The organism is Thermoactinomyces sp. CICC 10523 (assembly GCF_016055105.1).
Lineage (GTDB): Bacteria > Bacillota > Bacilli > Thermoactinomycetales > Thermoactinomycetaceae > Thermoactinomyces_A > Thermoactinomyces_A daqus.
On the sequence record NZ_JAECVX010000016.1, the window covers coordinates 1 to 55,681 of the forward strand.

Here is a 55,681-nt window from a genome sequence, read left to right on the forward strand (position 1 = left end):
AGCAATGTGTTCAGCTGACGGATACGAATCGGTCGAGGGCTTATCCTACTACTTCTCTTCCACTTGCAACCCTTATTCCAATCTTATTTTCAGGGTGTATCAAAGGATCACCTTGATGTAAAATAAAGCTTGACTATGTTGAAAGAAGATAATATAATAGTTACTGTCTTTCAATAGCTCACTTGTTATGTTCCTCAGTAGCTCAATGGTAGAGCACCCGGCTGTTAACCGGTAGGTTGCAGGTTCGAGTCCTGCCTGAGGAGCCAGAAATGCTTCCTTAGCTCAGTTGGCAGAGCGCTTCCATGGTAAGGAAGAGGTCACCAGTTCGAGCCTGGTAGGAAGCTCCATGAAACGGCCCGTTGGTGAAGCGGTTTAACACACCAGCCTTTCACGCTGGCATGCAGGGGTTCGAATCCCCTACGGGTCACCACAAAAGTGGACGCTTAGCTCAGCTGGGAGAGCATCTGCCTTACAAGCAGAGGGTCGGCGGTTCGATCCCGTCAGCGTCCACCATTTGATGCGGAGGGATACCAAAGTGGCCAACTGGGGCGGACTGTAAATCCGCTGGCATTGCCTTCGTAGGTTCGAATCCTACTCCCTCCACCATTCCTTAAGTGTTGGGGAATAGCCAAGCGGTAAGGCAACGGACTTTGACTCCGTGATGCGTAGGTTCGAATCCTACTTCCCCAGCCAATGTTTGAGCCATTAGCTCAGTTGGTAGAGCACCTGACTTTTAATCAGGGTGTCGAAGGTTCGAGTCCTTCATGGCTCACCATTATGCGGAAGTGGCTCAGGGGTAGAGCATCGCCTTGCCAAGGCGAGGGTCGCGGGTTCGAATCCCGTCTTCCGCTCCATTCCTTCTCTTAATACAAGGTGAAGGTTTTTTTCTTGCCAAATTTACGGCCCGTTGGTGAAGCGGTTTAACACACCAGCCTTTCACGCTGGCATGCAGGGGTTCGAATCCCCTACGGGTCACCAAAAGCGGACGCTTAGCTCAGCTGGGAGAGCATCTGCCTTACAAGCAGAGGGTCGGCGGTTCGATCCCGTCAGCGTCCACCAGATGGAGCTGTGGTGTAGAGGCCTAACATGCCTGCCTGTCACGCAGGAGATCGCGGGTTCGAATCCCGTCAGCTCCGCCATTATTTTGAGCCATTAGCTCAGTTGGTAGAGCACCTGACTTTTAATCAGGGTGTCGAAGGTTCGAGTCCTTCATGGCTCACCACATTATGCGGAAGTGGCTCAGGGGTAGAGCATCGCCTTGCCAAGGCGAGGGTCGCGGGTTCGAATCCCGTCTTCCGCTCCAGATGTGCGGGTGTAGTTCAATGGTAGAACATCGGCCTTCCAAGCCGAATGCGAGGGTTCGATTCCCTTCACCCGCTCCATGTTAATATTCCTCAGTAGCTCAATGGTAGAGCACCCGGCTGTTAACCGGTAGGTTGCAGGTTCGAGTCCTGCCTGAGGAGCCAGAAATGCTTCCTTAGCTCAGTTGGCAGAGCGCTTCCATGGTAAGGAAGAGGTCACCAGTTCGAGCCTGGTAGGAAGCTCCATGAAACGGCCCGTTGGTGAAGCGGTTTAACACACCAGCCTTTCACGCTGGCATGCAGGGGTTCGAATCCCCTACGGGTCACCATAAAAGCGGACGCTTAGCTCAGCTGGGAGAGCATCTGCCTTACAAGCAGAGGGTCGGCGGTTCGATCCCGTCAGCGTCCACCATTTGATGCGGAGGGATACCAAAGTGGCCAACTGGGGCGGACTGTAAATCCGCTGGCATTGCCTTCGTAGGTTCGAATCCTACTCCCTCCACCATTCCTTAAGTGTTGGGGAATAGCCAAGCGGTAAGGCAACGGACTTTGACTCCGTGATGCGTAGGTTCGAATCCTACTTCCCCAGCCAATGTTTGAGCCATTAGCTCAGTTGGTAGAGCACCTGACTTTTAATCAGGGTGTCGAAGGTTCGAGTCCTTCATGGCTCACCATATTATGCGGAAGTGGCTCAGGGGTAGAGCATCGCCTTGCCAAGGCGAGGGTCGCGGGTTCGAATCCCGTCTTCCGCTCCAACTTGAAAAAGAGGACTTCGTTGGATGAACTCAACGAAGTCCTCTTTTTTGTATGTCGTGCTGCAATCCGTTTTTTTATTTCGGGGAAGCCAGACAGGTACGAATCAATCTGCCCAAACAAAAACGATGAGAGAAATCGGGCAGGAAAGTACAGAATAAAGAAGACCGAGGGAGCATTTGCGTGACCGGAAACCCGAACCGTGTAATAAATCTCATAAGAAAAGATCAATCCCGAATATAACAGAAAGACGCCTGCATGACGGTTTTTTTTATTGTTGGAAGAAAAAGCATCGGTGAGCAGGATGGGTTACTCATTATGCAATCCCGGTCAGCGGAGATCAGGCGGATGAACATATTCTTGTTCCAAGGCAAAGATATGGGCTAATCCTACCGTGCAAGTGATTGGTCTTCACAGAAACTGACAATCTTGATCAAGAGGGAATGCGGAGAAACCAGTGAACGGATGCAGTTTCGTGAAATGCCGGGCAGCCGGTTTCGTCCGGAAAAGAGATCAATGAGAAATGCATTTGTCCTGTGCCATGGGTTGTTCCCGATCCGGCATTTTTTGGTGCGGGGCAAGATCACGGCTCATCAATTTTCTCCGATTATCCTGGATTCTATCAATCTATCTATTAAATTTTTAATAAGAATGGTGCACGATCATTAAAAATGTGCTACTTTATTCCTCTTATTTGAATAAATATACCAAAATAAGCAGATTATTTCCAAAATATTTCTGTAAGTAAATGAAATTCTGTGCTAAAATGAAAGCGCTTCGTTCATCAGATTGTTGATCATCCAATACCTTGTATTTCATACGCCTGTAGTTCGATAAAAAGGAGAATGGCTATGGAAAAGAAACCGATTACGATTATTGGCATGCCAATGGATCTCGGTCAAGGGCGCCGGGGAGTTGATATGGGTCCGAGTGCCATTCGCTATGCTTCAGCGCAAGCTTTGTTGCAAAAGCTTGGATATGAAGTGGAAGATTTGGGTGATTTGCACGTGCCCAGTCCCGAATCAAAGTCAGCGGGTGATCCAAAGTTAAAATATTTGAATGAAATCAGGGATGTCTGCGAAAAATTGGCTGAAACCGTCTCCGGGGTGATTGCGCGCGATCGTTTCCCGCTTGTGTTGGGCGGAGATCACAGTATGGCAATCGGAACAATAGCAGGTGCAGCAGCGCAGTATGAAAATATGGGGGTTATTTGGTATGATGCCCACGGGGATTTAAATACAGGGGAAACCTCTCCTTCAGGTAACATCCATGGAATGTCCCTGGCGGTCAGTCTTGGAATTGGTCATCCGGACCTGGTGAATATCGGCGGATTTGCCCCCAAGGTACGACCGGAACATACGGTGATTATCGGGGCTCGGGAGCTGGACCCGGGTGAGCGGGACTTGATCGGTCAGCTTGGGATCAAGGTGTTTACCATGCATGAAATCGATCGCCTCGGCATGGCGCGTGTGATGGAGGAAGCCATCGGGATCGTCTCCAATGGAACGGATGGCGTTCATTTAAGCCTGGATCTGGATGGGCTTGATCCGAAAGATGCTCCCGGAGTAGGAACACCGGTACCGGGCGGGGTTACTTACAGAGAGAGCCATCTGGCCATGGAGATGCTGGCAGAGGCAGGGATTGTGACATCCGCCGAATTTGTCGAAGTGAACCCGATTTTGGATCGGGAAAATCAGACAGCAAAAGTGGCAGTTGCCCTCATGGGATCTGTATTTGGACAAAAAGTGCTATAATCAGAGCCTGTCGCGTAACCTTCGATGGTTGCGCTTTTTTATGGATGCTTCGCTGTAACGGCTTAAAGAAGGAAAGGAAAAAAGTGTCGCTTTGTACTTCACCGCACATTATGGCATAATAAAAAAAGATCGAAAAATGAATGTTTATACATTAACCAAAATTTTTTTATTTAATTTATCAAATTTTATGCCTAAATTCTATTATTCAATTTTGAGCGACTCAGAGAAAGAAGGAGGGAAATGAGAAGCGATTGATTTTTAGGATGAAGCATCGTTCTTTTATCGATTGTAAAAGGGATGGTTGTGAAACTTTTAGCAAGAGCCGGGATCGTCTCCGCCTGCGTCCCGAGTGGGGATTCCCGCGACGGAAGCAAAGAGAGCTTCATGTTTTGGTGCATCCGGCCGCTTTTTTCCCAGCGGTTACCGGTTGCTGAAGTCTTGTGTAAATCTGAACATGAGCGATATGGCGGTTACCCGCAAGACCTAGCGTGCAATGAGTCAGGGGGGATCGGAGCAGTATCGACTTCTTTTGGTAAACAGAAAGGCCTTCGCTGATTGATGAACATAAAGGCTTTCTCATATGAAGGGGTGACGGAATGAATCCTTTAGCAAAACAGGCTTCAGCCAATGAGAATCCGTTAAGGCGGGATGTGCGCTTTCTCGGTCATATTCTGGGCGATGTTCTCGTGATGCAAGGAGGAAAAGAACTCCTCGACCGTGTCGAAAAAATTCGCGAACTGACCAAGCAGCTTCGCCGCTCCTATGATCCTGCCGTGCTGGACCAATGCAAATCGGAGATCCGTCAGCTATCGCCGCAGATGCGTCAGAATGTGATCCGTGCATTCGCCATCTACTTCCAGTTGGTCAATATTGCCGAGCAAAACCACAGGGTACGGCGGCATCGTTTTTATCGCCGGTCCGAGGCAGGAGTTGTTCAACCATTTTCGATTGAACATGCAGTTCAGGAGTTGAAAGAAAAAGGCATGACTGCGGAACAAGTGGAGAAAGCATTGCCGTTTCTCTCGCTTGAGCTGGTGATCACTGCCCACCCGACGGAAGCGATGAGGCGAACGACGCTCGATATCCATCACCGCATCGCCGAACTGATGATGAAACTGGATCATCCTTACACCACCGAAACAGAGCGGGAAGAGATCCGCAGAAATCTCTTGGGTGAAGTGACGGCTTTATGGCAAAGTGATGAATTGCGGAGACGGAAACCGACCGTGATGGATGAGGTTCGCAATGGGCTTTACTACATTGACGAAACGCTGTTTGAAGTTTTGCCCGTCGTTCATCAAGAGCTGACCCGCTGTTTAAACCGCATTTACCCCGAGAAGAAGTGGCAGGTTCCTTCCTTTTTGCGCTTTGGTTCCTGGATTGGCGGAGACCGTGACGGAAACCCTTCGGTTACACCGGACGTAACCTGGAATACGCTGGTGCTGCAAAGAAATTTGATCATACGAAAATACAAAGAAGCTTTGCAAAGCCTGATTAAAAAACTGAGTTATTCCACGCGGAGAGTGTCCATTTCCGATGCGCTTTGCGAGTCTCTGCTAAGGGATGAAGCAGAGGTGCAGCTGGAAGATGTCGGGCAGGGGAAATGGCGGAATGAGAACGAACCTTATCGCCGCAAGTGCACTTTTATGTTAGCCAGGTTACATCATACGCGTACCGGCAAAAAGGAGTTGGGGGCTTACCGGACAGCCGGAGAATTTATTCGCGATTTAACCTTGATTCAGGAAAGTCTGCGTTTGCATCATGCAGATGTCCTGGCCGATCATGATCTGGCCCATCTGATTCGCCAGGTGGAATTGTTCGGTTTTCATCTGCTCACCTTGGATATTCGCCAGCACAGCGCCGAACATGAAAAAGCGTTAACCGAAATATTGGGTAAATTGGGAATTGAGGAACGATATGATCGATTGCCGGAGCAGGAGAAAATCTCTTTACTGACCGAATTGTTGCAAGATCCGAGGCCTCTTACTTCCCCTTTTGCCAGCTACTCCCCGGATACGGAAAAATGTTTGGAGCTCTTTCGCATGATCGCCAGAGCAAAACAGGAATTTGGCGAAGAAGCGATCCGCAATTACTTGATCAGCATGACCCAGGGGACGAGCGACTTGCTCGAAGTGGTTTTGTTCGCGAAAGAAGTGGGACTGCACCGTTTGCACGGCGGCAAAGAATCAAGGCTCCATGCCGTTCCGCTCCTGGAAACCATTGACGACCTGCACCGGGCCGAAGAGATTATGGAAGCATATTTTCAGCATCCCGCCTTTATTCCCTTCTATCATGGAGAGCAGCCGGGGCAAGAAATTATGCTCGGGTATTCCGACAGCAACAAAGACGGGGGTGTGATTACTGCGAACTGGGAGTTGTATCAAGCCCAGCTGAGACTGAACCGCCTGGCGGAGAAGTATGGGCTGAGACTGAAATTTTTCCATGGTCGGGGAGGAGCATTGGGGCGCGGTGGCGGACCTTTGCATCGCAATATCCTGGCAAATCCCGATTCCGCTTTGCTGGGGGGCATCAAGATCACGGAACAGGGGGAAGTGCTTTCGTCCCGTTATTCGCTGAGGCCGATTGCACTCCGGAGTTTGGAACAGGCAACGGCGTCTTTGCTCCTTTCGACCACGACCGCAGTGACGAATGGACATCATGAACTTGATCCGGCATGGGAGAAGGCGATTGAGGAAGTGTCAGGATACGCATTGGAACAATATCAGCAACTCGTCTTTGGCGATGCTGACTTCCTTGGCTTCTTCAACGATGTGACCCCGCTTCCGGAGATAGGGGAACTGAAAATCGGCTCTCGTCCCGCCAGACGCAAAAACAGTCAACAATTTGAAGATCTGAGGGCGATCCCCTGGGTGTTTGCGTGGACGCAGACGCGTTACCTCTTCCCGGCCTGGTTCGCTGCCGGAACGGGACTGGGAAAATATCTCGAGCGAAACGGGGAGAAGGGATTGCGCCTTTTGCGCGAGATGTATCAAATGTGGCCGTTTTTCCATTCCCTGATCGACAATTTGCAGATGGCTCTGGCAAAAGCCGATTTGGTTATCGCCCGTGAGTACACGTCGCTGGCTAAAGATTCAGCGGCCGGAGAGCGGCTGTTTAAACTGATTGAAAAAGAATTTATGCTTACGCGCGAAAAAGTGCTCGCGATTTCGGAACAGGAGGAATTGCTGGATCGTGTGCCTGTCATTCAGGAATCGATTCGCCTGCGTAATCCTTACGTTGATCCTCTTAGCTTTATCCAGGTCTTTTTGCTTGCCAAACGGAGAAAAGAAGAAAATGATCAAACCCTGGCCGATTCCCTTTTGGAAGAAGTGCTGCTGACGATTAACGGGATCGCCGCCGGGCTCAGAAATACGGGTTAAAAAGCGCAGAATGTTTCCTGCCTGCTCATTTGGGGCAGGTTCTTTTTTGTGTGGGATTTTATTGCGGGGGCGGGTTACGGACACCTGTGCTCCTCATTTTCCGCGGCAGCCGGTTAGGGGGTTTCCCATCCGCTGCGATATAATGGAAGAATAACGGGTGATGGAATGCATCGCAGCAATGATGTAGCATAATAATGGGGAACTGAATGGATGGAGGGGACGCATGCAGTCTTTGTTGGAGATTCGCAGTTACTTGAATGATATTATTGATATATTGATCGTCAGCTATATAATCTATCATCTGTTAAAACTTTTGCGTGGTACCAGAGCCGTTCAACTTTTAAAAGGACTTACCGTTCTGATCATCATCTGGTTGATCAGCAACGTATTTCATCTTCGCACACTGGAATGGCTGATTCAAAACCTGTTTTCCGTCGGTGTCATTGCGGTGATCATCATTTTTCAGCCGGAGTTGCGCCGCGCATTGGAGCAACTGGGAAGAGGCGGTTTTTTCGGACGGAGTGTCCAGGCGGAAGATCAGATCGTCACCAGTGTGGTCAGCGATATAGCCAAAGCGGTTTCAACTCTGGCCAAGCAGCATACGGGAGCCCTGATCGTAATTGAAAGGCAGACAGGGCTGTCTGATTATATAGAATCGGGAACGTTGCTGGAAGCGAAGTTAAGCCCGGAATTGATTCGCAATATCTTCATTCCCAAAGGTCCTTTGCACGACGGGGCGGTTATCATTCGCCGGGATCAGCTGATGGCGGCGGGGTGTTATCTGCCTTTGAGCGAAAGCCCTTATATCAGCAGGGAATTGGGGACGCGCCATCGTGCCGGGATCGGCATTTCCGAAATGTCCGATGCGGTTACTGTGATCGTCTCTGAAGAAACGGGCCAGATCTCGCTGGCGGTGCATGGGCGTCTGGAGCGAAACCTGAGTGAAGAAACGCTGGTATCCCGGTTATATGAAGAATTGAAGCCGCCGGAGAAATTTGCGGTTGTATTTTGGTCGCGCAAGGAGAAAGAAGGGAAGAGGACGGATGAATAAATGGCTTCAAAATGACTGGATTTTGCGGATCATTTCGTTGGCTTTGGCCATCCTGCTATGGTCGGCTGTAACCGACACCTCCCTCTCTTCATCTTCAAGCGATACGCATATTCGGGAAGCAACGGTCCAAGTGAAGTACGATGACGAACACTACGATCTGGTCGGAAAACCCCCAAAAGTGGAATTGATCGTAGAAGGCAACCAAGCCTTCTTCGGGCATTTTTCGACGAATTATCGCCTTTATGTCGATGCACGGCGTGTTGGGGCGGGAACACATCAGTTACCGGTTCAGGTGAAAGGATTGCCGTATCCTGTCGATGCCCGGGTGGAGCCGGCGCGGATCGATGTGACCCTGGTTCCCAAGCTGCAAAAGGAGATGCATGTGGAACCGGAATTGATCGGAAGCGTCCCGGACGGCTTTAAAGCGGGGACTCCCGTGATCAATCCGGACAAAGTATTGGTAAAAGGAACGGAAGCGGAACTGAAAAAGGTAACTTCTGTCAAAGCGATTGTCAATTTGAATAATAAGAAGAAATCAGTGAATCAAGTCATTGTACTCCAAGCATACGGTGAAAACGGACCTTTATCCAACGTCGAAATTGAGCCGAAAACCGCAGTGGTGCAGGTTCCGATCAGCATTCCCGGCAAGACCGTGCCTCTTTCAATCGAACCGGGGAAAGCGCCGCCCCCCGAATACGCCGTAGCCGGGATCGATACCAATGTGGATCAGATTACCGTGTACGGACCGATGTCATATCTGAATCATTTACAATTTTATGCAGGTCCCCAGCCTGATTTATCGGACATAACGGAAGACACAACGTTGGTGATGCTGGTTCCGGTTCATAGTCCGGCCATAAAAGTGGAACCCAAAGAAATAAAAATCTATGTTAAAATGATTCCTGCTGAGACAAAAGTGATCAAGAACGTTCCATTGGAAGTAACAGGATTAAATGGAGGGGTGAATGCCCGGATCCTTTCACCGTCCGATGCGAAATTGAATATCACTCTTTCAGGAGCACCCAAACAGATCGACCAGCTTGGTGCAGCAGATGTACGGGCACTGGTGGATGTTTCAAATCTGTCCGCTGGAGTCCATGATGTGCCAATCCGGTTTGTTCTTCCTTCCTACGTGCAGGTCGTGGGTCAAGATAAGTTAAAAGCAAAGATCCAAATTTTAGGGTAACGGATTTGTTGGTTGCTTACATGAGGAGGAGAAAATGTATGGGTAAGTACTTTGGAACCGATGGAGTACGGGGAGTGGCAAATGAGACCTTAACACCGGAATTAGCCTTCCGTTTGGGGCGGTGCGGCGCTTATGTACTGACGAAAGAGAAAGAACGGCCGAAAATCGTTGTGGGTAGGGATACGCGCCTCTCCGGTGAATTGCTTGAATCCGCGCTGATCGCAGGAATCATGTCAATCGGATGCGACGTCATCCGTTTGGGGATCGTGACCACTCCGGGTGTCGCTTTCCTGACACAACACCTGGAAGCCGATGCGGGCGTGATGATTTCTGCATCTCATAACCCTTTTCCGGATAACGGCATTAAATTTTTCGGTGCGGACGGATATAAACTGTTGGATGAAACCGAAGCGGAAATCGAGGCGCTGATGGATGAAAAGGAAGATCGGCTGCCACGTCCGGTCGGAGATAAAGTCGGCCGGGTGACTGACCAGCCGGATGCGGTTTCCGCCTATCTCGATCACCTCAAAAATACGATTGATACGGATCTGTGTGGAATGCATATCGTGGTGGACGGGGCAAACGGGGCTGCATATGAACTGGCTCCGCTGTTGCTCCGGGATTTGGGTGCAGATGTAACGGCGATCAATGTCAATCCGGACGGAGTGAATATTAACGTAGAGTGCGGCTCGACTCATCCCGAGCGGCTTCAGAAAGAAGTTCTGAAAAAACAGGCCCATCTGGGATTAGCCTTTGACGGAGACGCTGACCGCCTGATCGCTGTCGATGAAAAAGGAAATCTGGTGGATGGGGATCAAATTCTGTGCATATGCGGTTCCTATTTAAAAGAAAAAGAGAAATTGAAAGAAAATACGATTGTGAGTACCGTCATGAGTAATATCGGTTTTTATAAAGCGATGGATGAGCTGGAGATCCGGACGGAAAAAACCAAAGTGGGCGACCGCTATGTGATGGAAAAAATGAGAGAGGGCGGTTATAACCTGGGCGGTGAACAATCAGGCCATATTATTTTCCTTGATTACAATACCACCGGAGATGGAATGTTGACCGCCGTTCAGCTCCTACGCGTGGTCAAGGAAAAAGGGCAAACCCTGTCCGGCCTGGCGTCGATGATGCGAAAATATCCTCAATTGCTCGTGAATGTGAAGGTAAAAGACAAGGCGGGTTGGGATCAAAACGAAGCGATTCGCCAAAAAATTGCCGAAGTGGAAAATGCGCTCGGCAGTGACGGGCGAGTTCTGGTTCGCCCGTCGGGAACTGAACCGCTCATCCGCGTGATGGCTGAAGGACCGGACGAAGAGGCGCTCCGGGAATATGTCGGCCGCATTGCGGATGAAGTGAAAAAGCAACTCGCCTGAGATGTGCCGACACCGACACATTATTTTAACATTTGCCGTATAAGAAGGGGGATGTAGGGTTTCGCCTTTCCCCCTGGCCCTTTTTTGATCGGACTGCTTTACATTTTTGTTATTTTTGAATAATATAATCCCATAGGCGAAGTAAAAACATCGCCTTCTTCATTTTTTGGGAGGTGAAGAAGCGAAAAGGGAGAAGCAGAGGTTTGGAAAAGTTGTCGAAAAGCGCCAGGACTGCGGTGTGAACGGAGACTCCGCAGTTGACGAGGTGGAGGAGTATCGAAAAGATCGGCGGATACCTCCCGGCTTTGCGCCAGAGCCGAGGAATCGCTGTTCAAACCGGTGAGGCGACTCATCGAACAAAAACAGCGATATGGCGTGAATGAGCAGACAGAAAAAATAATAAAAAGAAACGAATCAGATCAACCTTTTTGTTGAGCGGATGTTTTTGCTGAAGAAAAGGGAGGGCATGAGAAGAAAGATCCGGTTTAAACAAAATTGTTGTTTTGTCAAACACTACCTGGCTTACACATTCTCACTCAAAAAACTGAATAGGGAAGCTGAGTGTTTTACGGCACTTTGCGTTTGGCAAACAGACAATAATCAACCTGTCTCCTGAATCTTCGATCCGTGCTCAGCAAAAAGGGATAAATTTAGGGGGTTTTCATAACTATGTGCGGAATCGTAGGTTACATCGGAGCCAAACAGGCGCAAAATATTCTGCTGGAAGGGCTCAGCAAGCTGGAATACCGTGGGTATGACTCGGCCGGACTGGCTGTTTACAACGGAGAAACGATCAGCGTTAACAAAGCGCAAGGGCGCTTGTCCAACCTCGAGGAGAAACTGGCCGTCCGCTCCTTGCCGGGAGTGCTCGGAATTGGTCATACCCGCTGGGCGACACACGGGAAACCATCTGATGAAAATGCCCATCCCCATGTGGACAGCACGGGACGGTTTGCAGTTGTTCACAACGGGATTATTGAGAACTACATCCAGCTGAAGGAAGAGTTGATGGCCAAAGGCCATACTTTCCAATCGGAGACCGATACCGAAGTCGTGGCCAAACTGATCGGAGACCTGTGGAACGGAGATTTGGTTTCGACGGTACAGGCAACGGTATCCCGACTGGAAGGCGCGTTTGCGCTCGGTGTAATCAGTGAGAACGAACCGGATAAGCTGGTTGCGGTTCGTTATGCCAGCCCGCTGGTCGTCGGAATCGGCCAGGGAGAGAATTTCATCGCTTCGGATATTCCGGCCATTCTCAAGCATACCCGCGAAGTCTACATCCTCGAAGACGGGGAAATGGCCGTTTTGACCAAAGACCAAGTGAAGCTGATGAAAGTTGACGGAACCCCGGTTGAACGTGAGCCGATGCATGTTTCCTGGGATATTGAAACGGCGGAAAAAGGCGGCTATGACCATTTCATGCTGAAAGAGATCCATGAACAACCAAAAGCGATCCGCGATACACTGGCAAGCCGGATCAAAGATGGTTTGGTCGATCTTTCAAACGAAGTGGCTCTCAGCCCGGAAGCGATCCGTAACATCGAAAAGATCCACTTTGTGGCCTGCGGAACAGCTTATCACGCCGGACTGGTCGGCAAATACGTGCTCGAGGATTTGGCCCGCATTCCGGTTGAGTGCGATGTGGCTTCGGAGTATCGTTACCGTGATCCGATCATTACGGATAAAACATTGGTTGTGGTCATCAGCCAATCGGGTGAAACAGCGGATACGCTTGCTGCCCTCCGCGAAGCAAAGAAACAAGGGGCCCGCGTGCTGGCGATTACCAACGTGGTCGGATCGAGCGTGGCGCGTGAAGCCGATGATGTAATCATCACCTGGGCAGGACCGGAGATCGCTGTTGCCTCGACCAAAGCCTATACGTCGCAGCTGATCGCCATCTACCTGTTGGGCCTCTACTTTGCACAGGTGCGCGGTCATAAAAGCGAAGCGGAATTGAAAGAGATCATCAGCCATTTGGGACAACTTGCCGGGCTGGCGGAACAAGTTTTGGAGTATGAAGGGAAGATTGCCGAATTTGCCCGTTCCATCGCTGACAACGAGCATCTCTTCTTCCTGGGCCGCGGTTTGGATTATGCTGTCGCGCTCGAGGGTTCGCTCAAGCTGAAAGAGATTTCCTATATCCACTCCGAGGCTTATGCCGCCGGGGAGTTGAAGCACGGAACCTTGGCTTTGATTGAAGAGAATATTCCGGTCGTCGCCCTTGCCACCCAATCGTCTGTTTTTGATAAAATGGTGAGCAACATTCAGGAAGTAAAAGCGCGGGGCGCCAAAGTACTCGGTTTTGCCGTTGAAGGGGACAGTGAGTTGCAAAAATCGGTGGATGAAGTAATCACCATTCCAAAAACCATCGACTTGCTCGCTCCGGTTCTCACCGTGATCCCGCTCCAGCTCTTCGCTTATTATGCCTGCATCCAACGCGGGTATGACGTGGATAAACCGCGCAATCTGGCGAAAAGCGTAACCGTGGAATAAAATGTTTGACCATAAACTCCATTGACTGGCTGACATTTTGTTTGGCCGGCCGGTGGAGTTTTTTCTTTATTAACACGAAGAATGCCGTTTACAAACCCTTAAGGAGTCCCGCCGCAACAAGCGAATGGTTGCGACAGGATTTTTCTGTTTACGGATGTGCGGACAAGTTTCGGATTATCCCGGCCAGCGAGACGATGGCTTCATGCAACTGATCGGGAGAGGCGTAGGCATAGGAAAGCCGGATATTCCGGGTTGCGCCTGGATCGTACATATTGCCGGGATTGAGCAGAATGTCCTTTTTCAGTGCCTTTTCAAAAACCTCGCGCATGGGAAGCGGGGAAAGGAGATGCAGCCAAATATAAAAACCGCCTTTGGGAACGGTCCAGGCGGCCAGATCGGAAAAAGAAGCATGCAAGGCTTCGACTGCCGCGGCTCTCCGCTTTCTCAGTTCTGCCCGAACCCGCTTCAGATGCTGTTCATGGAGCCCGCTGGACAGCCATCTGGCCACCACCCACTGCGACAGGGAACTGGAGCCGTAATCCGTCTGCATTTTGATATCGGCCAATCGTTCGATAACCGGTTCCGGGCCGACCACCCAACCGATTCTCAAGCCCGGACTCAAGGTTTTGGACATGCTGCCGAGATAGAGGACGAGCCCGTTTTTGTCGATTGCTTTCAGGGGAGGAGGGGGCGGTTCGTCCAGCCACAGATCGCGGTATACATCATCCTCAATAAGCGGTAAACGCTCCTGTTCACAGATGCGCAGCAGGTCTCTGCGCCTTTGTTCCGACATCAGGATGCCCGTCGGATTGTGAAAGGACGGGATCGTGTAAAGCAATGAAGCATTTTGCCGCTTTTTCAGCACGGGAATGTATTTGATCTGCACCCCCTCCTGATCCAACGGGAGGCCGGATAACCGCATCCCGGCTGACTGGAAGACATGAAGCGAATAGAGATATGAAGGTTTTTCCAGCAGAATCGCAGAGCCCCGCTTCAACAGGCCGAGCGCGATCAGTTGCAAGGCCTGCAAGGCACCGGACACGATCAAGATGGAGGAAGGGGAAGCATCGATTCCGATCCTTTTAAGATGCTTGCTCAGTTGCTCCCTGAGCAGGGGCAGTCCTTTCGGCTCTTCATAGCCAAGTGAATCAATTTGATCCGGCAGCCGGGACAAAACGGTTTTCAGCATGTCACGGGGAAAGAAGTCGGGAGAGAGCTCCCCTGTTCCCAGGCGGATGATGTGCGGGTGGAATTCCGCCCGGTTGATTTCCTGAATGGTCGGCAAATTGGGGGGATGGATTCCGGCATCAACGTAGGCGTTCCAATCAGGCGGACGGGTAGAGTGCATCAGGGACCATGTATTGTTAATGATCCGTGTTCCGCTTCCGCTGTTTCCTTCCAACAGCCCTTCCGCCATTAAGTCGGCTGTGGCGGCAACAATGGTGCTCCGGTTTACCTTCCAGACTTTTGCCAAATAACGTTGCGGCGGAATTTTGCTGCCAACCGGCCACTCGCCATTTTTGATCTTTTCCCTGATGTATTCCCTGATCTGGATATAGAGAGGAACAGGGGATGATTTGTCGGGTTTCCAATGGGTATCAATCATGGTTGTGATCCATCCTTTTACTTTTCTGTGTCAAATCGCGTTGGATGCCGGGCATGGCCAGAAGAGGCACCACTTCCTCACCGGTTTTGCTCTGACTTCTCCTTCAGGTTTCTGCTGACAGGGGATGGACGATTCTGTTTTTGTTAATTGTACAACTTGGTTGGGTTGGAATCCATCCAATTGGCGGGCGACAGGATGCAAAATCTTTTGTACGATGGAACCATATTTTTCCGGAGGGATTTTGATGATTTCTGCATTTTTACATGGATTGATTCTTGCCTTTGGACTGATATTGCCGCTCGGTGCGCAAAACGTTTTTGTTTTTAACCAAGGGGCCTTTCATCGGCGTTTTCGTCAGGCCTTGCCGACCGTCCTGACCGCCGCGTTGTGCGATACCCTGTTGATTACATTGGCGGTGCTCGGGATTTCTCTGGTGATTTTGGGATCATCATGGATCAAAACGGTTCTCCTTGGCATGGGGGTTTTGTTTTTGCTGTACATGGGATGGAATACCTGGAAGGTGACGCCCGGAGCTGACGGCGGCCTTGACCATCCGCGGGAGACCTTCCCCGCCCGGAAGCAAATTGCGTTTGCAGCGTCTGCTTCCCTGCTTAATCCCCATGCGATCATGGATACGACGATGGTGCTCGGGACAAGCTCTTTGCAGTACGCCGGGATGGAAAAAGCGGCTTTTGCCGTTGCCACGGTACTTGTTTCATGGTTCTGGTTTTTCGGATTGGCCCTGGCGGGGCGCTTTCTGGGGGAACTGGACAGCTCAGGGCGGATCATGATGATTTTGCAGAAGATTTCAGCTTTGGTGATGTGGGGGGCAGCGGTTTATCTTGGATTCTCTTTATGGTGAAAAGAAAAAACCGGTTTCCAGCCAGATGTTTAGCCGGTTACCGGTTTAGGGAATAATTATTTTAATTCGGTTTTTAACATATTCCAGGTGGCAGGATCCTCTGCACCGATATACCATTCGGTAATGCCGCCGATGTGAGGATTGCCTTGCTTGATCGTTTCAATTTTCCGTTGCCAGCTTATCGCATCTTGGTAGTAGCCTGTGTATTTCACCCCGTTGGATGTATAGGTAAAGGTCGGCTCCCCGTTCTTGTCGCGTACGACTTTGGCATGGTTGGTTTTGATCAGATTTTGTGCCTGGCTGTAAGAGAGTGAGGAGCGTTTACCGTCAGAGGTCCACAGGTAACCGTAGGAAGGCAAACCGAAATAAATTTTTTCCGAGGGTACCTGGGTATTGGCGTATTTGACAATATCGCTGATCCAATCGAGCGGAGCACCCGGTCCCGGGCTGTTCATGCTGTAGTTATAGGTCATGATCACCAATTCATCCGCAGCTTTGCCGAGACGTTGCCAGTCTTGGGAGATTGGGCCGTCCCAGCCGCCATAGGATGTTTTGGGATAAACGGAGACCAGCACTTTTTTGTTTTTCTGGTGCATTTTCTGTGCCAATACTTCCACGAACGCCGAGAAATTGTCGCGGTCGCTTCCCCGGATCACTTCCAGGTCCAGATCAATGCCGTCATAATTGTTTTTAAGAGTGAAGGCCAGGAGTTTATCGGCTAATTGGCTCCGTTTCTCCGGTGTATTGATGAGATTATGGAGTTCATCTTCCGCTTTGTTCACATCGCTCCAACCGTCGGTATTGGCGACGGTGGCATAAATTTTTGTGCCTTTTTTGCGGGCGAGAGCCAAAGTGTTTGGATCAGGAGCTTTGGCATATTGCATATAGCCCACATCTCCGTTCGCCTGTAATTCGTACATAAACAGGTTGATGGAATCGAGCGATTGTGAAGACAAAATCTGATTTCCGGAGTTGGTGCTCCAGAACGGGAACCATGCCGTTGTCTCTATGCCATCCGTTTGCTCCGGCTTTGAAGGAGCAGGATTGGAAGGTTCAGACGGATTGGATGTGTCGCCGTCATTTGCCGGCGGGGTTTGCGTCGAACCGTTGGATGGTTGTTGGTTGTCCGTTCCGGGTTGTTGCGGTTTTTCAACCGGTTTATCTCCTGGTTGCTGTTGGTTTTGCTCTTTGCCCGGCGCCGGTGATGCCGGTTTCGTTGTGGGTGCAGATTGGTTTACATGCTGGCTGTCACCCGTTTTCGGTGTGGTTGGCGCTGTGTTGCCGGTAGCCGGACTTGTGCTGTTATCGGTATGATGGGAGGCCGCATTGCCGTTTGCCGAGCTCCCGGAATGAGAAGCACCGGAATTGTTGATCTCATTCGGATTTACCTGTGGAACGTTATGATGGGTCAAGATGTTTTCCACATACTGACTCTCTTTTTTCGGCAACGGTTTAATATCCGTCACTTCAGTTACATCTGCCACATCGTTGGATGAGGCTGAATCATCTTGGATGGTCTCATGTTGCACATGGGCTGTAGGGGCTTTCGCTTTCGGTGCAGCTGTTTCTTGGCTGCAGCCGGACGTGAGCAAAACCCCGCCGCTGACAAGCACCAAGGCTGCGGTCGCGTTGATCAGCATCGCCTTTTTTTGCCAAAAGGCTTCAAGTCGCGAAAACTTTGTTTTCTCCATAGTCTCTCCCCTCTGATGGATGACGTTAATTTCTTTGTCAAAGCTAATAAAATACGATTTTCTTCCGCAATAGGATTTTATATATTTTTGTACTAGAATTAAAGATTAACAGAAGAAGTTTCTAACTATTTTCACAAATGAAGGGGATAATTGGTTGTTTCCCTGTTTATGGGAGTTTTGTTTGAAACAACGGGGAATTGAAGCAGGCGGATGGTCGGAAACGATCTGCGGAAAGAAGAGAATCTCTTTGGGAGATTAGTAGTCTGAATGATCTGGCAACGGGGACAAGCGGCGTCGTGGAGCGATTTTCGGCGGAAGAAATCAAGGTGCATGATAAAAGAGGGAATTGTGCAAAAACCGAATTGCTGAAATGGATATGTGTGGTTGACCGGCCTGATTGGCGGGATGCCCTTTTTTGTAACCGCTTTCTGTTTGGGCAAGGGCAACTGCCGTTCTCCGTGATGTGGAGCGTGATGCGATGATCCACGGCTGAGGGCGAAATGGTGTCCAATGGTTGATGATCTCCCGGCACTGACCGCCTGGTTTTGCCGGCGTGCATCTTCCGCGATTCTGGTGCAGGGAAAAAACCGGCAGAGGAGGCGGGAGGTGTCGTCACTGATTTTTATGGCAATCCATTGCCGCCGGGGGGGTGAAGCAGTGTTATCGCCATCCATCCCGCGCTACAACGCGAACAATCCTGTTGAACCGGGTAAACCTTTTCACGCACGCAGGAACAGCCATTTGGCGGCCATGCGTCTTGCTTCGAACTCAAGTGCATGTTCCTTTTCGGAGAGAGGGAAGTTATGTTCCCTGACACAGGCTTGGCAGGCCCACATTTCCGTGCCATCGGGCTGTTCCACCACATGGATTTCCCAAGGCCAAACCTGATTTTCACATTGTTCGCAATAACTCTTTGTATGATAAATCTCTTCCAGATTCGCTTTCTTTTTCAACTGATCATGGATTTGTTTCGCTTTTTCGCGAATTCGTCGTTTGCGCTTTTCCATCGGGGTTCCCTCCTTTTGCTTCTTTTCATTATAAAGGATAAATCAAAAATGAATACAACCTGTTCTGCCGGCGGCGTCCTTTACCTTACGGTGATTTCCTTGCTAGCAAATATTTCCCTTGTTGATCTTTTGACTTTTTACTATACTAAAGGACGTATGGAACAAGTGCATAGTCACCCTCATCGATCCTACGGTGAGGTAGAGGTCGCGGCTTTTAAGAGTAATTTGTGCGAGGTTCGGAGATTGACTGATGACTGCAAATGAAAGGAAAAGCCGCCGAAATCCGGTTGCCGGCTCCGGGCGTCCGGGTTGGGGCTGTGTCCGAACAGGTGCAGCACTGTCACGTTTTCTTTCCCGGGAAACGTGGTGCGCTATCTTGCGGGGGTAGAGTGTGGGTTCACTCAAACCGTCCGTTCAATACGAGAGCATTGGGACGGTTTTTTTATTGCCCAAGCCACCTCGCGATCAAATAATGAAAGGTGTTTGATTTTATGAGTCAACAAAACCGGTCACCAGAACTTAAACGAGGGCTGAAGGCAAGACATCTGTCCATGATTGCAATTGGCGGTTCGATTGGCACGGGAGTGTTCCTGGCCAGCGGGGCTTCGATTTCGGAGGCGGGGCCGGGTGGAGCGCTTGTCGCCTATCTCGCCATTGGGATCATGGTCTATTTCCTGATGACCAGCTTGGGGGAAATGGCGACGTTTATGCCTGTTGCGGGGTCATTCAGCACCTATGCCGGAAGGTTTGTCGATCCGGCGCTGGGATTTGCCATGGGATGGAATTACTGGTATAACTGGGCGATTACCATTGCTGTTGAGCTGTCGGCGGGCTCATTGATTATGGATTATTGGTTTCCGCATTCGCCGTCCATTTTGTGGAGCGCCCTTTTCCTCCTGCTGATGTTTGGATTGAACGCATTGTCCGTAAAGGGATACGGGGAATCGGAATATTGGTTTTCTTTTATTAAAGTGGCAACGGTTATCATTTTTATCGTGATCGGTTTATTGATGATCTTCGGGATTATGGGCGGAGAAGCGATCGGCTTTAAAAACTTCACGATCAACGACGCTCCCTTCCATCATGGGTGGCTCGGGATTTTAAGCGTATTTATGATCGCCGGATTTTCCTTCCAGGGGACGGAGCTGGTCGGTGTGGCCGCCGGAGAGAGTGAAAACCCGCGGAAAAATGTTCCCAAAGCCATCCGTCAGGTCTTTTGGCGAATCTTGTTGTTTTATGCATTGGCGATTTTAGTGATGGGACTTGTTCTTCCTTATACCAATCCGAATTTGGTCGGCGGTGACGTAAACCAAATCGCCAAAAGCCCGTTTACGATCATTTTTGAAAAAGCCGGATTGGCTTTTGCCGCCTCGGTGATGAACGCGGTGATCCTGACATCCGTGCTGTCCGCAGGCAACTCGGGAATGTATGCTTCGACGCGGATGCTCTGGCAAATGGCCAAAGAAGGGAAAGCGCCGAAACTCTTTGCCAAAGTAAACCGTCGGGGTGTTCCGGTTTTCGCGTTGCTTCTGACGACAGCAGTCGGGGCTGTTGCCTTTCTGGCTTCGCTGGTCGGTCAGGGGAAAATTTACATCTGGCTGCTGAACGCTTCCGGGCTGTCCGGGTTTATCGCCTGGCTGGGAATTGCGATCAGCCACTACCGCTTTCGCCGGGCTTATGTTGCGCAGGGGCGTGATCTGAACCACTTGGTTTACCGGGCGAAATGGTTCCCGTTCGGCCCGCTCTTCGCGCTCGTTTTATGCGTGATCGTGATTGTCGGGCAAAATTACCAGGCTTTTACCGGAAATACGATTGACTGGAACGGCATTTTAGTCTCGTATATCGGCCTTCCGCTGTTTATCCTGCTGTGGCTCGGCTATAAATGGGTGAAAAAAACAAAAGTGATTCCTTTAAAAGAAGTGGATTTGGAATCGAATGGGGAGTGAAATCGGAAAACGGCAAGTCGACATCGTGCGACCTGCCGTTTTCTTTTGCATTGGGCGTTAAATTTTGGTGGTGACGAAGAAAATAAGCACAACCATGCAGAGAAGGGAGATGTTGAGTACCATGATGTAGCGTTTTAAAAGGGATTTTGCCTTCTCCGGCTCGTTTTCCGCAGCCTGAACCTGGTTCAGCGTTTTTCTTCCGTAGAAAACGATGTAAAGGATATAAACAATGACAAACAGGCTGCCGAACCGCTCTTTTACCATCAGCCACAGCGCTTCGTTATGTAAGGTCAACTGTACATACAGAAGATACATTCCGCTGATGAGCACCAACAGGGCCGTCGGGACAAACATGGTCAGGTTCCACCGCTGGGCGCGGCTGATTGCCCGGGCCATCGTTCCGCCTTCATTGGAACGGATGGCATCCCGGAGGACCATGGCCATTAAGGAAATGCCGCCGAACCAGGAGGCGATGAGCAATACATGGACAAAGAGAACCAGGGAATATGCATTCATCAATCGTCGCTCCTTTTACGTGATCGCCACATAATAGCGGGCAAGTTCAGGGCGTCCGGGGTCACCGCTGCGACCGCCATGGGCGTGTTTAAAATGATCGCTTTCAATCCAGGCCAGAAAATCTTCCTTTGAAGCAAAAACAGTTTCGGCAATGACATGAGATCCGTCCTCCGCCTCCAGCAAACGGAAGGAAACAAATCCGGGAACGCGTGTCATCGATTGCGGAGCGTTGGCAAAACGCTCTTTCAGGGTTTGCAGATGTTCCGGCGAAGTAATTTCAATCCGGTTGTTTACTTGGTACATGGAAGATCCTCCCAGCATGATCAGATGGGTAAAGCCAATTCTATTCCATACTATATCACGTTTTCTTTGAATGAAAACGTTTGTAAGGGAATCAGCAAATGAAAAGAGGATGATTCGGTTCTTTCCGAATATTTTTATTCGCTTCCTCTCACTAGCAGGTGCTCCGTTTCGTTTTTCAAAAACTGATACCAACGATGGCGAAAGCGGACTTGGACGCCGTCAGATGGCACATGGGCTTCCATTCGCAAAGCTTCCGGGATGGGACGGGGATGCTGGCCTTCCACTATTAATTGATCTTCCTTTAAAACGCGAAGGCCAAAATGAGATAAATATTTTCCGATGAAGGGAACCCGTTTGGCAAAGGTCCGCCCGATCTGGCTGAAAATCACCGTGGTTTCGTGATCCAGCGGAGTGAATGTGGCAAATGTGAACATTTTGGTTTCGTTTTTTCCCAAGTATTGAATCCATTGGTTTGGAAAACGGTAATGAAAGCGATTGGTTCCTTTTTGAAAATGGATGTCATCTTTTTCCGCTTGAAAGGAGAGATCATTGATCTCGGGAGACAGGCCTTTTCCGATGGTTTGTTTGTGAACAAAAGCGAGATGCGCCACATCCAGTACGCTTTCCACCACTCTTGTCAAATGGGCCTTCCACACCATTTGGTAAGGACTGTAGACAAACTGCGGCTCCTCTAAAATCGGAAAGAGGTGTAAATCCGGCGCTTTCGTTGAAGAATCAGGATAAATCCAAATCATGCCGGCTTTTTCTTGTACAGGGAACGACTGGATGTGCGCAAAGTCGGGAATGTCCCGTTCGGGATGGGCGGGAATCTTCCGGCATCTCCCATCTCCGCTGAATTCCCACCCGTGATACGGGCATTGCACACAGCCATTGATTACTTTTCCCGTTGACAGATCAGCGCCACGGTGGGAGCAATACGCTTGAACGGCCTGGATTTGTCCTTCCTTATTGCGAAACAGAACAAAATCGATATTTGCCACTTTTCGTTTAATCGGTTTTTCTTTGCATTCGCTTGACCAGGCAATGGCATACCACGCCTTGGGCACTACCGATGTGTCGGAAGGTAATGTGGGTTGGGTGGGTTTTGACACTTTTCATCTCTCCCTTTCTCTTGAAGTTCGACGGAATGATGGTACAGTCTGTTCAACATGTCGATCAGCATGGCTCTTTCTTCGCTGCTCAGGACGGAAAATAATTCGTCGGTGAACTCCTGGGAAATCTCCCAAGATTGCCATAAAGTTTCCCGACCGCGATCGGTAATATAAACATGGTGTGCGCGTCGATCGGAAGGATGCGGTTTTTTGGAAACCAGGCCTTTCGACTTTAAGGCATTGACCAAACTGACCATCGTCGCTTTATCGATTCCCAAGTAATCGCTTAATCTCGCCTGAACGAGCGGACCTTTTTCATTTAAGATCGCCAGCACGCTTAACTGGGTGTCATCCACCCCGAGAGGCAGCAGCTTCTGATGAAAAAGCTTTCTTCCAATTGCCGCGAAACGGCCAAAGTTAAAGCCGAGCGAATTCGTCAAGAGATCGGGCAGGGTTTCCTTTGTCAACTCATCTCACCCCTTCGGAAGTCGATGTGTCATCAAGAATATTATCATAAAAAATGTTTGTACAACAAACGTTTTTGTAAAAAACAATTTTTGCACCGAATCAGCTCTGCGGAAAAGGATAAAGCAGGGCAGTTTCCCGTGGTATACTGGTAATAATCTGAAAGCAGGATGTGAAATGAGTGATCAGAGGCATTGGAACTGATTTGGTGGAATTGGAGCGAATAGAAGAGATCGGCGTTCACCGGCTTGCCAGACGGATTCTGACTGAACGCGAACGTACGTTGAAGCCGGAACAACCGGGGCGGGAACTGGAATATATCGCCGGACGATTTGCCGCCAAAGAGGCGGTGGCCAAAGCGCTTGGCACCGGGATCGGCGGGAATTGCTCCTTTTTGGATATCGAGATTCTCAATGATCATAAGGGCAAACCCTGCGTTTTTCTTTCCGAATCTGCTTTCGCAGCCATCTTTGCCGATAAGGAGATTGCCGTACATTTGTCCATTTCGCACAGCCGGCAATATGCGATGGCGATGGCGGTGATTGAGGAAGTTGTGCTCTAGGGGTTTCCGGCAATTGAATCATAACTCTTTTTGGGTGGACATACATATATAACGCGGTTAGGAGGGACAAACGTGTATCTGGTAACCGCCAGGGAAATGCGCGAACTGGATCGCTACACCATTGAGGAGATCGGCCTGCCGGGGATCGTGTTGATGGAGAATGCCGGCAGAGCGGTCGCGGAAGAGATTTTCCTTCGCTTTCCAAAGCCGAAAACGGCCACCGTGCTTGCCGGGGCAGGAAATAACGGCGGGGACGGTTGGGTGGTGGCCCGCCATCTGCTCGATCGCGGCTGGAAGGTGCATATGTGGTTTATAGGTTCGAAAGAAAAAATGTCAGCGGATGCCGGCGTTTTTTATCAGGTTTGCTGTCGCTATGCTCCGGTGTGGCATTATTCGGACGGGCAAAAAGAGAGATTGTTCCGTCACTTGGCTGAAGCAACCGTCGTCGTCGATGCCTTGCTTGGAACAGGAACGCGCGGGGGACTCCGGCCGCCGATGGACGAGGTGGTTCGCCGGCTGAATCAAACACCGTCTCCGTTTGTGGTGTCCGTTGATCTCCCTTCCGGTGTCGATGCCGATACGGGAGCGATTGAAAATGAAGCTGTGCGGGCCGATTTGACGGTCACATTCCAGTATCCGAAATGGGGTCATTATTTACGTCCGGGAGCAAACGTGCGCGGGAAGCTGAAAGTGGCGGAGATCGGGATTTTTTCCGGTCATGAGAAAACAGAAAGGGAACCGCGGGCGCGACTGAATACTCCCTGTTTGTGGCAGGAGTATGCACAGCCGAGACAGGAATGGGCGCACAAGGGAACCTATGGGCATTTACACGTGATCGGCGGGGCCGGGGGAATGCTCGGAGCCGTGGTGATGGCGGGTGAAGCGGCCTATCGCATGGGGGCCGGTTATGTCACCTTAACAGTGCCGGAATCGGAACGGCTGGCATTGGCGGCCAAAGTGACACAGCAGCTGATCTGGAGCTGGCCGGGGCAGGAAGTTTTCGACGCAGGCAGCGCAGACGTTTGGAAGGAGAAGCGAGAGCGCTTTTCCGCAGTGGCGGTTGGTCCGGGGCTGGGCCGGTTTGCCGGTGAAGAACAATGGCTTGGCCAGCTGATGGAGGAAGTGGAGGTACCTCTCGTTTTGGATGCAGATGCCTTGAATATTCTGGCAGCGCATCCTTCCTTATTCCGGTGGAGAAAAAAGGGAGCCGTCACGATTTTGACCCCGCATCCGGGAGAAATGGCTCGCCTGATCGGTTCCTCCACAGCAGAAGTCGAAGTCCAGCGTCATCAAGTGGCCCGGCAATTGGCACTGAAAACAGATATGTTTGTCGTTTTAAAAGGGAGATATACCGTAATTGCTTTTCCGGATGGCAAGCAGGTACTGAACCCCACCGGAAGCCCTGCTCTGGCCAAAGCAGGTTCAGGCGACCTTTTGACCGGAATGATCGGTTCTCTGCTCGCCCAGCGCATTCCTGCTGAAAAAGCGGTGCCGATGGCCGTTTATTTGCATGGGAAAGCGGGGGAAATCGCCGGGCCTTCCTCTCATGGTGTAATGGTTGATGACCTGCTCCGGGCGATAGCCCGGGTGAGATCGACGACTGTCCCTTACTAGCCGACACATTTCCCGGGAAATTGACGAAAGGGCGGATTTGAATGTGTCGGAAGATCTGGATCTTTGTCCTGCTCGGGCTTTTGATCCTGCCGCTCGCCGGATGCGGGACGAAAGATGCCAAAGATGTGGTCAGCGATTTATCAAAGCGCTCCGAGGATCTCGAGTCTTATATCAGCCATGGAAAAATGGCGATTTTATCAGGGCAGGAACCACAGGAATACGATGTGGAAGTATGGTATAAAAAGCCCGGGTATTACCGTGTGGCCCTTCGGAATTTGAAGAAAAATACCGCGCAGATTTTGTTGAGAAATGATGAGGGTGTGTACGTTTTATCGCCAAGTTTGAAAAAGAGCTTCCGCTTTCAAAGCGATTGGCCGTATACGGGCGGGCAAATCTATATTTACCAAACGCTGTTGCAAAGCATTGTCGATGACCAGGGCCGCCAGTTTCAGGCCGGGAAAAATGATTACCGCTTTGAAGTTGTCGCCAAATATCCGTTTAACAAGCAGGCGGTCAAACAGAGGATCTGGTTGGACCATGATCTGAACCCCAAGAAAGTGGATGTGCTGGATCAAGAAAATGACCTGTTGATGACGGTCAGCTTTGACCGGTTTAAGCCCGATGCTCATTTTGACAAAGATGCTTTCGATACGCAGCGCAATTTACAGCCGATGCCGTCCCAGTCAAAACAGGCATTGGCAGCAGTAAAACAGGAGAAGCAGGATATATCCTCCGTGATTCCTGGTTATGTTCCTGATGGAATCCGGCTGGCGAATGAGCAGACCATTCAAACACCCAATGGTCCGGTGGCCGTTTTACGGTTTAAAGGCGAGAAATCCTTTACCCTGACGGAACGCCGTACTCAGGAGATTGCTGCCAGTCTGCCGATCATGGGGAAACCGGTCGATTTGGTGCAGACCGTAGGAGTACTTTTGGAAATGGGCGATCGGAAACGGCTCACCTGGACGTACGATGGGGTCGACTATGAGCTGCTGGGAGATCTGGCAGAATCGGAAATGATTAAAATCGCCAATTCCCTGTACGACCAGCCGGCAAAATAAAGGATCACAAGTGGACACCGTCAAAGGCTGTCCATTTTTCTGTTCAAGTTTGTTTTCCGGCAAGGTCGTGTTTCTTCTTAACCTCCCCATGTTCGCATGGCAGGTCAGGGGGGCAACTCCCCCTTGCGGGTGCTTATGCTCTCATCTTCCGTGTTGTGCTGTATTTTTCTCGGATATTTCAGCAAAGATTTGATATAATACAGGATAGTTGCCAGAGACTTAAACGCAGAAGGATGACAATGTATGGCCAAACAGCAGCTGGTCAGGGAGGAGCGCTCTTCCTACAAGGTGCTTCTCTTTCGCAAGAGCAAACGGATGCGTCTGTTTGAATCCCTGATCTTTCTGCTCGGACTCGGAGCGGTGTGGCTTTCCTGTCCGCCGCGCAGTTCCGGTTTTATCATGGGGCTGGTTGCCGATATTCTCATCACCCTGTTCCTGCCGCCGGCCATTTATCTGTTCTTATTTCGTCCGCATTATCTTCTTTTTCCGGACCGGTTGGAAATCTGTTGGGGCAAGAGAAAAAAAGTGCTGCCGCTGAGAGATTTGGAACAGGAGTTCGGCTTGCCTTATGTTTATTTATTCGGGAGCAGAAAGATAGCCATTCTGGTTAGTGATGCGTTCCTTGGTGCACTTAATGGTCAATTGGAAGTGGTCAAACGTGGATTGTTATGAAACGAAGGAAACAATGGAAACGAAGATCGGGCGCGACACGGTCGTGGTGGTGGATTTGGATGCAATCGCCCATAATGTCAGAGAATTCCGCCGCCATCTTGGCCCGGATGTCAAAATCATGGCTGTGGTAAAGGCGAATGCCTACGGACATGGTGCGGTTCAGGTCGCGAAAACCGCGCTTGAGGCGGGAGCGGAATATTTGGCGGTTGCTTTTGAAGATGAAGGCATCGAGTTGCGCCGGGCGGGCATAGAGGCACCGGTTCTGGTGTTGGGATTGACACCGGATCATGCCGTTGCCGAAGCGCTGAAGGCCGGACTTACCCTTACCGTCTACCATCACGAATCGTTGCAAACCATTGAACGGGAAGCGGCCAGGTTGGGAATCCGGGCGCGCGTCCATGTAAAATTGGATACAGGGATGGGCAGGTTGGGATTGTTCCCTGATGAAGCAGTCGCTTTTGTCAAACGGGCCTTGGAATTGAAATCGGTCGAGGTCGAAGGGATTTTTACCCATTACGCGACTTCCGATCAGGCGGATAAAGAGTATGCTCTGTACCAGGAGAGGCGGTTTGCCGAGGTTTTAAACCGCTTGGAGAAGGAAGGGATTTCGATTCCTCTTCCTCATATTGCCAATAGCGGCGGCGCGATCGACTTGTCCGATCATGCATATCGCATGGCACGCGTCGGGATCAGCCTTTACGGTTACTACCCGTCGGATCAGGTGAACCGCACTGCCGTCAATCTTCGCCCTGCTCTCACCCTGAAAACGAGGATTGCCGATTTGAAGCAGCCGCCGGCAGGAACGGGCGTCAGCTACGGCAAAACCTATATCTCGGACGGTGACGAGTGGATTGCCGCTGTTCCGGTCGGCTATGCGGATGGTGTGAACCGCCATCTGTCCAATCGCGGATTTGCCCTGGTACGGGGGCGGAGAGTTCCGATCGTGGGCCGTGTCTGCATGGACCAGTTGATGTTAAATGTGACGAATGCCATGCCGGTTGAGATCGGGGATGAGGTGGTGCTATACGGAGAGCAGTATGGTGAATGTATCACGGTGGATGAAGTTGCCAAGCTGTTGGGGACAATCAGCTATGAAGTGGTCAGTACGCTCAGCCATCGCATTCCCCGGGTTTATCGAAAAGAGGGAGAAGTAGTGGAAATCGTCAACCGCTTGCGTTTTTAGGTTGTCGATTTGCTGAAAATTAGCTGGCAGACTGGACATTCGGCAACTTTTTTAGTATTACAATTGGTTGAGAAGGAATTTTAGCCTTCCGGACGAATAAATTTAACTATGTCTGTTTTCCATCTTACTTTTATTGCTTGTAAGTAAGTATATTTTTGCAACATCTTCGGCATAATGGTAGTATTGATAGGGGAAATGTTAACGGTGATGATTGGTTGGGGGTGCTTCATTTGTCCGGTACAAAAAGAATCATGATCAGCCTGCCAACAAATTTGCTTCAAGAAGTGGATGGTATGGTTGCGCGAGATAACTCAAATCGCAGCGAGTTTATTCGCCAGGCGATGAAAATGTATCTCCAGGAGCGGAAAAAACGTCTCATCCGCGAAATGATGCAAAGAGGCTATATGGAAATGGCTCGCATCAATCTCAACATTGCTTCTGAGGCATTTGTAGCGGAGGAAGAGGCTGAAGATACTTTGGATCGATTGGTTAGCGGGGTGTAACCGATTTGATTGTTAAACGTGGCGATGTCTATTTCGCAGATCTCTCCCCTGTGGTCGGATCCGAACAAGGTGGGGTTCGGCCTGTTTTGGTAATTCAAAATGATATTGGCAATCGGTTTAGCCCCACCGTGATCGTCGCCGCGATTACAGCCCAAATCCAAAAGGCTAAGTTGCCTACACATGTGGAAATCGATGCCAAAGCTTATGGGTTTGACCGTGATTCTGTTATTTTGCTGGAGCAAATTCGTACAATTGACAAACAGCGATTGACGGATAAAATCACTCATTTGGACGACGAGATGATGAGTCGTGTAAATGAGGCCCTGATGATCAGCTTGGGCATGATCGATTTTTAGGAGAATGGATTTTTTTCCATTCTCTTTTTTGTGTTGGTGTGTTATTCATTTCTGCGGCAATCTATGATATTTTAGTTTCAAAATCAGTTCATATGAGAGAGAAAGACAAGCTGCGAAAATTTGCAAATAGATTTTCTGATTTTATCTTTTTACATGCCCGTCTGGTCTCAAAGGAAATCAACTTGGAGGTTTTTCTAATTGACGGCTGATCAAGGGGACCTTTCTATGGATATTCATTTGAAAAAATTGTATGAAAAGCTGCTCGCTTCCTATGTGAAAACGAGCAAGGAAGATCATTTGTACAGTGCGCAACAACTTTCCAAATGGTTTATGGAAAAGCGGATTCCCCCTGACGAGGTGGTAAATGCCCACGTGCGGACGATGAAATCGCTGTTCCCCGACTTGCCTGCCGAAGTGAAAGCATCTTTTGATCTGTTGCTCGAAATGATGATCGGTTATGGGATTGCTTACCGGGAACGGGAGAAATTGATGAATCGCCAGCGGGAGCTTGAAAATGAGATCGAAGTGGCTGTCGGCATGCAGCAAACGCTCCTTCCCTCCAAAACCCCTTCCCTGGAAGGAGTCGATATCGGTGTGATCAGTGTGGCCGCCAATCAGATGAGCGGGGATTATTACAACTTTGTCGATCACGGGGTGGGTTCCATTGGAATCGCCATTTCCGACATCATCGGGAAAGGAATTCCCGCTGCCCTGTGCATGTCGATGATCAAATACGCGATGGACCGGCTGGGAACCCAGCCGCTTTCGCCGGCAGAGGTATTAAAGGATCTCAATATCGTGGTGGAGCGCAATGTCGACCCCAGTATGTTTATCACCATGGTCTACGGGGTATATGATTCGAGAAATCACCAATTTCGCTATGCCACAGCCGGACACGAGCCGGGACTCTTTTACAGAGCGGCTGAACAAGATTTTCTCGACTTGAAGACGCGAGGACTTGTGCTCGGGGTGTCCAGAGATGCCGAATACCCGGAGGATACGATTTCACTCCAACCTCATGATGCAATTGTGTTGTTTTCGGATGGCGTAACGGAATGCAGAGTGAATGGTGAATTTATAGAACGGGAAACTCTTAAGCAATTGATTCAGGGATATATTCATATGCCGGCTCAGGAGGCAGTGGAAGCAATCCACCAAAAACTCTATGAAATGACGAACTACAAGATACGGGATGATCAAACGATATTGATTTTAAAACGGATTGGATAGACAGCAGCCGTCTTCGCTTTTTTGAGGAGGTTAAAAACGTATGAATCTTGTAATTCATGAAAAAATAGAAAAGGAGAACCGCATCGCGATCTCGGTGGAGGGCGAAGTGGACGTCTATACCGCCCCGCAGCTGCGTGAGAAATTGCTGCCTTTGTGTCAGGGAGGAAGCCAGATTACAGTAAACCTCTCCAAAGTGACTTACATCGACAGCACGGGATTGGGTGTGCTCATCGGTGCCTACAAAGCACAACGGGCAACATCTGGAAAACTCGTTTTAACGGGAATGAACGCCCGATTGAACCGGCTTTTCAAGATTACGAACTTAAATCAGATTATGGATATTGAAGATCAGGCAGGAGGAGGCCAACTATGAGTGAAAAACCCTTAGATTTGGTATACTTGACCATTCCCGCTAAGCCAGATTACGTTGGAATCGCCCGGTTAGCGGTCTCCGGAATTGCCAATCGCATGGGTTTCTCATACGATGACATAGAAGATTTGAAGCTGGCCGTATCGGAAGCCTGCACCAATGCGGTGGATCATGCTTATTGCGGCGGCGAAGGCGAGATAGAAGTAAGTTGCAACATCTTTTCCAACCGGCTCAAAATCGAAGTGATTGACCGGGGGACCAGTTTTGACGTGCAAGAAGTTGAGAAAAGAACCGGCCCGATCCGGATGGAGCGTTCGATGAATTCGCTGCGGGAGCGCGGTTTGGGTTTATATCTCATGAAAACGCTGATGGATGAAGTTGAAATCAAGGGAGATAATGGAGTAATCGTAACGATGACCAAGTTTATCCGAAAGGACGTGGTGGAATCTCATGTCGAGTCGTCCACATCCTTCCACCCTAACCGATGAACAGGTGCAAGCGTTAATCAAAAAATATCAACAGGATGAGGATTCGCAGGCACAAGACCAGCTGATCGACCATTTCAGGGAGCTCGTGGAAACACTGGCTTTCAAATTTGCTCATGGTTCGGAGCCCTACGAGGATCTGGTTCAGGTTGGGATGATCGGCTTAATTGCATCGCTCAAGCGTTTTGATCTCTCGCTCGGCCGCAGTTTTGAGAGTTTTGCCGTGCCGACGATCATCGGTGAGATCAAGCGCCATATTCGCGATAAAACTTGGAGTGTGCATGTGCCGCGAAGAATCAAGGAATTGGGCCCTCGCATCAAAACGGCAGTGGAAGAGCTGACGACGAAATTGCAGCGTTCACCGAAAGTGGAGGAAATTGCAGAATATCTGGGAGTTACGGAAGAGGAAGTTTTGGAAACGATGGAAATGGGACGGAGCTATCATGCTGTTTCGGTTGACAGTCCGATCGAAGCAGGCAGTGATGGCGGCCAGGTTACCCTGCTGGACCTGGTGGGAACGAATGATGCCGGCTTTGATCAGATCGACCGCAAGCTCCTCCTGGAAAAAGTGTTTTCCGTGTTAACGGAGCGGGAGCAGGAAATTTTAAAATTGACGTTTTTTGAGAACTTAAGCCAAAAGCAGGCCGGGGACAAACTGGGGATTTCGCAAATGCACGTCTCCCGCTTGCAACGCAGAGCCTTGCAAAAACTGCGGCAAGCAATTCGCATGGAACCGTCAGAAGTCATATAGGTGTAACGGAGCTGACCGATGAAAAGAAGGTGGGCTCTTTTTTTGTTTTTACCATTTCTTTAAGCGAATTGCCATCAGTTCGCCTCGCTTTTCGGCCAAAAATTTATGCATTGCCGGTGTCAGTTCGCTAAAATAGAGGTTAGCTTCAGGTATGTTGATGAACAAATGATTGATTTTGGATGGGATTTTTGAAAACGGGTTTGATCCGTACGATTCCATACGTCAACATGCTTTGGCTGGCTGTGATTTTCTTTTTGTGAAAGAAGCAGGAGGAAGAAAATGGACCAACTGAAGATGATGGAGATAATCGCCGGCGCACTCGGCATCGAAACGCGCCAAGTGAAAGCAGCCATTGAACTCATGGAAGAAGGAAATACCATTCCGTTTATCGCCCGGTATCGCAAAGAAAGAACCGGTGAACTAGATGAGGAACAATTGCGGTCGATTGAAGAGCGATACCAATATGCCACCCAGCTCAATCAGCGGAAAGAAGAAGTGATCCGTCTGATCGATGAGCAGGGCAAACTGACGGATGAACTGAGACAGAAGATCATGGAGGCCGTCAAGCTGCAAGAGGTGGAAGATCTCTATCTCCCCTACCGGCCGAAGCGGAAAACCCGGGCTTCCATCGCACGGGAAAAGGGATTGGAACCGTTGGCGCGCATCATGCTCCAAGTGGAGGACCAGGATGAGATCGAGCAAAGCGCCGATGAGTTTGTGAGTGAAGAAAATGAAGTGAACTCACGCGAAGAGGCCTTGCAAGGGGCAATGGACATTCTGGCCGAGGAGCTGTCCGAAGACGCGGAAATTCGCAAATGGGTGCGCGAATTTACCTGGAAAACCGGAATGCTTGTTTCCAAGGCAAAAGATCCGGAAGTTCGTTCCGTCTATGAAATGTATTATGAATTTAGTGAACCCGTACATAAAATGCCTTCCCACCGCATTCTCGCCGTTAATCGCGGGGAACGCGAAGAGATTCTGAAAGTGAAAATCACGGTGGATGAGGAGGAGATTCATCGCCGTCTGCTGCGCTGGTTTCCGATTCCGGCCCATGATTTTTTGCAAGCGGTGGCACAGGACAGCTACAAACGGTTGATCGCACCTTCCATCGAAAGAGAAGTTCGCGCGCAAATGACGGAGCAGGCGGAGGAACAGGCGATCCGCATCTTTTCCGAAAATTTGCGTCACCTGCTGTTGCAGCCGCCGGTAAGAGGAAAGATGGTGTTAGGAGTCGATCCTGCCTATCGAACCGGATGCAAGTGGGCCGTGGTGGCGGATACCGGAAAAATGCTGGAAGTCGGCGTGATTTATCCCACTCCGCCCCAGGAAAAAGTCGAAGAAGCCAAACGCACGGTATTGGCGCTTTTGGACAAGTATCCGATTGAGATTATCGCCATCGGAAACGGAACGGCCTCCCGGGAGACGGAAGCGTTTATCGCCAGCGTGATCAAGGAAGCAAAGCGCTCCGTCTATTACATCATTGTGAATGAAGCGGGAGCGAGTGTTTACTCTGCTTCCAAACTGGCCAAAGAAGAGTTTCCTGATCTGGACGCCGCCCGCCGCAGCGCTGTTTCCATTGCCCGGCGCTTGCAGGACCCGCTGGCGGAGCTCGTCAAAATCGATCCGAAGTCGGTGGGGGTCGGCCAGTATCAACACGATGTTTCGCAAAAGCGTTTGAGTGAAAGTTTGACGACAGTAGTGGAGTCTGCGGTGAACTATGTGGGGGTTGACGTGAATACTGCCTCTCCTGCGCTGCTTGGCTATGTTTCGGGCATCAGTGCCTCGGTCGCCAAAAACATTGTGAAGCGGCGGGACGAGGTGGGGCGTTTTCAAAGCAGGGAGGAGCTAAAGGAAGTTCCGCGCCTCGGGGCGAAGACCTATGAACAGTGCATCGGCTTTTTGCGCATTCACGACGGAGTCAATCCGCTTGATCAGACACCGATCCATCCCGAATCGTACCGGGTGGCTGACCAACTGCTGCAACGGCTTGAAATCACGAAAGAGCAAATCGGCAGTGATGAGTGCAAGGAAAAATTAAAACGGGTTGATGTGGAAAAAATCGCGGCAGAACTCGATTGCGGCATCCCGACGCTGAGAGATATCATTGAGGCTTTGCTCCGGCCCGGCCGCGATCCGCGGGATGAGCTGCCAAAACCGCTTTTGCGTTCGGACGTGTTGAAGCTGGAAGATCTGCATGAGGGAATGCATTTGCAGGGAACGGTTCGCAATGTGGTTGATTTTGGCGCCTTTGTCGACATCGGACTCAAGCATGACGGGCTTGTCCATATCTCAAAAATGAGTGAAAAATTCGTGCGCAATCCGATGGATATCGTCACGGTCGGTGATATTGTCGATGTTTGGGTGATCAATGTCGATGTGGAACGGGAGCGGGTCGGTTTGAGCATGATTCCGGTTAAACGGGAAGAGTCGTGAGATATTAGCGCAAGTGCCCGTCAGGCAGCAGAAGCCGGCACTCCCGCGTTTCGTGCGTAAGGAGGCTTTACTCGCTGCTTGAGGGCACTTCGCGTGCACAGGTAATTTGGCATACCCTTGTTTGATATTGGAACCAGCACTGATTTAACAGGCGGATCTGGCGGCGGTCTTTTTCCAGAAAAGCGCGCCGAAGTTGCCGATAGAGCCACTGGGGCATGGTTCGTCCTCCCTTTTATGGCTTTTCGGAATATTTTATGATGGAAAAGAGGATCGGTGAGCCGATTTTGAAAGGATGGGAACAGGATGGCAAAATGGACGGATCAGGAACTGCAAAAGCGGGTGGAAACCCTGTCGCTTCAGCATTTTGGCCTCCCTTTTCGCCATCTGGCCCGGTTCAATCCGCGCTTGAGAACCACCGGTGGCCGCTATTGCCTCGGCAGCCATGCGATTGAAATGAATCCCCGTTATCTGGAGGAGCACGGGGAAGAGATTTTTCAAAAGATGATTTTGCACGAATTGTGCCATTATCATCTTCATTTGCAGGGAAAAGGATACCAGCATCGCGATGCCGATTTCCGATACTGGTTGCAGCGGGTCGGGGGCTTGCGCCATGCCCCGGCGCTGCAGTCGTTACAAAGCAGGAAGCCGAAATATGTCCTGATTTGTGTTGAGTGCCGCCAGGTATATTACCGGCAGCGCAGAGTCGACCTGCGGAAATACCGGTGCGGTGTATGCCGCGGTCCGCTGAAATTGCGCCAGTCCAATTCAGATTAAAAAGGGGGAGATCCAATGCAAGACCTGCGAAAAGTCGGTTTTATCGGCCTTGGGATCATGGGGCGTTCCATGGCTTACAATCTTTACAGGGCCGGGTTTGAAGTAACGGTCTGGAATCGGACCGCCAGCAAGATGCAAGAAGCGGCAAAATGGGGAGCCAAGCTGGCCTCTTCCCCCGTAGATTTGGCCCGGACAAGCGATGCGGTCATCACCATCGTCGGGGACACGCCTGATGTAGAGGAAGTGATTGCCGGGGAAAAAGGAGTGCTGCAGGGCGCGAAACCCGGAACCATCCTGATCGATATGAGCACAATCTCACCGGATGCAACCCGGGTGCTGGCGGGAAAAGCGAAGGCAAAGGGAGTCGAAATGATCGATGCCCCCGTGAGCGGAGGGGACGTGGGTGCGCGAAACGGAACGCTCTCCATCATGGTGGGGGGTGACCCGGCCGTGGTTGAGAAGGCGATGCCTTTGTTTAAAGCGATGGGAAAATCGGTTACCCACTGTGGCCCGGTGGGAGCAGGGCAAACGGTCAAAGCGTGCAATCAGATTTTGTGCGGCTTGAATTTGCTCGGGGTCGTTGAAGCACTGGCCTTTGCCCGAAAGAGCGGCGTTGATCTGGAAAAAATGATCCAGGTGACCACACAGGGGGCAGGAGGGTCATGGGCACTGGCTAACTATGCCCCCAGGGTGATCAAAGGAGATCTGGCTCCCGGATTTTCCGTCCGCTTTCAGCAAAAGGATTTGCGCATCGTCCTGCAGGAAGCGGAACGGTTGGATCTCCCCCTGGCCGGAACAGCCCTGGTTCAACAGTTGCTCCGCTCCGTTCAGGCTTACGGGGGAGGCGAAGACGGCACTCAAAGTTTGATCAGGGTAATGGAACGGCTGGGAAACGTGTCGATTATTCCGGAAAATGACCATGATTTGCCAGCGCAACCCGGGGAGGAAAGTTAAGTACAACGGGGTTGGAGTGGCGTCTCCCGGCAGATGAGGAGCGTGGGGAAGTCCGGGATGACATTGCCGCCTGACTAGAAAAAAAGCGAATGGAGACCAATCCATTCGCTTTTTTTACAGGCCGATATATTTGGCCACCAGTGATTTGGCCAACGGAATTTCGGTCGTTCCCTGAACCAAAATTCGCCCGTCCGGAAATACGGCAAAGCGGTATTCTCCCAAATCGGCCCGCAGCATAAAGGGATTGCGGGTGACTGTTCCCGCCTGTTTCAGACGTTCCGCGATGAGATCAAGGGAAAAGGAAGAAGACGGCAGGGTGATCTGCACGGTTTCCCGGCCGCACATGGACACTTCGGTTCCCCGTTTTTCCTGCGGGTCGAGATAAGAAAAGATCTTCTTTTGGCAGGCGGGGCAGTCGGCAGCGATTTTCTCCCCAACATCCATTGCGTGATGATGGTTATGCCACAGTTCAAAGTGGCGCAGGCGGGGATCAAGCCGGTCTTTGGCGCCGACCAGCCATTTTAGCGCTTCCGCCGCCTGATAAGCGGCCACAACATGGATAATCGGGCCGATCACGCCGGCGGTGTCGCAAGTCTCGGCCGATCCCGGGGCAGGCGCATCTGGAAAAAGGCAGCGCAAGCAGGGGGTTTCTCCGGGGATGATCGTATAGGTCATGCCGCGGGAACTGACAGCCCCGCCATAAATCCACGGGATGCCATGCTTGATGCTGACATCGTTGATCAGGTACCGAACCTGAAAGTTGTCCGAGCCGTCGAGAATCAAATCGACCCCGGTAAGGAGTTGTTCCGCATTTTGCCAGTTGAGATCCGCGATGTGCGGCTCGATTTCAACCGCGCCGTTTACCGCTTTCAGCTTGCGGCTGGCTGCGATCGCCTTTGGCATGTGTTCTTTTGCATCCTGTTCATCATAAAGCATTTGCCGCTGCAAATTGCTCGCTTCCACAAAGTCGCGGTCGATCAGGCGCACGTACCCTATGCCGGAGCGGACCATATGGTTGGCCAAAGCCGTTCCCAATGCTCCCATGCCAACGATGGCCACACGGGAGCGAAGCAATTTTGCCTGTCCTTCCTCTCCGATGGGGGCAAAGAGAATTTGCCTCGAATAACGGGTTTGCCCGATGTCGGTTGTCATTGCTCTGCCTCCTCTGTCTTTTGACCCGTTGGTTCCTCCTCATTTCCGGAAGATGGTCTTCTTCATTTTCGCATTGAAAGAGGCATTGGTCAAAACGGAATGGGGGTATGTTTTTGCGAAGAATAGGAAAAAGTGAGATTGGAGGTGTCCCTGATGGATGACAAAAAAACTTACTATGTGACCGTGGAGATCGGCCAGCGCTCGGGAGAGATTCGGGATCATCTTGAAGTAAATGACGCCAATTATGATTTTGAAATCAAGGCGACGGAGGAGGAGATCGAGCGGTTGGAGCGATTGTTCCGGGAAGCGGAAGAAGAAGATTTTACGACCTTTGTCAAAGCGCATATCCCGTTTCTGGACAATGAGAGCCAAGAGAATGTCAAAGGAGATGGAACACTGCGAAAAATCTACCGCATGATTTACCAGCTCGGTACGGAAGAGACCAAACGGAGAATGGATGAGTCCGGGATGATTCATTAGAAGCAGGAAAAAAACGGGGGTTATGGAGCAGAATATGAAAGATGAATGAAAGGTGCCAGCATTGCTTGATTAAGAGGTGCAATAAGGAATATACTGTTTTTAAAAATAAATGAATATTTTTGGAGGGATTCTTTCGTGAATCAATCGCAATATCCGGGGACGAATCACACTTCGCTCGCTTACTCCGCGCAGCGCCTGATGCCCCGTGTGTTTGGATGGATGTTTGCGGGCTTGATGATGACAGCGATTATTGCCCTCGTACTTTCCGGTAATCCCAATGTTCCTTATTATTTGGCCACGCATTCAGGGGTGTTTTGGGGAATTGTCATCGCCGAGTTTATTATTGTGATGGCCCTTTCCTCTTTGTTGGGAAGAATGTCGCCGTTTGCTGCCACTTTTTCATTTTTTCTGTATGCCGCGCTCAACGGCGTGACACTTTCGCTCATTTTAGCCTATTTCAACGTCCAAACAGTCGCCGCCGCTTTCTTTATCTCCGCCGGGATGTTTGGTCTGTTTGCGGCATTCGGCTATGTGACGAAAATCGATATGACCCGGTTTGGATCAATTGCCCTGATGCTCATCCTGGGATTGGTTCTGGCTTCGGTCGTTAATATATTCTTTGTCAAGAGTTCGATGCTCGACCTGATCATCTCTTACGCCTTGGTTGTGCTCTTCTGCGGGGTCACCGCTTATGATATTCAAAAAATCAAGGCGATGAGCCAGCAGGTATATGATGAAGAGACAGGAACCAAGCTGGCGATCTTCGGAGCGTTGATGTTATATCTCGACTTTATCATTATCTTTAAAAACCTGTTGCGTATTTTCAGCAGAGACTAACGAAAATCGGGAAGCAAGTCGGTTTTGGCTTGCTTCCTTCAGGGATTTGTACGGATGAAAAATTAAATTTATTTTCCTGTGAAAAAAGGGTTGACTATTTTCCTTCGGCATGGTAATGTATTAATTGTCGCCGGAACGAAAGCGACAATGAAAAGAAAGTCATAAAAAAGACTTGCAAACAATGCGGCACTGAGTTATAATAACATTCGTCTCTTAAATTATATTCCTCAGTAGCTCAATGGTAGAGCACCCGGCTGTTAACCGGTAGGTTGCAGGTTCGAGTCCTGCCTGAGGAGCCAGACGCGGAGAGATACTCAAGAGGCCGAAGAGGACGGTTTGCTAAACCGTTAGGGGGCTATCTGGCCCCGCGAGGGTTCGAATCCCTCTCTCTCCGCCACTTTTTGTGCCTTGTGGCCCGTTGGTGAAGCGGTTTAACACACCAGCCTTTCACGCTGGCATGCAGGGGTTCGAATCCCCTACGGGTCACCATTTGCGGACGCTTAGCTCAGCTGGGAGAGCATCTGCCTTACAAGCAGAGGGTCGGCGGTTCGATCCCGTCAGCGTCCACCATAAGGAAAATTTCATATGCGGAGCTGTGGTGTAGAGGCCTAACATGCCTGCCTGTCACGCAGGAGATCGCGGGTTCGAATCCCGTCAGCTCCGCCATTTTGCGGCGGTCGTGGCGAAGTGGTTAACGCACCGGATTGTGGCTCCGGCATTCGTGGGTTCGATTCCCACCGATCGCCCCATTCGCTGGGGAATAGCCAAGCGGTAAGGCAACGGACTTTGACTCCGTGATGCGTAGGTTCGAATCCTACTTCCCCAGCCATTTTTATTTGAGCCATTAGCTCAGTTGGTAGAGCACCTGACTTTTAATCAGGGTGTCGAAGGTTCGAGTCCTTCATGGCTCACCATATGAAATCGCGTCACCTTTGCCGGGTGGCGCTTTTTTTATATCTTTGCGAGCGGGAAGACCCCGCCTGGCTTCAACTATGGGGATGAGAGCGGGCGTCAGGTGAGGGAGGAGAAGTTTTTTCTCTTTCTCTCAACCCTGACCGTCGTTTGCTCTCTTTTTTTGTACATGGAAATATTGGTTTTAAAATTGGCAATGGGTGATGAAGTTTTGAACTGTTCATAGTGATCGCAATGTCATGTCCGACTCTCCCTGTTTTATAAAGTTGGAACGTTACATTCCAAGAGCTGAATTCATCACAAGGCATTCAAATATCATCCGGGTCCACCGAAGAGCAAGCGGCTCTCATCAACAAATCCAGCAGAGTGGAATGAACGGAAAACCGACAATCAAAGCAGTGCGCAACCAAATCAAACTTCCCGAATCGGGATCGGTGAAGTTTGCGAAATCGCGTGAAATCGGGGGACGGTTCGCGACGATCCGGTGGAGCCGAAGACTTGCAAGTCCGGAACATGGCAAAATCCAACACGGATGAATCGTGGTCCCGCCCAGCTCTGATCCGGTTGCGAAACAAGAATGGATCGCCGTGTGGCCCGCCGTTTGAGCTTGGCCCGTGCCCGGGAATCCCTGTTTTTATGCATGGGAAGTGGTGGAATGTAATATGCTCTCATGCGATTGGACGGGTATGATTTTTGAAAGTTAAAACATTAAAATTGGTGGTTGACTTTCTTTTTACTGCATGATAAATTATTACTTGTCGATGCGAGATACCCTGAAACGAAAGGGAAAGACACCAACCCTTACTGATCGTAAGCGGGTGTGGCGGAATTGGCAGACGCACTAGATTTAGGTTCTAGCGCCTCTGGCGTGGGGGTTCAAGTCCCTCCACCCGCACCAGGAGCATCGTTTGAGCGGTCGTGGTGGAATTGGCAGACACGCTATCTTGAGGGGGTAGTGGCCGTATGGCCGTGCGAGTTCGAGTCTCGCCGACCGCACCATGAGACCGGGGTGTGGCTCAGCTTGGCAGAGCGCCTCGTTCGGGACGAGGAGGTCGCAGGTTCAAATCCTGTCACCCCGACCATTTTTAAAAATTAATCCCCATATTTGCGGGTGTAGTTCAGTGGTAGAACATCGGCCTTCCAAGCCGAATGCGAGGGTTCGATTCCCTTCACCCGCTCCAAATAAAACGGATGGACTGTGGCGGTAGCTGCGGTCCTTTATTTTTTTGTGCACGCATGAAATCGGTTAGCCAAAGTCAATGATGGTAGTAAGTTTGGAAGAATTCGCTTTGATTATCAAGAAAGAACGGGTGATCACATGGAGCGCTGTATCATCGTGACCCGCGGAGAGAAGGAGACAAAAGAGCTTGCGGCCAAGCTCGCTTCCTTCTTGAAGCCGGGGGATGTGTTGGCCTTGGAAGGAGACCTGGGTGCCGGCAAAACGACCTTTGCCAAAGGGCTGGCCGGAGGGCTTGGGATTCAAGAACCGGTTGACAGCCCTACCTTTACCATTATCAAGGAATATGAAGGCAAGCTTCCATTTTATCACATGGATGTATATCGAATTGAAGAGCCGGAAGAAGAATTGGGGTTGGAGGAATATTTTTATGGAGATGGAATTTGCTTAGTGGAGTGGGCTTCGCAGGTGAAGCCGCTTCTTCCCGAGGAAACGCTGTGGCTGTCGATCACGGTTCAGGCCGACGGTGATCGCCGGATTGAAATGGCCTCCGGTCATCCTCGTTGGAACTCATTATGTAAGGAGTTGTGTCAGGCATGAAACTGCTTGCGATGGATACCTCTACTCTCGTGATGGGGGTGGCCGTCTTTGATTTGGAAACGAAGCGGGTATTGGGGGAAGTTATTACCAACCTGCATAAAAACCATTCGGTGCGATTGATGCCCACCATTGAGCAGCTCTTGACTGAATTGGATCTGAGCCTTGACGATCTCCATGCGTTGGCGGTTACTTCCGGTCCCGGTTCTTATACGGGCATCCGCATCGGCGTGACAACGGCCAAAACAATGGCTTGGGCGCGCGAACTGCCTTTGTACAGCGAATCCAGCCTGACGGTTCTTGCCATGAACGGCATTCGCTTCGACGGATTGGTTGTTCCGCTGTTTGATGCCCGGCGGCGTCGCGTCTATTCCGGTGTGTTTGCCGCGAAGGACGGGGAAATGACTGAAGTGCTTCCTCAGCAAGTCGTACCGGTCGAAAGTTGGCTGGAGCAAATAAAGGCGCTGGAAAAGCCGGTTTTGTTTTTGGGTGATGATGTGGAGCGTTTTCGCCAGACGATTGAGGAATACTTGGGGGAACGGGCCAGCTTCGGGATCGGGCCGGAAAACCTCCCGCGACCAAGTCATTTGGCATGGGCGGCCTATCAGAAATGGAGCAATCATGAGCCTCCGGAACATGCCGACTTCGCTCCCAACTATTTGCAGCTGACTGAAGCCGAAGCCAACTGGCTCAAAAAGCACGGGAAGGAAGAGGGGGAGAATGGTTAAAAGCGCACCTGGTGAAGTCGGTTTTCGCCCGATGGAGTTAAGCGATCTTTCGCGTATCGAGGTTATTGAGAATCATTCCTTTTCCGCTCCCTGGCCGCGGCAGGCTTTTTACAATGAATTGGTTTTTAACCAGTTTGCCCATTACACGGTGGTTACCGTTGACGGAATTGTCGCGGGGTACTGCGGGTTTTGGCTTATTTTGGATGAAGCGCACATCACGAATATCGCCATCCATCCTGACTATCGGGGAACGGGTTTGGGGGAAGCGACGCTTTTGTATGTGATGGATCTCGCCCGGAAGTTGGGGGCCGATAAAATGACGTTGGAGGTACGCGTTTCCAACACGGTCGCACAATCGCTTTACGACAAATTGGGGTTTACCCGGGCGGGATTGAGAAAAGAATACTATACGGATAATAAAGAAGACGCCATTATTATGTGGGTGACATTAAATGAACATGCAGAGAGAAACGCTCATACTGGGAATTGAAACAAGCTGTGATGAAACCTCGGCCGCGGTCGTGCGCGGGGGGACGGAACTCCTGTCCAATGTGATTTCTTCGCAGATGGACGTGCACCGCAAATTTGGCGGCGTGGTTCCTGAAGTGGCTTCGCGGCGCCATGTGGAGCGCATTACGATTATCGTGCAAAAGGCGCTGGAAGAAGCGGGAGTGGGGAGAAATGAGCTGGATGCCGTTGCCGTCACACAAGGACCGGGTTTGGTCGGGGCCTTGCTGATCGGTGTTTCTGCCGCCAAAGCGCTCGCTTTTTCCCTCGGCAAACCGCTGGTTCCGGTGCACCATATCGCCGGGCACATTTACGCGAATCATCTGATCAAGCCCCTTTCCTTTCCGCTCGTTGCCCTTGTCGTATCCGGAGGGCATACGGAATTGATCTACATGAAAGGGCATAACCAATTTGAGCGTCTGGGGAAAACCAGGGATGATGCCGCCGGGGAAGCATTTGACAAAGTGGCGCGACTGATGAAACTCCCTTATCCCGGAGGGCCGCAGATTGACCGGCTGGCCCTGGAGGGAAAACCCAGTTATCCGCTGCCGCGCGCCTGGCTGGAATCGGATTCGCTCGATTTCAGTTTTAGCGGGTTAAAATCGGCGGTGCTGAATCTCGTCCATAATGCGAATCAGCGCAAAGAAGAGATTCATTACGCAGACCTGGCGGCCAGTTTTCAGGATGCGGTGCTGGATGTGCTGGTGGAGAAAGCGATGCTCGCCGTCAAAAAAACGGGGGTGAACCAGTTGTTGCTGGCCGGGGGTGTGTCAGCCAACAGCGGGTTGAGAGTGCGGCTTTCCAAGCGGTGCAAAGAGGAAAAGATTGATTTGCGCATTCCGCCGCTGGAGCTGTGTACCGATAACGCAGCGATGATTGCCGCCGCGGGCACGTATCAGTTTCTCGACGGCCATTATGCGGATTTGACCTTGAATGCCGATGCGAATCTTCCGCTCATCGGCTAGGCACAAATAAAGCCGATGTTCCAATTCGGGGCATCGGCTTTATTTGTGCATAAATGGCGGGCCAACCTGTGGATAAGCCGGTGTTCATTCCGCCAGCTCAAGCCATTCTTCTGTTTTTTGCGTTAACCGCTCTTCTTTTGCCGCCAGTTCTTTTTGCAGTGAAGCGCTTTTGAACGGGTCATTGAAAAGTTCGGGCTGACACAGCTGTTCGTGAATATGGGCGATTTCCGCTTCGATCTGCGCAATCTCTTCTTCCAGATCCTTCACTTTCAGTTCCCGTTTTTTGCGCTCGCGTTGTTCCTCTTTTTCCTTGCGGCGATAGGCTTCGGCCTGTTTGTGCGGGGAGGTCTCATCTTTTTTCTCTTCCTGTTCTTTTTCCAGCTTCTCCATTGCTTTTTTCTCCAGATACCATTCGTAATCGCCATGGTAATCTTTGATCCCTTCCGGGGTGATTTCCCAGATCCTCGTAGCCAGCCGCTTGATAAAATAGCGGTCGTGCGAGACGAACAACAGTGTGCCCAAATAGCCTTCAAGTGCTTGTTCCAGGCGTTCTTTGCTCACCAGATCCAGATGGTTGGTCGGCTCATCCATCAACAGGAAATTGGCTTGGTTCAGCATGCGCTTGCACAGGGAGAGCCGGGCCTTTTCTCCGCCGCTTAAATCCTGAACCTGTTTAAACACATCTTCGCCGCTGAACAAAAACTGACCGAGATAAGAGCGGATGCTCGTCTGATCCAGATGCGGATGTTCATCCCATATTTCATCGATCACTTGTTTCTGCGGATCAAGGTCTTTTTGCTCCTGATCGTAATAGTCGATCTCCACCTGAACGCCCCATTTTAGCTCGCCGGACAGGGCGGGAAGCTTGTTGGCAATCGTTTTGAGGAGAGTCGATTTTCCCACTCCGTTGGGGCCGAGCAAGGCGATGTGCTCACCGCGTTCAATGGTAAACTGTAAGCCGGTGAGAAGCGGTTCTTGGTAACCGATTGAGAGGTTTGTGGCCTTCAGTACCTCACGTCCGCTGGTGACCGCTGCTTCAAAGCGGATGGCCGCCTCCCGTTTTCCGGTATGGGGCTTGTCGATCCGTTCGATTTTTTCCAGTTGCCTGCGCCGGCTTTGCGCTCTTTTCGTCGTTGATTTACGGGCGATATTGCGCTGGATGAATTCCTCCATTCGTTTGATCTCTGCCTGCTGTTTCTCATACATTTTCAATTCTCGTGCGAGATTTTCTTCTTTTTGTTTGACATACGCGGTGTAATTGCCGGGATAGCGCGTCACCCGCGCATGATCCAGTTCATAGATGACCGTGACCAAGCGATCGAGAAAATAACGGTCGTGGGAGACGACCAAAACGGAGCCGCTGTAATTAAGGAGTGTTTGCTCCAGCCAGGCGACGGCGTTCATGTCGAGATAGTTGGTCGGTTCGTCCAGGATCAGCAGATCAGGCTCTGTCAGGAGCATTTTGGCCAAGGCCACTCGCGTTTTCTGCCCGCCGCTCAGAGAGGAGACAAGCGTATTTTTCCAGTCTAACTCTCCGAGTCCCAATCCGTGCAAAGTGCCGCGGATGCGCGCTTCAAATGCATAACCGCCGCTTTCTTCAAATTTCTCCTGCAGGGAAGCATATTTTTCAAGTATTTTTTGGTATTGCTTTTCATTTGTATAAACTTCTTCTTTGCCCATTTCCCGTTCCAGTTGGCGCAATTGGTTTTCCAGTTCGCGCAGACCGGAAAAAACAGCGAGAAGCTCTTCCCAGATGGTCAAAGAGGAATCCAACCCGCTGTCCTGAGCCAAAAAACCGATTTGCGCTTTTCTGGCAATCTGGATTTCCCCTTGGTCCGCAGGGATTTCTCCGATGATGATTTTTAGCAGCGTCGATTTGCCCGCGCCGTTGGGGCCGATTAACCCGACCCGTTCCTGATTGTTCACCTGTATATCAACACCATCCAGGATGACCGTTCCCCCATAGGTTTTATGAATATTCGTTGCTTGCAATATCATGGTTCCACCTCGTTTTTGAAGAAAAATATGTGTATCCGTGAAAATTTGATTGCATTCAGGGTCGTTTGGGGACTCTTGCACTCCGGGTGATCCAAATGGTCAGTCAGGAGGATGCCGTTCTACTCATGGTTTTGCTAAAATTTTATTACTGGTTGTGTTTGACAAGATATGAATGTTTTCTGCAAAAAACGGCAAGATCCGGGGAACCCCGGACCTGCCTCCAGGGATCCTGTACCGGCAGCCTGTTCTCTACCGTAAGTTTAAATGAGTTTTCATGCCAAGGGCAAATGTGGAGGGAGAGCAATTTCGCGTGATCTTCTACTGCACCATGTTTTTTTGGTAAAATGATAAATAATCACTCTGCTCGATCTAAAAGGATGAAACACATGCAGAATAAAGAAGAGTTGCGACGTCATTTGCTGAAGGTCCGTCAAGAGTTATCCGATGAGAGGCGGCGGAGCGGTTCGGCTTCCATCTGTCGGAAAATAGTGGAATGGGATACTTTTCTAACATCGGATACTGTTTTATTCTATATGCCGATTCGCCGGGAAGTGGATGTGCGTCCCGCCATTGAGAAGGCTTGGTCTTTCGGAAAAACGGTCGTCTTACCCCGGGCGCTTCCCGAAACGAGGGAGATGAAACTGTTCCGCGTCGACAGCTTTGAGGAATTGCAACCAGGAGCGTACGGCATTTTGGAACCGCTTGAAGATGAAGCGAAGGCGGTTGAGCCTGAACGCATCCGGTTGGCGGTGGTGCCCGGTGTCGGATTCGATCGCAGGGGTTACCGGTTGGGGTACGGCGGGGGATATTATGACCGCTTTTTTGCCCGGGCCGGCCATGCGGTTCGCCTGGGAGTTGCTTATTCGGAACAGGTGGTTGCAACCGTTTACCCGCTGCCGCACGACCAGCCTGTCCATTATTTGTTTACTCCGGGGGAAACGTTGGCTTTTTGAGAGAAAGCCGCTTCAATTGATTATCGAAAGTGTATCAAATTGTGGTATATTGATTTTGATCTTCACCTTTGCAACAGGGGATTTGATTTGGCAATCACGTTTCAGCCGACGCGAAAGCAATGGGCTTTTATACTCAAATAATTGTCGACTTGCGAGCGGGTGGCAAAGCCCGACTGAATGATAAATTTTATGTGCGCAAATTCACGAAAATGGAGGTGCAAGCGCGCAGATGCCTGAAAATAAAATACCACAAGTGACAGCCAAGCGTTTGCCCCTTTATTACCGCTACCTGGAAAAATTGCATGCCATCGGGAAGCAACGCGTTTCATCGGCAGATTTAAGCGATGCGTTGCAGATCGATCCGGCCACCATTCGCCGTGATTTTTCCTATTTGGGTGAGCTGGGAAAGAAGGGTTATGGTTACAACGTGACCTACTTGTTACAGTTCTTGCGTGATTTTTTGAAGCAAGACGAAGTGACCAACGTGGTTCTCGTCGGCGTTGGCAACCTGGGAACCGCTTTGCTCCGGTACAATTTTTATCGCAGCCACAATACAAAGATCGTGGCTGGATTTGACCAGGATTTGTCCAAAATCGGCAGCGATGTGGACGGAATTCCCGTTTATTCGATGGACCGCCTCCAAGAGGTGATCGAACTGCACCATGTGGAAGTTGCGATCTTAACCGTGCCCGTCAATGTGGCACAAGCGACAACGGACTTCCTGGTGCAGGCGGGCATTCGCGGTATCCTGAACTTTACTCCGGCCCGTCTGATCGCACCGCCCCATATTCGCATTCACAATATTGATCTGACGATTGAGTTGCAAACACTCATCTATTTTCTGAAGCATTTTCCCGGAGAGCAGACACAGAATCAGGTGGAAATGGCGAAAGTAAAACAAATCGAGCCGGGAGAATTAGGGGAGTAAGCACATGAATGAGGAACAAGTGCAGCCGTTGACGGAACATCTGGAGGAACTGAGGCGGAGAATTATCTGGATATTGCTGTTCTTCCTGGTGATGTTGGTCATCAGTTTTTATTATTCCATCGATATTTTCCGCTATATCAAGGATCACGCTTTTCATGGATATCATTTGACCGTTTTTAAACCGGCCGATCCGATTCTGATTTATATGGAGATCTCGATGATCCTGGCGTTGGTCTTCACTTCACCGGTGATCATGTACCATCTGTGGCAGTTTGTTCGCCCCGGATTGAAGAAAGAGGAGCAGCGGGCGGCGTTGCTTTACATTCCCGTTGTCGTCGGCTTGTTTGTTGCCGGCGCGTTATTCGGTTATTTTGTTGTTTTTCCAAATGTGATGGATTTTTTATTTTCCTTGAGTGAAAAAATGGGGGTTCCCATGCTGTATGGGGTGGACGATGCGTTTAACTTTTTGTTCAGCATCGTTTTGCCCTTGGCCCTCTTTTTTGAGTTGCCCGTGATTGTCCTGTTCTTGACGCGCATCCGCCTGATCACTCCGGCGTTTCTGAACAAGATGAGACGAGTGGCTTACTTTATCCTGGTCGTGTTTTCCGCGTTGATTGCTCCGCCCAATCTGGTGTCGAACATTCTCATCTTCATCCCGCTCATCCTGTTGTACGAGATCAGCGTCGGCCTGTCCGCCTGGCTGTACCGCAGGATGGAGAAGGAAGAGGAAGAAGAGGTGGAGATGGACGGAGTCTATTAACATTAAGGCAGCCATCATTCCCGGTCGATGGCTGCTGTTTTTCTACATAATTAGATCCGGATGGGGCACACTTTTCTTGACTACACCCATTTGGAGGAGATTATATGATGTGGAGGAATTCGCATTCCAATCGTTCATCGTACGGCTGGTTGCTGCTTGTCGGCTTTGCCGCCCTATTGCTGTCTCCGTCTGTCCGTTCCGCTGTTTGCAAGGTATTGGTGAATGGAGCCGTCGGTCTCTTGAAATGGACGGAAGGTGTAAGGCAAAACATGTCCACCGGCAAAGGGATATTCCATACCGGTTGGTCGATTGAACTCGGCGGGTCCGGCCCTGTTGACCGAGGACAGCACGGGGAGCAGGAATCAGTGGATCTTGGCGGGATCTCTGCTGAAAAAGTGATTCAGTTTTTGCGGAAGAAATCGGAGAACCATTCATTTTCCATGGACGGGACGAATGAAAGAGATGAGAAAAGGACAGCCCGAACCGGAAATGAAGGTGATTTTGACCGGACCAGGTGAACAGTGAGTTTGGCACTTTCCTCGATTCATCTCCTTTCTTTTTTTGATTAATTTTTTTCCGCATACTTGAAAAATGCCGGATAGATGAATATCATAATAATTGTGTTAGCACTCATCCGTCGCGAGTGCTAACAATCGACAAAATTATCCACCTCATGAAGGAGGGTTATTACCATGATCAAACCATTAGGTGACCGTGTTGTATTGGAGCCCGTTGAGAAAGAGGAAAAAACGGCCAGCGGTATCGTCCTTCCGGAAACCGCAAAAGAAAAACCGCAAGAAGGACGGATCGTGGCTGTCGGCACCGGACGTATTGACGAAAAAGGCAGCCGCATTCCTCTTGAAGTAAAAGAAGGAGATCTGGTGATCTTCTCCAAGTATGCCGGTACCGAAGTGAAGTACGGCGAAAAAGAATATCTCATCCTTCGTGAAAGCGATATCCTCGCGATCGTGGAGTAAACAATCCCATCCCGCCTGAGATGATTTCATAGAAAGGCCTTCGTTGGGCCAAGAATGCGGCGGATTGAGCAATACGCCTGCATTAAAACACGAGAGTGTAAATTATTACCCTACATAAGAAAGGGGACGGAAGAAAATGGCTAAAGATATCAAATTCAGCGAAGATGCACGCCGTGCGATGCTGCGTGGGGTTGACGCGCTTGCAAATGCTGTGAAAGTAACCCTTGGTCCGAAAGGACGCAACGTCGTTTTAGAAAGAAAGTTCGGTTCTCCGCTCATCACCAATGACGGTGTAACCATTGCAAAAGAAATTGAATTGGAAGATGCTTTTGAAAACATGGGTGCACAACTCGTAAAAGAAGTTGCCACCAAAACCAACGATGTAGCCGGGGATGGTACCACCACCGCTACGGTTCTCGCTCAAGCGATTATCCGTGAAGGTCTCAAAAACGTGGCTGCCGGCGCTAATCCCATGGTATTGCGCAAAGGGATCGAAAAAGCAGTAAATGCTGCGGTAAATGAGATCAAGGAAATTGCAAAACCGATCGAAGGCAAAGATTCGATCGCCCAAGTAGCCGCTATTTCCGCCAACGACGAAGAAACCGGCCAATTGATTGCCGAAGCAATGGAAAAAGTGGGTAAAGACGGGGTTATCACCGTTGAAGAATCCAAAGGCTTCAACACTGAACTCGAAGTGGTTGAAGGGATGCAATTCGACCGCGGTTACATCTCCCCGTACATGATTACCGATACGGACAAAATGGAAGCTGTTCTCGATGAACCGTACATCTTGATCACCGACAAAAAAATCAGCAACATCCAAGAAATCCTCCCGATCCTTGAAAAAGTGGTGCAACAAGGCAAACAGCTCTTGATCATCGCTGAAGACGTGGAAGGGGAAGCGCTTGCCACCCTGGTTGTGAACAAATTGCGCGGTACCTTCACCGCTGTTGCCGTAAAAGCTCCTGGATTCGGTGATCGCCGCAAAGCGATGCTCGATGATATCGCCATTCTTACCGGTGGTCAAAGAATCACCGAAGAATTGGGTCTCGACCTCAAAACGACCGGACTTGAACAGCTCGGCCGTGCCCGTCAAGTGCGCGTGAACAAAGAAGATACGATCATCGTCGACGGTTATGGTGACCAAAGCGAAATCAAAGCGCGCGTGGCTCAAATCCGTCAACAATTGGAAGAAACCACTTCCGAATTCGACAAAGAAAAATTGCAAGAGCGCTTGGCTAAGTTGGCTGGCGGCGTAGCTGTGATCAAAGTGGGCGCTGCTACCGAAACCGAGCTGAAAGAGAAAAAATTGCGGATCGAGGACGCACTCAACGCAACCCGTGCTGCAGTTGAAGAAGGAATTGTAGCCGGAGGCGGTACCGCGCTTGTGAACGTGATCCGCTCTGTAGCTGAACTCGAGGCTTCCTTGCCTGTGGGTGATGAAAAAACCGGCGTAAGCATTATCAAACGTGCACTTGAAGAACCGGTACGTCAAATTGCCCACAACGCAGGTCTCGAAGGTTCGATCATCGTTGAACGCTTGAAAAAAGAAGACGTAGGCATCGGATTCAACGCCCTCACTGGCGAATGGGTAAACATGATCCAAGCTGGTGTTGTGGATCCGGCAAAAGTAACCCGTTCCGCTTTGCAAAACGCTGCTTCTGTTGCCGCTATGTTCCTGACCACGGAAGCGGTTGTTGCCGACAAACCGGAAGAAAACAAAAACGCATCCGGTGCTCCGGACATGGGTATGGGCGGCATGGGCGGCATGATGTAATCGCCCGATCTGTTCAACTCCTGCGGGAATTTTCCTGCGGGAGTTTTTATTTTTACGCAGAGGTTGATTTTCGCTTTTATCTTCCGATATGGTGATGGATGGGGTTTTTGGAAATATAAAATGTAGACAAAAAGGTAATTTTTCGGGCAAAAACTGAGACAATTCTTCTATTGTTGATAAAATGATGAGGGAATAAAGAGATCAGGGTTACCGTTACATACAATGGGAAAGAGGAGAAGGCTGATGAAGAGCAAACTGGTCATGTCCGTTCTCGCTGTTTGTTTGGCGTTTGGGCTGTCTTTCGGGCCTGTGGACAAGACGATTCCGACTGCAAACGCGTCCTCCAACGCTGACGAGGGCAAACAAAAGTTGAAAGATATCAAATCAAAACAAACTGCGTCTAAAGCGGAAATTGACAAAGTCGAAAAGATGATCGAAGGCAAGAAGAAGGCCATTAATGAGATTGAGGCCAAAGCAGGCGCTTTGAACGATCAGATTGCCAAGTTGAACAAAAGCATCGAATCCAACAAGAAAGTGTTGGAGCAATCGAGGCAGGCTTTGGGAGACAAATTGAATCGGATTTATCTGCAAGGGGACAATGGATACATGGCCCAGTTGCTCGCTGCCGGTTCTTTCAGTGATTTTCTCAAACGATACGAAGTGCTGCGCCTGATCGTGGAGAGCGATTATCAGGTATTTAATGAATATCTGACCGCACAGCAAAATTTGCAAAAGCAACAGGCGGAGCTGCAAGAGAAGCAAAAGAGCCTGAATGCGGAAATGAAGAAGGCAAATGAAGCGGTTAAGCAATATGAAGCTGAACTGGATAAGCATAAAGCCGAATTGCAGCAATATGAACAGCAAGAAAATGAGGTACTGAAAAAATATGCCGGTTACTCTGATTCCGGTAACGGGGTGTTGGGCTGGCCGACTACCCGCGGTTTTGTTTATTGGAATTATATGCAGAATCGCGGAAATCACTTCCACAAGGGAGACGACTTCCCGCGTCCGGCGGGAACCCCGATTTATGCCGCCGATGATGGCGTGGTATTGCGGGTGAGCACCTCTGACCCTGAAGGTTACGGAGTGTTTATCGATATTCAACATCCAAACGGGCTGATGACCCGATACGCTCACATGTTCTTGAGCACGGTTACCGTTCATGCCGGTGAACATGTAACCCGCGGGGAACGGATTGCCGCTGTGGGCAACAACGGGGACTCTGTCGGCGCGACCGGTAACCATCTGCATTTTGAGGTTTGGAAAAACGGACATACGGTAAACCCAAAATCTTATTTGGAATGATGCTGCTGATGAATTCAGCAGCTTTTTGTTAGAAAGCAAAGGCTGCTAATGTTATGATGGGGAAAAAGATCAAATTAAAAATCTTGAACATTCTTCATTTTGCAAGGAATGGAATCAGATAGGTGGGTTAATGTTATGTGGAAAAAAGAGATTGTGGAAGAAGCGTGCAGAAGGTTTAAAGGAACGGAAAGCACCTTGAAGTATGCCGGCGGCGACGATCAAGGCATCTATGAATATGAACGGGATGGCGAGTCCTGTTTTTTGCAGCTCGTTCCAATTGCTGCCAAGGATAAAGCCCAATTGCATTCTGAACTGCAATGGATTTCTTTCTTGCGCAGGGGAGGGGTTCCCGTTCCCAAACAAATATTATCCGCTCGTGGGCAGACGGTGGAGACAATTGTACGCCTTCCCTTTCCCTGTTGCATCTATTCCTTTGAAAAACCTGCGGGCAGAAAGGTGAGTCCGGCTGATTCGGCAGAATGGAATCCGGCTTTGTTTCGGAGATGGGGAGAAACGATGGGAAAGATTCATTCTCTCTCCAGGCGTTTTTTGGAACGGTTTGAAGTTCCTTCATTTGATGATTGGAATGAAGGGGAAATTTACCATCGTGATTTTTCCTTTATCGAAGGTCGGCTGGTCGACCGCTTTATTTCCTCAATGCAAAGAATCGCTTCCTTTTCCAGAACGAATCGTTCCTATGGAATCATTCACAATGATTTTCACCATGGAAATTTTTTGATCGGTTCGGCTAAAGAGATTATTCCCGTTCATTTCCATCGGATGAAATTCCACTTTTATACATACGATATTGCCATTGCCGTATACCATGTTTTATCCGCAGTTCCGGAAAGCTGGCAGGATGAATGGAAAGCCCGGTTCCTCGGCCCGTTTATGGAAGGTTACTTTTTGGAAAACGAACTGGATGAGGGATGGGAGGAGCAAGTCGAATTTTTTGTTGGGTACAGGAGGCTGTTTTATTATTTGTATTTGATGACCACCCTGAACGGCGATCCGCTGGATGAACGGGTGAAGAAAAAATTCGCCTATCTCGAAGAACAACTTTCCAGGCAAAAGGTTCGCTTTTAAACAGACTCTCATGCGCCAATCCGTTGGCGGCAAATGGCTTGATGGATGATCGGTCGGTCAATAATGAAACGCCCCCGTGGGAATGTTGCTCCATGGGGGCGTGTTTATTATAGATTAAAAGGCTCTGCTGTATTGGTTCGGTGCGAGATCATTAATTCCGAGTTTCTGTGCGGCATGGAGAACCCAGTAAGGATCGCGCAGGAGCTCTCTGGCCAGGAAAACGAGGTCGGCCCGCTCGTTGCCGAGGATTTCTTCCGCCTGTTCCGTCGTCGTAATCAGACCAACGGCACCAGTGGCAATGCCAACCTGTTTTTTGATCGCTTCAGCAAAGGCAACCTGATAACCCGGGAAAATGCGGGAAGGCGGGTTGGGAATAAGGCCTCCGGATGAAACGTCAATCAGGTCGACTCCCCATTCCTTGAGCAAACGGGCCAAAGCGATGCTGTCCTCAATTTGCAATCCGTCGGGATGATAATCGACGGCAGAGATGCGAACGTAAAGCGGACGTTCCTGTCCCCATTCAGCCTGAACGGCTTTGATCACTTCTTTCAACAGGCGGGAGCGCCCTTCCAAATCGCCGCCGTATTCATCCGTCCGCTTGTTGCTGAGGGGAGAGAGGAATTCATGAAGCAAGTATCCGTGTGCAGCGTGGATCTCGACGACATCGAAGCCGATTTCTTTTGCCCGTCTGGCGCTGTCGGCAAAAGCCTGAATCACTTCGGAGATCTCTTTGGGTCCCATTTCCGCAGGTACGGGACCTCCTTCACTGAACGGAATGGCACTCGGAGCGATAATTCTTTCGTCCACTTCCGCTTTTCGCCCGGCGTGAGCCAATTGGATTCCTGCTTTTACTCCTTGCGAATGGGCGAAGGAAACGATCTGCTTTAACCCTGCCATTTGCTCATCATTCCACAAGCCCAGGTCTTTGGCGCTGATTCGTCCCCGGCTTTCCACTGCGGTAGCTTCCAGTATGAGCAGCCCGACTTTTCCCGCGGCTCTCGTACCGTAATGGACAATATGCCAATCAGTTACTTTGCCATCGTCATCGGCTGAATACATGCACATTGGAGAAAGAACGATCCGGTTATTCAACGTAACATTTTTTTGCGTAAACGGGTTAAAAATTAACGACATCTGTTGCTCCTCCATTTCTTTGGATTAATAAAATTAGAGTGTGCGATGAGCCTGTAAATTATTTTATAACTAATTTTAAGTAAGTGGCTAAGGATAATTATAACATAGCAGAAAAAAATGTCATCCCCGGGCGGGAAAGGTAATCAATCACGTATGAACTCGCTGCTTCGGGAGAATCGTATAGACAGAACCGTTGTCAAAGGCAAATCTCGAAAAAATGGAAATAGTTGATTGGCGCTATCCTTTGCTTGACCGCGTTTATGACGGCTTGTTATCATAAGGTTGGTTTTTTTCTGCCTGAAAACCGTATATGTTTGGGGATACGGCCTGAACGTTTCTACCCGGCTGCCGTAAATAGCCGGACTACGGGTGATAAGTCTTCGGAACTCATGCTTCTTCATCTCGTTTGCAAATGAAGAATCGTTTTTTATGGCCGGAGTCTTGTATCGCCGTTTTGCGGTATGGGACCCCGGTTTTTTAGTATTGGTGAAAAGAGGGATGGTTGATGGAAAAAACATTGGAACGCGTTGTCGTTTTGGATTTCGGCGGCCAGTATAACCAGTTGATCGCGCGCCGAATCCGTGATCTCGGCGTTTTCAGCGAACTGCTCCCCTATACGGTTTCAGCGGCAAAACTGAAAGAAATGAATCTGAAAGGGATTGTTTTTTCAGGTGGTCCCAACAGCGTATACGCTGAAAATGCGCCAAAGTGCGATCCGGAAATCTTTGAACTCGGCGTCCCGATTTTGGGGATTTGTTACGGAATGCAGATGATCGCTTACCACTTTGGAGCAAAGGTAGAGCGCGCGCACAGGCGGGAGTACGGAAAAGCGGAAATCGAAGTGGTGTCCGACAGCCCGCTTTTCAAAGGCCTTGACAAAAAGGAAACGGTTTGGATGAGCCATAGCGACGTGGTTACTGCGCCGCCGGAAGGATTCCGGGTGGATGCCAAAACCGACTCTGCCTCCGTTGCCTCAATGAGCAACCCGGAAGCAAACATCTATGCCGTGCAATTTCATCCCGAAGTGAGCCATTCTTTGCACGGATTGGACATGATTCGCCATTTTCTTTATGACGTTTGCCACTGTTCCGGTGATTGGAGCATGAAAACGTTTATTGAAGACAAAGTGCGCGAAATCCGCGAACAGGTGGGTGACCAAAAAGTATTGTGCGCTTTGAGCGGCGGTGTCGATTCTTCCGTGGTGGCCGCATTAATTCATAAGGCGATCGGGGATCAGCTCACCTGCATGTTCGTCGATCACGGCTTGCTCCGCAAAGGAGAAGCAGAAAGCGTCGTTGAGACATTCGGGAAAAATTTCAAGATGAATCTGGTGAAAGTGGATGCAAAAGACCGCTTCTTGAGCAAGCTCAAAGGCGTTACCGATCCTGAACAGAAACGGAAAATCATCGGGAATGAGTTTATCCGGGTCTTTGAGGAAGAGTCGGCCAAATTCGGAGACCACCGCTTCCTGGGGCAAGGAACATTATATACGGATATTATCGAATCGGGCACAGAGACGGCCCATACGATCAAATCGCACCATAACGTGGGCGGATTGCCGGAAGATATGAAAATGGAATTGATCGAGCCGCTCAATACGCTGTTTAAGGACGAAGTGCGCCAAGTGGGGCTTGATCTTGGCCTGCCGGAAG

The 55,681-nt window shown here is 50.1% G+C and carries 50 protein-coding genes, 34 tRNA genes and 2 riboswitches (1 of these 86 cut by a window edge); of the genes, 73 read left to right on the forward strand and 11 right to left on the reverse strand.

Going from position 1 to position 55,681, the window contains the following annotated elements; genetic code table 11:
- Positions 1–191: 191 nt before the first annotated feature.
- The 28 genes from I8U19_RS15500 to glmS all read left to right on the forward strand — a co-directional run bounded on the left by I8U19_RS15500 (position 192) and on the right by glmS (position 13,300).
- Positions 192–266 (forward strand) — tRNA-Asn (locus I8U19_RS15500).
- A 5-nt stretch (positions 267–271) separates the two neighbouring features.
- Positions 272–347: transfer RNA gene (locus tag I8U19_RS15505), tRNA-Thr, on the forward strand.
- Between the two features lie 6 nt (positions 348–353).
- A tRNA-Glu gene (locus I8U19_RS15510) sits at positions 354–430 on the forward strand.
- 7 nt (positions 431–437) lie between these two features.
- Positions 438–513 (forward strand) — tRNA-Val (locus I8U19_RS15515).
- An 8-nt stretch (positions 514–521) separates the two neighbouring features.
- A tRNA-Tyr gene (locus tag I8U19_RS15520) sits at positions 522–606 on the forward strand.
- Positions 607–618: 12 nt separating this feature from the next.
- Positions 619–693 (forward strand) — tRNA-Gln (locus tag I8U19_RS15525).
- Positions 694–699: 6 nt separating this feature from the next.
- Positions 700–775 (forward strand) — tRNA-Lys (locus I8U19_RS15530).
- A 4-nt stretch (positions 776–779) separates the two neighbouring features.
- Positions 780–854 (forward strand) — tRNA-Gly (locus I8U19_RS15535).
- Between the two features lie 47 nt (positions 855–901).
- A tRNA-Glu gene (locus tag I8U19_RS15540) sits at positions 902–978 on the forward strand.
- A 5-nt stretch (positions 979–983) separates the two neighbouring features.
- Positions 984–1,059: transfer RNA gene (locus I8U19_RS15545), tRNA-Val, on the forward strand.
- 3 nt (positions 1,060–1,062) lie between these two features.
- Positions 1,063–1,139, forward strand: a tRNA-Asp gene (locus tag I8U19_RS15550).
- A gap of 7 nt (positions 1,140–1,146) precedes the next feature.
- Positions 1,147–1,222, forward strand: a tRNA-Lys gene (locus I8U19_RS15555).
- A gap of 6 nt (positions 1,223–1,228) precedes the next feature.
- Positions 1,229–1,303: transfer RNA gene (locus tag I8U19_RS15560), tRNA-Gly, on the forward strand.
- Between the two features lie 5 nt (positions 1,304–1,308).
- A tRNA-Gly gene (locus tag I8U19_RS15565) sits at positions 1,309–1,382 on the forward strand.
- A 9-nt stretch (positions 1,383–1,391) separates the two neighbouring features.
- Positions 1,392–1,466 (forward strand) — tRNA-Asn (locus I8U19_RS15570).
- 5 nt (positions 1,467–1,471) lie between these two features.
- A tRNA-Thr gene (locus I8U19_RS15575) sits at positions 1,472–1,547 on the forward strand.
- 6 nt (positions 1,548–1,553) lie between these two features.
- Positions 1,554–1,630 (forward strand) — tRNA-Glu (locus I8U19_RS15580).
- 7 nt (positions 1,631–1,637) lie between these two features.
- A tRNA-Val gene (locus I8U19_RS15585) sits at positions 1,638–1,713 on the forward strand.
- A gap of 8 nt (positions 1,714–1,721) precedes the next feature.
- Positions 1,722–1,806 (forward strand) — tRNA-Tyr (locus I8U19_RS15590).
- Positions 1,807–1,818: 12 nt separating this feature from the next.
- A tRNA-Gln gene (locus tag I8U19_RS15595) sits at positions 1,819–1,893 on the forward strand.
- A gap of 6 nt (positions 1,894–1,899) precedes the next feature.
- Positions 1,900–1,975: transfer RNA gene (locus tag I8U19_RS15600), tRNA-Lys, on the forward strand.
- 6 nt (positions 1,976–1,981) lie between these two features.
- Positions 1,982–2,056, forward strand: a tRNA-Gly gene (locus tag I8U19_RS15605).
- A gap of 849 nt (positions 2,057–2,905) precedes the next feature.
- Entirely contained in the window at positions 2,906–3,808 is a 903-nt protein-coding gene (gene rocF, locus I8U19_RS15610; protein ID WP_033101993.1) for an arginase, read from the forward strand.
- Positions 3,809–4,404: 596 nt separating this feature from the next.
- Entirely contained in the window at positions 4,405–7,188 is a 2,784-nt protein-coding gene (gene ppc / locus I8U19_RS15615; protein ID WP_198056435.1) for a phosphoenolpyruvate carboxylase, read from the forward strand.
- A gap of 223 nt (positions 7,189–7,411) precedes the next feature.
- Entirely contained in the window at positions 7,412–8,239 is an 828-nt protein-coding gene (gene cdaA / locus I8U19_RS15620) for a diadenylate cyclase CdaA (RefSeq protein WP_033101991.1), read from the forward strand.
- Positions 8,232–9,425 carry a CdaR family protein gene (locus I8U19_RS15625; protein ID WP_198056436.1) on the forward strand — a complete coding sequence of 398 codons (1,194 nt, stop codon included), beginning with the start codon at positions 8,232–8,234 and terminating at the stop codon, positions 9,423–9,425. The genes cdaA and I8U19_RS15625 overlap by 8 nt, the downstream gene beginning before the upstream one ends.
- A gap of 38 nt (positions 9,426–9,463) precedes the next feature.
- Positions 9,464–10,804, forward strand: coding sequence for a phosphoglucosamine mutase (glmM, locus tag I8U19_RS15630; RefSeq protein WP_198056437.1), 1,341 nt, complete (start codon positions 9,464–9,466; stop codon positions 10,802–10,804).
- Between the two features lie 669 nt (positions 10,805–11,473).
- The gene (glmS, locus tag I8U19_RS15635) at positions 11,474–13,300 is read left to right on the forward strand and encodes a glutamine--fructose-6-phosphate transaminase (isomerizing) (RefSeq protein WP_198056438.1); all 1,827 of its coding nucleotides are present in this window, start codon (positions 11,474–11,476) and stop codon (positions 13,298–13,300) included.
- A 148-nt stretch (positions 13,301–13,448) separates the two neighbouring features.
- Here glmS and I8U19_RS15640 read toward each other — a convergent pair whose 3' ends face one another.
- The gene (locus I8U19_RS15640; RefSeq protein ID WP_198056439.1) at positions 13,449–14,906 is read right to left on the reverse strand and encodes an aminotransferase-like domain-containing protein; all 1,458 of its coding nucleotides are present in this window, start codon (positions 14,904–14,906) and stop codon (positions 13,449–13,451) included.
- A gap of 244 nt (positions 14,907–15,150) precedes the next feature.
- On the opposite strand from I8U19_RS15640, the gene I8U19_RS15645 reads away from it, so the two are divergent.
- On the forward strand, positions 15,151–15,768 hold the full coding sequence (locus I8U19_RS15645) for a LysE/ArgO family amino acid transporter (RefSeq protein ID WP_198056440.1): 618 nt from the start codon (positions 15,151–15,153) through the stop codon (positions 15,766–15,768).
- Between the two features lie 56 nt (positions 15,769–15,824).
- On the opposite strand, the gene I8U19_RS15650 is transcribed toward I8U19_RS15645, so the two are convergent.
- Complete coding sequence (locus tag I8U19_RS15650) at positions 15,825–17,459, reverse strand: glycosyl hydrolase family 18 protein (protein ID WP_198056441.1); 1,635 nt, start codon at positions 17,457–17,459, stop codon at positions 15,825–15,827.
- A gap of 197 nt (positions 17,460–17,656) precedes the next feature.
- Here I8U19_RS15650 and I8U19_RS15655 point away from each other — a divergent pair, with 197 nt between their 5' ends.
- The gene (locus tag I8U19_RS15655; protein WP_198056442.1) at positions 17,657–17,941 is read left to right on the forward strand and encodes a hypothetical protein; all 285 of its coding nucleotides are present in this window, start codon (positions 17,657–17,659) and stop codon (positions 17,939–17,941) included.
- Positions 17,942–18,178: 237 nt separating this feature from the next.
- Here I8U19_RS15655 and I8U19_RS15660 read toward each other — a convergent pair whose 3' ends face one another.
- Complete coding sequence (locus tag I8U19_RS15660; RefSeq protein ID WP_033101985.1) at positions 18,179–18,466, reverse strand: hypothetical protein; 288 nt, start codon at positions 18,464–18,466, stop codon at positions 18,179–18,181.
- A gap of 191 nt (positions 18,467–18,657) precedes the next feature.
- Positions 18,658–18,848: riboswitch (Lysine riboswitch) on the forward strand.
- Positions 18,849–18,957: 109 nt separating this feature from the next.
- Here I8U19_RS15660 and I8U19_RS15665 point away from each other — a divergent pair.
- On the forward strand, positions 18,958–20,412 hold the full coding sequence (locus tag I8U19_RS15665; RefSeq protein WP_033101984.1) for an amino acid permease: 1,455 nt from the start codon (positions 18,958–18,960) through the stop codon (positions 20,410–20,412).
- A gap of 57 nt (positions 20,413–20,469) precedes the next feature.
- Here I8U19_RS15665 and I8U19_RS15670 read toward each other — a convergent pair whose 3' ends face one another.
- The 4 genes from I8U19_RS15670 to I8U19_RS15685 all read right to left on the reverse strand — a co-directional run bounded on the left by I8U19_RS15670 (position 20,470) and on the right by I8U19_RS15685 (position 22,810).
- Positions 20,470–20,928: a hypothetical protein gene (locus I8U19_RS15670; protein WP_033101983.1), complete on the reverse strand. Its 459-nt coding sequence runs from the start codon at positions 20,926–20,928 to the stop codon at positions 20,470–20,472.
- A gap of 15 nt (positions 20,929–20,943) precedes the next feature.
- Positions 20,944–21,231: an antibiotic biosynthesis monooxygenase family protein gene (locus tag I8U19_RS15675; RefSeq protein WP_033101982.1), complete on the reverse strand. Its 288-nt coding sequence runs from the start codon at positions 21,229–21,231 to the stop codon at positions 20,944–20,946.
- A 134-nt stretch (positions 21,232–21,365) separates the two neighbouring features.
- A complete protein-coding gene (locus I8U19_RS15680; protein WP_198056443.1) occupies positions 21,366–22,343 on the reverse strand; it encodes a Rieske 2Fe-2S domain-containing protein in 978 nt (325 codons plus the stop codon).
- Entirely contained in the window at positions 22,298–22,810 is a 513-nt protein-coding gene (locus I8U19_RS15685; protein ID WP_198056444.1) for a MarR family winged helix-turn-helix transcriptional regulator, read from the reverse strand. Before I8U19_RS15685 ends, I8U19_RS15680 begins: the two co-directional genes overlap by 46 nt.
- Positions 22,811–22,989: 179 nt before the next feature.
- On the opposite strand from I8U19_RS15685, the gene acpS reads away from it, so the two are divergent.
- The 12 genes from acpS to I8U19_RS15745 all read left to right on the forward strand — a co-directional run bounded on the left by acpS (position 22,990) and on the right by I8U19_RS15745 (position 34,028).
- The gene (acpS, locus tag I8U19_RS15690; protein WP_033101980.1) at positions 22,990–23,370 is read left to right on the forward strand and encodes a holo-ACP synthase; all 381 of its coding nucleotides are present in this window, start codon (positions 22,990–22,992) and stop codon (positions 23,368–23,370) included.
- Between the two features lie 72 nt (positions 23,371–23,442).
- Positions 23,443–24,984, forward strand: coding sequence for an NAD(P)H-hydrate dehydratase (locus I8U19_RS15695; protein ID WP_198056445.1), 1,542 nt, complete (start codon positions 23,443–23,445; stop codon positions 24,982–24,984).
- Positions 24,985–25,025: 41 nt separating this feature from the next.
- Entirely contained in the window at positions 25,026–26,045 is a 1,020-nt protein-coding gene (locus I8U19_RS15700; protein ID WP_198056446.1) for an outer membrane lipoprotein-sorting protein, read from the forward strand.
- A 243-nt stretch (positions 26,046–26,288) separates the two neighbouring features.
- On the forward strand, positions 26,289–26,717 hold the full coding sequence (locus I8U19_RS15705) for a hypothetical protein (protein ID WP_033101977.1): 429 nt from the start codon (positions 26,289–26,291) through the stop codon (positions 26,715–26,717).
- 13 nt (positions 26,718–26,730) lie between these two features.
- Positions 26,731–27,900, forward strand: coding sequence for an alanine racemase (gene alr / locus I8U19_RS15710; RefSeq protein WP_033101997.1), 1,170 nt, complete (start codon positions 26,731–26,733; stop codon positions 27,898–27,900).
- Positions 27,901–28,151: 251 nt separating this feature from the next.
- Positions 28,152–28,403 carry a CopG family ribbon-helix-helix protein gene (locus I8U19_RS15715; protein WP_181735445.1) on the forward strand — a complete coding sequence of 84 codons (252 nt, stop codon included), beginning with the start codon at positions 28,152–28,154 and terminating at the stop codon, positions 28,401–28,403.
- A gap of 5 nt (positions 28,404–28,408) precedes the next feature.
- Positions 28,409–28,759: a type II toxin-antitoxin system PemK/MazF family toxin gene (locus I8U19_RS15720; protein ID WP_022738671.1), complete on the forward strand. Its 351-nt coding sequence runs from the start codon at positions 28,409–28,411 to the stop codon at positions 28,757–28,759.
- Positions 28,760–28,984: 225 nt separating this feature from the next.
- Entirely contained in the window at positions 28,985–29,989 is a 1,005-nt protein-coding gene (locus I8U19_RS15725; protein WP_198056447.1) for a PP2C family protein-serine/threonine phosphatase, read from the forward strand.
- 40 nt (positions 29,990–30,029) lie between these two features.
- Entirely contained in the window at positions 30,030–30,362 is a 333-nt protein-coding gene (locus I8U19_RS15730) for an STAS domain-containing protein (protein WP_033101975.1), read from the forward strand.
- Entirely contained in the window at positions 30,359–30,847 is a 489-nt protein-coding gene (gene rsbW, locus I8U19_RS15735; protein ID WP_033101974.1) for an anti-sigma B factor RsbW, read from the forward strand. Before I8U19_RS15730 ends, rsbW begins: the two co-directional genes overlap by 4 nt.
- The gene (sigB, locus tag I8U19_RS15740; protein WP_198056448.1) at positions 30,810–31,595 is read left to right on the forward strand and encodes an RNA polymerase sigma factor SigB; all 786 of its coding nucleotides are present in this window, start codon (positions 30,810–30,812) and stop codon (positions 31,593–31,595) included. Before rsbW ends, sigB begins: the two co-directional genes overlap by 38 nt.
- A 279-nt stretch (positions 31,596–31,874) precedes the next feature.
- Positions 31,875–34,028, forward strand: coding sequence for a Tex family protein (locus tag I8U19_RS15745; protein ID WP_198056449.1), 2,154 nt, complete (start codon positions 31,875–31,877; stop codon positions 34,026–34,028).
- A gap of 67 nt (positions 34,029–34,095) precedes the next feature.
- On the opposite strand, the gene cmpA is transcribed toward I8U19_RS15745, so the two are convergent.
- Positions 34,096–34,245, reverse strand: coding sequence for a cortex morphogenetic protein CmpA (cmpA, locus tag I8U19_RS15750; protein ID WP_152568605.1), 150 nt, complete (start codon positions 34,243–34,245; stop codon positions 34,096–34,098).
- Between the two features lie 86 nt (positions 34,246–34,331).
- On the opposite strand from cmpA, the gene I8U19_RS15755 reads away from it, so the two are divergent.
- Positions 34,332–34,802, forward strand: a complete 471-nt coding sequence (locus I8U19_RS15755; RefSeq protein ID WP_033101971.1) for a SprT family protein — start codon at positions 34,332–34,334, stop codon at positions 34,800–34,802.
- A gap of 15 nt (positions 34,803–34,817) precedes the next feature.
- On the forward strand, positions 34,818–35,756 hold the full coding sequence (locus I8U19_RS15760) for an NAD(P)-dependent oxidoreductase (RefSeq protein ID WP_198056450.1): 939 nt from the start codon (positions 34,818–34,820) through the stop codon (positions 35,754–35,756).
- A 114-nt stretch (positions 35,757–35,870) separates the two neighbouring features.
- On the opposite strand, the gene I8U19_RS15765 is transcribed toward I8U19_RS15760, so the two are convergent.
- Complete coding sequence (locus I8U19_RS15765; RefSeq protein WP_033102175.1) at positions 35,871–36,908, reverse strand: ThiF family adenylyltransferase; 1,038 nt, start codon at positions 36,906–36,908, stop codon at positions 35,871–35,873.
- Positions 36,909–37,061: 153 nt separating this feature from the next.
- Between I8U19_RS15765 and I8U19_RS15770 the strand changes: the two genes are divergently transcribed.
- From I8U19_RS15770 to tsaD, 19 genes are all read left to right on the forward strand, one after another.
- A complete protein-coding gene (locus I8U19_RS15770) occupies positions 37,062–37,388 on the forward strand; it encodes a hypothetical protein (protein WP_198056451.1) in 327 nt (108 codons plus the stop codon).
- Between the two features lie 135 nt (positions 37,389–37,523).
- Positions 37,524–38,225: a Bax inhibitor-1/YccA family protein gene (locus I8U19_RS15775; RefSeq protein WP_370589278.1), complete on the forward strand. Its 702-nt coding sequence runs from the start codon at positions 37,524–37,526 to the stop codon at positions 38,223–38,225.
- A gap of 224 nt (positions 38,226–38,449) precedes the next feature.
- Positions 38,450–38,524, forward strand: a tRNA-Asn gene (locus I8U19_RS15780).
- Between the two features lie 5 nt (positions 38,525–38,529).
- A tRNA-Ser gene (locus tag I8U19_RS15785) sits at positions 38,530–38,622 on the forward strand.
- A 15-nt stretch (positions 38,623–38,637) separates the two neighbouring features.
- Positions 38,638–38,714, forward strand: a tRNA-Glu gene (locus I8U19_RS15790).
- A 5-nt stretch (positions 38,715–38,719) separates the two neighbouring features.
- Positions 38,720–38,795: transfer RNA gene (locus I8U19_RS15795), tRNA-Val, on the forward strand.
- A gap of 19 nt (positions 38,796–38,814) precedes the next feature.
- Positions 38,815–38,891 (forward strand) — tRNA-Asp (locus tag I8U19_RS15800).
- A 7-nt stretch (positions 38,892–38,898) separates the two neighbouring features.
- Positions 38,899–38,974, forward strand: a tRNA-His gene (locus tag I8U19_RS15805).
- Positions 38,975–38,979: 5 nt separating this feature from the next.
- Positions 38,980–39,054: transfer RNA gene (locus I8U19_RS15810), tRNA-Gln, on the forward strand.
- Positions 39,055–39,063: 9 nt separating this feature from the next.
- Positions 39,064–39,139 (forward strand) — tRNA-Lys (locus I8U19_RS15815).
- A gap of 369 nt (positions 39,140–39,508) precedes the next feature.
- Positions 39,509–39,673 (forward strand): hypothetical protein, encoded by a 165-nt coding sequence (locus tag I8U19_RS15820; RefSeq protein WP_198056452.1) that lies wholly within the window; start codon positions 39,509–39,511, stop codon positions 39,671–39,673.
- Between the two features lie 278 nt (positions 39,674–39,951).
- A tRNA-Leu gene (locus I8U19_RS15825) sits at positions 39,952–40,035 on the forward strand.
- A 14-nt stretch (positions 40,036–40,049) separates the two neighbouring features.
- A tRNA-Leu gene (locus I8U19_RS15830) sits at positions 40,050–40,136 on the forward strand.
- Between the two features lie 6 nt (positions 40,137–40,142).
- Positions 40,143–40,219: transfer RNA gene (locus tag I8U19_RS15835), tRNA-Pro, on the forward strand.
- Positions 40,220–40,244: 25 nt separating this feature from the next.
- A tRNA-Gly gene (locus tag I8U19_RS15840) sits at positions 40,245–40,318 on the forward strand.
- 137 nt (positions 40,319–40,455) lie between these two features.
- On the forward strand, positions 40,456–40,914 hold the full coding sequence (gene tsaE / locus I8U19_RS15845) for a tRNA (adenosine(37)-N6)-threonylcarbamoyltransferase complex ATPase subunit type 1 TsaE (protein ID WP_033102170.1): 459 nt from the start codon (positions 40,456–40,458) through the stop codon (positions 40,912–40,914).
- A complete protein-coding gene (gene tsaB / locus I8U19_RS15850) occupies positions 40,911–41,639 on the forward strand; it encodes a tRNA (adenosine(37)-N6)-threonylcarbamoyltransferase complex dimerization subunit type 1 TsaB (RefSeq protein ID WP_198056453.1) in 729 nt (242 codons plus the stop codon). The genes tsaE and tsaB overlap by 4 nt, the downstream gene beginning before the upstream one ends.
- Complete coding sequence (rimI, locus tag I8U19_RS15855) at positions 41,632–42,129, forward strand: ribosomal protein S18-alanine N-acetyltransferase (protein WP_033102168.1); 498 nt, start codon at positions 41,632–41,634, stop codon at positions 42,127–42,129. Before tsaB ends, rimI begins: the two co-directional genes overlap by 8 nt.
- A complete protein-coding gene (gene tsaD, locus I8U19_RS15860) occupies positions 42,098–43,111 on the forward strand; it encodes a tRNA (adenosine(37)-N6)-threonylcarbamoyltransferase complex transferase subunit TsaD (RefSeq protein WP_033102177.1) in 1,014 nt (337 codons plus the stop codon). Before rimI ends, tsaD begins: the two co-directional genes overlap by 32 nt.
- Before the next feature lie 84 nt (positions 43,112–43,195).
- On the opposite strand, the gene I8U19_RS15865 is transcribed toward tsaD, so the two are convergent.
- A complete protein-coding gene (locus tag I8U19_RS15865) occupies positions 43,196–45,109 on the reverse strand; it encodes an ABC-F family ATP-binding cassette domain-containing protein (protein WP_198056454.1) in 1,914 nt (637 codons plus the stop codon).
- Between the two features lie 386 nt (positions 45,110–45,495).
- Between I8U19_RS15865 and I8U19_RS15870 the strand changes: the two genes are divergently transcribed.
- The 8 genes from I8U19_RS15870 (at position 45,496) to I8U19_RS15905 (ending at position 52,895) form a co-directional block, all read left to right on the forward strand.
- On the forward strand, positions 45,496–46,062 hold the full coding sequence (locus tag I8U19_RS15870) for a 5-formyltetrahydrofolate cyclo-ligase (protein ID WP_033102166.1): 567 nt from the start codon (positions 45,496–45,498) through the stop codon (positions 46,060–46,062).
- 229 nt (positions 46,063–46,291) lie between these two features.
- Positions 46,292–46,990: a redox-sensing transcriptional repressor Rex gene (locus tag I8U19_RS15875; protein WP_052154411.1), complete on the forward strand. Its 699-nt coding sequence runs from the start codon at positions 46,292–46,294 to the stop codon at positions 46,988–46,990.
- 4 nt (positions 46,991–46,994) lie between these two features.
- Positions 46,995–47,750, forward strand: coding sequence for a twin-arginine translocase subunit TatC (gene tatC, locus I8U19_RS15880; protein WP_033102165.1), 756 nt, complete (start codon positions 46,995–46,997; stop codon positions 47,748–47,750).
- 107 nt (positions 47,751–47,857) lie between these two features.
- Positions 47,858–48,268 carry a hypothetical protein gene (locus tag I8U19_RS15885; protein ID WP_198056455.1) on the forward strand — a complete coding sequence of 137 codons (411 nt, stop codon included), beginning with the start codon at positions 47,858–47,860 and terminating at the stop codon, positions 48,266–48,268.
- Between the two features lie 174 nt (positions 48,269–48,442).
- Positions 48,443–48,727 (forward strand): co-chaperone GroES, encoded by a 285-nt coding sequence (gene groES, locus I8U19_RS15890; RefSeq protein WP_198056456.1) that lies wholly within the window; start codon positions 48,443–48,445, stop codon positions 48,725–48,727.
- A gap of 136 nt (positions 48,728–48,863) precedes the next feature.
- A complete protein-coding gene (gene groL / locus I8U19_RS15895; protein WP_033102162.1) occupies positions 48,864–50,504 on the forward strand; it encodes a chaperonin GroEL in 1,641 nt (546 codons plus the stop codon).
- Between the two features lie 243 nt (positions 50,505–50,747).
- The gene (locus tag I8U19_RS15900) at positions 50,748–51,809 is read left to right on the forward strand and encodes a murein hydrolase activator EnvC family protein (RefSeq protein WP_033102161.1); all 1,062 of its coding nucleotides are present in this window, start codon (positions 50,748–50,750) and stop codon (positions 51,807–51,809) included.
- A 135-nt stretch (positions 51,810–51,944) separates the two neighbouring features.
- Complete coding sequence (locus tag I8U19_RS15905) at positions 51,945–52,895, forward strand: phosphotransferase enzyme family protein (protein ID WP_033102160.1); 951 nt, start codon at positions 51,945–51,947, stop codon at positions 52,893–52,895.
- Between the two features lie 114 nt (positions 52,896–53,009).
- Here the strand turns inward: I8U19_RS15905 and namA are convergent, their stop codons facing one another.
- On the reverse strand, positions 53,010–54,029 hold the full coding sequence (gene namA / locus I8U19_RS15910) for an NADPH dehydrogenase NamA (RefSeq protein ID WP_033102159.1): 1,020 nt from the start codon (positions 54,027–54,029) through the stop codon (positions 53,010–53,012).
- 284 nt (positions 54,030–54,313) lie between these two features.
- Positions 54,314–54,415: riboswitch (purine riboswitch) on the forward strand.
- Between the two features lie 119 nt (positions 54,416–54,534).
- Here namA and guaA point away from each other — a divergent pair.
- Positions 54,535–55,681, forward strand: partial view of a glutamine-hydrolyzing GMP synthase gene (gene guaA, locus I8U19_RS15915; protein WP_198056457.1) — the 5' portion only. 392 nt of this gene lie beyond the right edge of the window; the window shows 1,147 of its 1,539 coding nt (coding positions 1–1,147); it begins with the start codon at positions 54,535–54,537; the stop codon falls past the right edge of the window.

Excerpts from the sequence above, each read along its gene's own strand:
- rocF (WP_033101993.1), top strand. The coding sequence starts at position 2,906 with ATGGAAAAGAAACCGATTACGATTATTGGCATGCCAATGGATCTCGGT.
- ppc (WP_198056435.1), top strand. The coding sequence starts at position 4,405 with ATGAATCCTTTAGCAAAACAGGCTTCAGCCAATGAGAATCCGTTAAGG.
- cdaA (WP_033101991.1), top strand. The coding sequence starts at position 7,412 with ATGCAGTCTTTGTTGGAGATTCGCAGTTACTTGAATGATATTATTGAT.
- I8U19_RS15625 (WP_198056436.1), top strand. The coding sequence starts at position 8,232 with ATGAATAAATGGCTTCAAAATGACTGGATTTTGCGGATCATTTCGTTG.
- glmM (WP_198056437.1), top strand. The coding sequence starts at position 9,464 with ATGGGTAAGTACTTTGGAACCGATGGAGTACGGGGAGTGGCAAATGAG.
- glmS (WP_198056438.1), top strand. The coding sequence starts at position 11,474 with ATGTGCGGAATCGTAGGTTACATCGGAGCCAAACAGGCGCAAAATATT.
- I8U19_RS15640 (WP_198056439.1), bottom strand. The coding sequence starts at position 14,906 with ATGATTGATACCCATTGGAAACCCGACAAATCATCCCCTGTTCCTCTC.
- I8U19_RS15645 (WP_198056440.1), top strand. The coding sequence starts at position 15,151 with ATGATTTCTGCATTTTTACATGGATTGATTCTTGCCTTTGGACTGATA.
- I8U19_RS15650 (WP_198056441.1), bottom strand. The coding sequence starts at position 17,459 with ATGGAGAAAACAAAGTTTTCGCGACTTGAAGCCTTTTGGCAAAAAAAG.
- I8U19_RS15660 (WP_033101985.1), bottom strand. The coding sequence starts at position 18,466 with ATGGAAAAGCGCAAACGACGAATTCGCGAAAAAGCGAAACAAATCCAT.
- I8U19_RS15665 (WP_033101984.1), top strand. The coding sequence starts at position 18,958 with ATGAGTCAACAAAACCGGTCACCAGAACTTAAACGAGGGCTGAAGGCA.
- I8U19_RS15670 (WP_033101983.1), bottom strand. The coding sequence starts at position 20,928 with ATGAATGCATATTCCCTGGTTCTCTTTGTCCATGTATTGCTCATCGCC.
- I8U19_RS15675 (WP_033101982.1), bottom strand. The coding sequence starts at position 21,231 with ATGTACCAAGTAAACAACCGGATTGAAATTACTTCGCCGGAACATCTG.
- I8U19_RS15700 (WP_198056446.1), top strand. The coding sequence starts at position 25,026 with ATGTGTCGGAAGATCTGGATCTTTGTCCTGCTCGGGCTTTTGATCCTG.
- I8U19_RS15705 (WP_033101977.1), top strand. The coding sequence starts at position 26,289 with ATGGCCAAACAGCAGCTGGTCAGGGAGGAGCGCTCTTCCTACAAGGTG.
- alr (WP_033101997.1), top strand. The coding sequence starts at position 26,731 with ATGGAAACGAAGATCGGGCGCGACACGGTCGTGGTGGTGGATTTGGAT.
- I8U19_RS15715 (WP_181735445.1), top strand. The coding sequence starts at position 28,152 with ATGATCAGCCTGCCAACAAATTTGCTTCAAGAAGTGGATGGTATGGTT.
- I8U19_RS15725 (WP_198056447.1), top strand. The coding sequence starts at position 28,985 with ATGGATATTCATTTGAAAAAATTGTATGAAAAGCTGCTCGCTTCCTAT.
- I8U19_RS15730 (WP_033101975.1), top strand. The coding sequence starts at position 30,030 with ATGAATCTTGTAATTCATGAAAAAATAGAAAAGGAGAACCGCATCGCG.
- rsbW (WP_033101974.1), top strand. The coding sequence starts at position 30,359 with ATGAGTGAAAAACCCTTAGATTTGGTATACTTGACCATTCCCGCTAAG.
- sigB (WP_198056448.1), top strand. The coding sequence starts at position 30,810 with ATGTCGAGTCGTCCACATCCTTCCACCCTAACCGATGAACAGGTGCAA.
- I8U19_RS15745 (WP_198056449.1), top strand. The coding sequence starts at position 31,875 with ATGGACCAACTGAAGATGATGGAGATAATCGCCGGCGCACTCGGCATC.
- cmpA (WP_152568605.1), bottom strand. The coding sequence starts at position 34,245 with ATGCCCCAGTGGCTCTATCGGCAACTTCGGCGCGCTTTTCTGGAAAAA.
- I8U19_RS15755 (WP_033101971.1), top strand. The coding sequence starts at position 34,332 with ATGGCAAAATGGACGGATCAGGAACTGCAAAAGCGGGTGGAAACCCTG.
- I8U19_RS15760 (WP_198056450.1), top strand. The coding sequence starts at position 34,818 with ATGCAAGACCTGCGAAAAGTCGGTTTTATCGGCCTTGGGATCATGGGG.
- I8U19_RS15765 (WP_033102175.1), bottom strand. The coding sequence starts at position 36,908 with ATGACAACCGACATCGGGCAAACCCGTTATTCGAGGCAAATTCTCTTT.
- I8U19_RS15770 (WP_198056451.1), top strand. The coding sequence starts at position 37,062 with ATGGATGACAAAAAAACTTACTATGTGACCGTGGAGATCGGCCAGCGC.
- I8U19_RS15820 (WP_198056452.1), top strand. The coding sequence starts at position 39,509 with ATGAACGGAAAACCGACAATCAAAGCAGTGCGCAACCAAATCAAACTT.
- tsaE (WP_033102170.1), top strand. The coding sequence starts at position 40,456 with ATGGAGCGCTGTATCATCGTGACCCGCGGAGAGAAGGAGACAAAAGAG.
- tsaB (WP_198056453.1), top strand. The coding sequence starts at position 40,911 with ATGAAACTGCTTGCGATGGATACCTCTACTCTCGTGATGGGGGTGGCC.
- rimI (WP_033102168.1), top strand. The coding sequence starts at position 41,632 with ATGGTTAAAAGCGCACCTGGTGAAGTCGGTTTTCGCCCGATGGAGTTA.
- tsaD (WP_033102177.1), top strand. The coding sequence starts at position 42,098 with ATGCAGAGAGAAACGCTCATACTGGGAATTGAAACAAGCTGTGATGAA.
- I8U19_RS15865 (WP_198056454.1), bottom strand. The coding sequence starts at position 45,109 with ATGATATTGCAAGCAACGAATATTCATAAAACCTATGGGGGAACGGTC.
- I8U19_RS15870 (WP_033102166.1), top strand. The coding sequence starts at position 45,496 with ATGCAGAATAAAGAAGAGTTGCGACGTCATTTGCTGAAGGTCCGTCAA.
- I8U19_RS15875 (WP_052154411.1), top strand. The coding sequence starts at position 46,292 with ATGCCTGAAAATAAAATACCACAAGTGACAGCCAAGCGTTTGCCCCTT.
- tatC (WP_033102165.1), top strand. The coding sequence starts at position 46,995 with ATGAATGAGGAACAAGTGCAGCCGTTGACGGAACATCTGGAGGAACTG.
- I8U19_RS15885 (WP_198056455.1), top strand. The coding sequence starts at position 47,858 with ATGTGGAGGAATTCGCATTCCAATCGTTCATCGTACGGCTGGTTGCTG.
- groES (WP_198056456.1), top strand. The coding sequence starts at position 48,443 with ATGATCAAACCATTAGGTGACCGTGTTGTATTGGAGCCCGTTGAGAAA.
- groL (WP_033102162.1), top strand. The coding sequence starts at position 48,864 with ATGGCTAAAGATATCAAATTCAGCGAAGATGCACGCCGTGCGATGCTG.
- I8U19_RS15900 (WP_033102161.1), top strand. The coding sequence starts at position 50,748 with ATGAAGAGCAAACTGGTCATGTCCGTTCTCGCTGTTTGTTTGGCGTTT.
- I8U19_RS15905 (WP_033102160.1), top strand. The coding sequence starts at position 51,945 with ATGTGGAAAAAAGAGATTGTGGAAGAAGCGTGCAGAAGGTTTAAAGGA.
- namA (WP_033102159.1), bottom strand. The coding sequence starts at position 54,029 with ATGTCGTTAATTTTTAACCCGTTTACGCAAAAAAATGTTACGTTGAAT.